This is a genomic window from Olsenella uli (assembly GCF_901212675.1).
Classification (GTDB): Bacteria; Actinomycetota; Coriobacteriia; order Coriobacteriales; family Atopobiaceae; genus Parolsenella; species Parolsenella uli_B.
On the sequence record NZ_CAAKOQ010000017.1, the window covers coordinates 1 to 41,672 of the forward strand.

General features: G+C 67.8%; 37 protein-coding genes. 27 read left to right on the forward strand and 10 right to left on the reverse strand.

Features of this window, described 5'->3' with window-relative positions; genetic code table 11:
- Positions 1-59: 59 nt before the first annotated feature.
- From EFAMC1_RS01685 to EFAMC1_RS01695, 3 genes are read right to left on the reverse strand one after another with little or no spacing between them, the layout of a single operon-like run.
- Positions 60-1,982 (reverse strand): ABC transporter ATP-binding protein, encoded by a 1,923-nt coding sequence (locus tag EFAMC1_RS01685; protein WP_222838606.1) that lies wholly within the window; start codon positions 1,980-1,982, stop codon positions 60-62.
- Complete coding sequence (locus tag EFAMC1_RS01690) at positions 1,975-3,747, reverse strand: ABC transporter ATP-binding protein (protein ID WP_154052612.1); 1,773 nt, start codon at positions 3,745-3,747, stop codon at positions 1,975-1,977. Before EFAMC1_RS01690 ends, EFAMC1_RS01685 begins: the two co-directional genes overlap by 8 nt.
- Positions 3,740-4,267 carry a MarR family winged helix-turn-helix transcriptional regulator gene (locus EFAMC1_RS01695; protein WP_154052613.1) on the reverse strand — a complete coding sequence of 176 codons (528 nt, stop codon included), beginning with the start codon at positions 4,265-4,267 and terminating at the stop codon, positions 3,740-3,742. Before EFAMC1_RS01695 ends, EFAMC1_RS01690 begins: the two co-directional genes overlap by 8 nt.
- Before the next feature lie 489 nt (positions 4,268-4,756).
- Here EFAMC1_RS01695 and EFAMC1_RS01700 point away from each other — a divergent pair, with 489 nt between their 5' ends.
- The 12 genes from EFAMC1_RS01700 (at position 4,757) to EFAMC1_RS01755 (ending at position 17,225) form a co-directional block, all read left to right on the forward strand.
- Positions 4,757-5,698 (forward strand): phosphate ABC transporter substrate-binding protein, encoded by a 942-nt coding sequence (locus EFAMC1_RS01700; RefSeq protein WP_222838607.1) that lies wholly within the window; start codon positions 4,757-4,759, stop codon positions 5,696-5,698.
- A gap of 216 nt (positions 5,699-5,914) precedes the next feature.
- Positions 5,915-6,817 carry a phosphate ABC transporter permease subunit PstC gene (pstC, locus tag EFAMC1_RS01705; RefSeq protein ID WP_154052614.1) on the forward strand — a complete coding sequence of 301 codons (903 nt, stop codon included), beginning with the start codon at positions 5,915-5,917 and terminating at the stop codon, positions 6,815-6,817.
- Positions 6,810-7,757 carry a phosphate ABC transporter permease PstA gene (pstA, locus tag EFAMC1_RS01710; RefSeq protein ID WP_154052615.1) on the forward strand — a complete coding sequence of 316 codons (948 nt, stop codon included), beginning with the start codon at positions 6,810-6,812 and terminating at the stop codon, positions 7,755-7,757. Before pstC ends, pstA begins: the two co-directional genes overlap by 8 nt.
- On the forward strand, positions 7,754-8,566 hold the full coding sequence (gene pstB, locus EFAMC1_RS01715; RefSeq protein ID WP_154052616.1) for a phosphate ABC transporter ATP-binding protein PstB: 813 nt from the start codon (positions 7,754-7,756) through the stop codon (positions 8,564-8,566). Before pstA ends, pstB (EFAMC1_RS01715) begins: the two co-directional genes overlap by 4 nt.
- Positions 8,567-8,604: 38 nt before the next feature.
- Positions 8,605-9,372: a phosphate ABC transporter ATP-binding protein PstB gene (gene pstB / locus EFAMC1_RS01720; protein ID WP_410054780.1), complete on the forward strand. Its 768-nt coding sequence runs from the start codon at positions 8,605-8,607 to the stop codon at positions 9,370-9,372.
- The gene (locus EFAMC1_RS01725) at positions 9,372-10,058 is read left to right on the forward strand and encodes a phosphate signaling complex PhoU family protein (RefSeq protein WP_154052618.1); all 687 of its coding nucleotides are present in this window, start codon (positions 9,372-9,374) and stop codon (positions 10,056-10,058) included. The genes pstB (EFAMC1_RS01720) and EFAMC1_RS01725 overlap by 1 nt, the downstream gene beginning before the upstream one ends.
- A gap of 11 nt (positions 10,059-10,069) precedes the next feature.
- Complete coding sequence (locus EFAMC1_RS01730) at positions 10,070-10,780, forward strand: response regulator transcription factor (RefSeq protein ID WP_222838608.1); 711 nt, start codon at positions 10,070-10,072, stop codon at positions 10,778-10,780.
- 1 nt (position 10,781) lies between these two features.
- Positions 10,782-12,218, forward strand: a complete 1,437-nt coding sequence (locus tag EFAMC1_RS01735; RefSeq protein WP_154052619.1) for an ATP-binding protein — start codon at positions 10,782-10,784, stop codon at positions 12,216-12,218.
- Between the two features lie 268 nt (positions 12,219-12,486).
- Positions 12,487-14,520: a class I tRNA ligase family protein gene (locus tag EFAMC1_RS01740; protein ID WP_154052620.1), complete on the forward strand. Its 2,034-nt coding sequence runs from the start codon at positions 12,487-12,489 to the stop codon at positions 14,518-14,520.
- 96 nt (positions 14,521-14,616) lie between these two features.
- Positions 14,617-16,200, forward strand: a complete 1,584-nt coding sequence (locus tag EFAMC1_RS01745) for an alpha/beta fold hydrolase (RefSeq protein WP_187324493.1) — start codon at positions 14,617-14,619, stop codon at positions 16,198-16,200.
- Positions 16,197-16,766, forward strand: a complete 570-nt coding sequence (locus EFAMC1_RS01750) for a DUF3267 domain-containing protein (RefSeq protein ID WP_187324494.1) — start codon at positions 16,197-16,199, stop codon at positions 16,764-16,766. Before EFAMC1_RS01745 ends, EFAMC1_RS01750 begins: the two co-directional genes overlap by 4 nt.
- A 159-nt stretch (positions 16,767-16,925) precedes the next feature.
- The gene (locus EFAMC1_RS01755) at positions 16,926-17,225 is read left to right on the forward strand and encodes a hypothetical protein (protein WP_154052623.1); all 300 of its coding nucleotides are present in this window, start codon (positions 16,926-16,928) and stop codon (positions 17,223-17,225) included.
- Between the two features lie 84 nt (positions 17,226-17,309).
- Here EFAMC1_RS01755 and EFAMC1_RS01760 read toward each other — a convergent pair whose 3' ends face one another.
- Complete coding sequence (locus EFAMC1_RS01760; protein WP_154052624.1) at positions 17,310-19,058, reverse strand: ABC-ATPase domain-containing protein; 1,749 nt, start codon at positions 19,056-19,058, stop codon at positions 17,310-17,312.
- A gap of 858 nt (positions 19,059-19,916) precedes the next feature.
- Between EFAMC1_RS01760 and EFAMC1_RS01765 the strand changes: the two genes are divergently transcribed.
- A complete protein-coding gene (locus EFAMC1_RS01765; RefSeq protein WP_154052625.1) occupies positions 19,917-20,156 on the forward strand; it encodes a glutaredoxin family protein in 240 nt (79 codons plus the stop codon).
- 157 nt (positions 20,157-20,313) lie between these two features.
- Here EFAMC1_RS01765 and EFAMC1_RS01770 read toward each other — a convergent pair whose 3' ends face one another.
- Positions 20,314-20,580, reverse strand: coding sequence for a hypothetical protein (locus EFAMC1_RS01770; RefSeq protein WP_154052626.1), 267 nt, complete (start codon positions 20,578-20,580; stop codon positions 20,314-20,316).
- A 128-nt stretch (positions 20,581-20,708) separates the two neighbouring features.
- On the opposite strand from EFAMC1_RS01770, the gene EFAMC1_RS01775 reads away from it, so the two are divergent.
- The 3 genes from EFAMC1_RS01775 (at position 20,709) to EFAMC1_RS01785 (ending at position 23,042) form a co-directional block, all read left to right on the forward strand.
- The gene (locus EFAMC1_RS01775) at positions 20,709-21,605 is read left to right on the forward strand and encodes a proline iminopeptidase-family hydrolase (RefSeq protein WP_154052627.1); all 897 of its coding nucleotides are present in this window, start codon (positions 20,709-20,711) and stop codon (positions 21,603-21,605) included.
- A 69-nt stretch (positions 21,606-21,674) separates the two neighbouring features.
- Complete coding sequence (locus EFAMC1_RS01780; RefSeq protein ID WP_154052628.1) at positions 21,675-21,911, forward strand: hypothetical protein; 237 nt, start codon at positions 21,675-21,677, stop codon at positions 21,909-21,911.
- A gap of 183 nt (positions 21,912-22,094) precedes the next feature.
- Positions 22,095-23,042, forward strand: a complete 948-nt coding sequence (locus EFAMC1_RS01785) for a TIGR02452 family protein (protein ID WP_154052629.1) — start codon at positions 22,095-22,097, stop codon at positions 23,040-23,042.
- A 246-nt stretch (positions 23,043-23,288) separates the two neighbouring features.
- Here the strand turns inward: EFAMC1_RS01785 and EFAMC1_RS01790 are convergent, their stop codons facing one another.
- Positions 23,289-24,254, reverse strand: coding sequence for a bile acid:sodium symporter family protein (locus EFAMC1_RS01790; RefSeq protein WP_187324495.1), 966 nt, complete (start codon positions 24,252-24,254; stop codon positions 23,289-23,291).
- 265 nt (positions 24,255-24,519) lie between these two features.
- Here EFAMC1_RS01790 and EFAMC1_RS01795 point away from each other — a divergent pair, with 265 nt between their 5' ends.
- The 5 genes from EFAMC1_RS01795 (at position 24,520) to EFAMC1_RS01815 (ending at position 28,000) form a co-directional block, all read left to right on the forward strand.
- A complete protein-coding gene (locus EFAMC1_RS01795; protein WP_187324496.1) occupies positions 24,520-24,678 on the forward strand; it encodes a hypothetical protein in 159 nt (52 codons plus the stop codon).
- Positions 24,675-24,872, forward strand: coding sequence for a hypothetical protein (locus EFAMC1_RS01800; protein WP_154052631.1), 198 nt, complete (start codon positions 24,675-24,677; stop codon positions 24,870-24,872). The genes EFAMC1_RS01795 and EFAMC1_RS01800 overlap by 4 nt, the downstream gene beginning before the upstream one ends.
- A 72-nt stretch (positions 24,873-24,944) precedes the next feature.
- A complete protein-coding gene (locus tag EFAMC1_RS01805; protein WP_154052632.1) occupies positions 24,945-25,601 on the forward strand; it encodes an MFS transporter in 657 nt (218 codons plus the stop codon).
- Entirely contained in the window at positions 25,549-26,259 is a 711-nt protein-coding gene (locus tag EFAMC1_RS01810) for an MFS transporter (protein ID WP_154052633.1), read from the forward strand. The genes EFAMC1_RS01805 and EFAMC1_RS01810 overlap by 53 nt, the downstream gene beginning before the upstream one ends.
- Before the next feature lie 160 nt (positions 26,260-26,419).
- A complete protein-coding gene (locus EFAMC1_RS01815) occupies positions 26,420-28,000 on the forward strand; it encodes an alpha-amylase family glycosyl hydrolase (protein ID WP_154052634.1) in 1,581 nt (526 codons plus the stop codon).
- Here the strand turns inward: EFAMC1_RS01815 and EFAMC1_RS01820 are convergent.
- From EFAMC1_RS01820 to EFAMC1_RS01835, 4 genes are all read right to left on the reverse strand, one after another.
- Positions 27,982-28,806, reverse strand: a complete 825-nt coding sequence (locus EFAMC1_RS01820; protein WP_187324497.1) for a hypothetical protein — start codon at positions 28,804-28,806, stop codon at positions 27,982-27,984. The two genes, EFAMC1_RS01815 and EFAMC1_RS01820, sit on opposite strands and share 19 nt — an antisense overlap.
- A 326-nt stretch (positions 28,807-29,132) precedes the next feature.
- Positions 29,133-30,104: a 3'-5' exonuclease gene (locus EFAMC1_RS01825; RefSeq protein ID WP_154052636.1), complete on the reverse strand. Its 972-nt coding sequence runs from the start codon at positions 30,102-30,104 to the stop codon at positions 29,133-29,135.
- Positions 30,105-30,711: 607 nt separating this feature from the next.
- Positions 30,712-32,178: an aminopeptidase C gene (locus EFAMC1_RS01830; protein ID WP_154052637.1), complete on the reverse strand. Its 1,467-nt coding sequence runs from the start codon at positions 32,176-32,178 to the stop codon at positions 30,712-30,714.
- 360 nt (positions 32,179-32,538) lie between these two features.
- Positions 32,539-33,891 (reverse strand): aminopeptidase C, encoded by a 1,353-nt coding sequence (locus EFAMC1_RS01835; protein WP_154052638.1) that lies wholly within the window; start codon positions 33,889-33,891, stop codon positions 32,539-32,541.
- 388 nt (positions 33,892-34,279) lie between these two features.
- On the opposite strand from EFAMC1_RS01835, the gene EFAMC1_RS01840 reads away from it, so the two are divergent.
- From EFAMC1_RS01840 to EFAMC1_RS01865, 6 genes are all read left to right on the forward strand, one after another.
- Positions 34,280-35,701, forward strand: a complete 1,422-nt coding sequence (locus tag EFAMC1_RS01840; RefSeq protein ID WP_261981714.1) for a CCA tRNA nucleotidyltransferase — start codon at positions 34,280-34,282, stop codon at positions 35,699-35,701.
- Between the two features lie 219 nt (positions 35,702-35,920).
- Positions 35,921-36,790, forward strand: a complete 870-nt coding sequence (locus EFAMC1_RS01845; RefSeq protein WP_154052639.1) for a methylenetetrahydrofolate reductase — start codon at positions 35,921-35,923, stop codon at positions 36,788-36,790.
- Between the two features lie 2 nt (positions 36,791-36,792).
- A complete protein-coding gene (locus EFAMC1_RS01850) occupies positions 36,793-37,596 on the forward strand; it encodes a vitamin B12 dependent-methionine synthase activation domain-containing protein (RefSeq protein ID WP_154052640.1) in 804 nt (267 codons plus the stop codon).
- On the forward strand, positions 37,589-40,165 hold the full coding sequence (locus EFAMC1_RS01855) for a homocysteine S-methyltransferase family protein (RefSeq protein ID WP_261981715.1): 2,577 nt from the start codon (positions 37,589-37,591) through the stop codon (positions 40,163-40,165). The genes EFAMC1_RS01850 and EFAMC1_RS01855 overlap by 8 nt, the downstream gene beginning before the upstream one ends.
- A 278-nt stretch (positions 40,166-40,443) precedes the next feature.
- Positions 40,444-40,752 (forward strand): hypothetical protein, encoded by a 309-nt coding sequence (locus EFAMC1_RS01860; RefSeq protein WP_154052641.1) that lies wholly within the window; start codon positions 40,444-40,446, stop codon positions 40,750-40,752.
- A gap of 305 nt (positions 40,753-41,057) precedes the next feature.
- Positions 41,058-41,429: a hypothetical protein gene (locus EFAMC1_RS01865; RefSeq protein ID WP_154052642.1), complete on the forward strand. Its 372-nt coding sequence runs from the start codon at positions 41,058-41,060 to the stop codon at positions 41,427-41,429.
- Positions 41,430-41,672 lie beyond the last annotated feature (243 nt).

Here is a 41,672-nt window from a genome sequence, read left to right on the forward strand (position 1 = left end):
GCGCCCGCAGGCTGAGCCTGCGGGCGCCCCTGTCGTGAGCCGTCGCGTAACCGCAGCCGCTACTCGAGCTCGAACGCGCCCGTGTAGAGCTGGTAGTAGTAGCCCTTCTTGGCGATGAGCTCGTCGTGCGTGCCGCGCTCGATGACGCGGCCGTGGTCGAGCACGATGATGACGTCGGAGTTGCGCACGGTCGAGAGCCGGTGCGCGATCACGAACGTGGTGCGCCCCTGCATGAGTGCGTCCATGCCGCGCTGCACGATGGCCTCGGTGCGCGTGTCGATCGAGCTCGTGGCCTCGTCGAGGATCATCGCGGGTGGGTCGGCCACCGCGGCCCGCGCGATCGAGATCAGCTGGCGCTGGCCCTGCGAGAGCTGCGAGCCGTTGTCGGTGAGCATGGTCTCGTAGCCCTGCGGCAGGCGCTCGATGAAGTCGTCGGCGCCGGCGAGCCTCGCGGCCTCCATGCACTCGGCATCGGTCGCGTCGAGCTTGCCGTAGCGGATGTTGTCCATCACGGTGCCCGTGAAAAGGTTCACGTCCTGCAGCACCACGCCAAGCGAGCGGCGCAGGTCGTCCTTGCGGATCTTGTTCACGTTGATGCCGTCGTAGCGGATCTTGCCGTCGGCGATGTCATAGAAGCGGTTGATGAGGTTGGTGATCGTGGTCTTGCCCGCGCCCGTGGCGCCCACGAAGGCCACCTTCTGGCCGGGCTTGGCGTACACGCTCACGTCGTGCAGCACCTCGTGGCCGGGCACGTACGAGAAATCCACGTGCTCCATGCGCACGTCGCCGCGAAGCGGCACGTAGTCCACGGTGCCCGAGTCCTTGTGTGGGTGCTTCCAGGCCCAGAGCCCCGTGTGCCTCTCGCTCTCCACCAGCTCGCCGTGCTCGACGGCCATGTTCACGAGCGTCACGTAGCCCGAGTCCTGCTCGACCGGCTCGTCGAGCAGTTCGAAGATGCGCTCGGCGCCGGCAAGGCCCATGACCACGAAGTTGATCTGCATCGACACCTGGCCGATCTGCGTGGCGAACTGCTTGGTCATGTTGAGGAACGGCACGGCCACGGCGATGGTGAGCGGCAGGCCCGAGAAGCTCAGGTTGGGCGCGTGCGCCGAGATGAGCGCGCCGGCCGCGATGGCCACGATCACGTAGAGCAGGTTGCCGAGGTTCATGAGGATGGGCATGAGGGTGTTGGAGTAGCTGTTGGCCTTGCGGGCGGCGTCCTCCCACTCCTCGTTGATCTTGGCGAAGTCGGCCGCGGCCTCGTCCTCGTGGCAGAAGACCTTGATGACGCGCTCGCCGGCCATGAACTCCTCGACCGAGCCCTCGAGCTTGGCCACGGCGCGCTGCTGGCGCATGAAGTTCTTGGCCGAGCGCCCGCCGAGGAAGCGCGTGGCGGCGGCCATGAGCAGTGCGCCCGCGATGACCACGAGCGCCATCGGCGCGCTGTAGTAGAACATGATGATCGTGACAGAGATCATGATGAGGCTCGTGAGCAGGAGCTGCGGCAGCGACTGCGAGATCATCATGCGCATGGCGTCGATGTCGTTGGTGTAGTAGCTCATGACGTCGCCGTGCTGGTGCGTGTCGAAGTAGCGGATCGGCAGGGCCTGCATGTGGTTGAACATGGCACAGCGGAACTTCTTGAGCGAGCCCTGCGTGATGTAGGCCATGGCCTGCGTCCAGAACACGCTCACGGCGATGCCAATCAGGTAGAACACCACGAGCATGGCGACGTTTTCGAGCACGCTGGCGGCGACGGAGTCCCAGTCGCCGGTCGTCCAGGAGTCCTGGACGATGGTGAGCACGCGCTCCATGAAGACGTTGGGGATGGTCTGCACGATGCCGTTCGCGATGATGCACACGATCACCGCGGGCAGAAGCACCGGGTAGAAGCCCAAGAGCATCTTGAGCACGCGCAGGGCGGTCCTGCCCATGTGGCGCTTGGCCGGCATCTGGCCCTGGCCCTTGCTCTGGCTAGGCATCCTTGACCTCCTCCATCTCGATGGCCTTCTCGTCGTGGCTCTGCTTGTTCTGGGACATGTACACCTCGCGGTAGATCTCGCTCGTGCGCAGTAGCTCTTCGTGCGTGCCGATGGCCGAGATGCGGCCGTCGTCCATCACGATGATGCGGTCGGCGTCCTCGACCGAGCCCGTTCGCTGGGCGATGAAGATCTTGGTCGTGCCGGGCAGGTACGCCTCGAGGCCCTCGCGGATGAGCTTGTCGGTCTTGGTGTCCACGGCGCTCGTGGAGTCGTCGAGGATGAGGACCTTGGGGTGCTTGAGCAGCGCGCGGGCGATGCAGAGGCGCTGCTTCTGGCCGCCGGACACGTTGCTGCCGCCCTGCTCGATCCTGTGGTCGTAGCCGTCGGCAAAGCCGCTCACGAACTCGTCGGCCTGGGCGAGGCGGGCCGCCTCGCGCACCTCCTCGTCGGTGGCATCTGGGTTGCCCCAGCGCAGGTTCTCGGCGATGGTGCCGCTGAACAGCACGTTCTTCTGGAGCACCATGGCCACCTGGTTGCGCAGGGCCTCGACGTCGTAGTCGCGCACGTCGCGGCCGCCCACGCGCACCACGCCCTCGGTGGCGTCGTAGAGGCGTGGGATGAGCTGCACGAGGCTCGACTTGGAGCTGCCCGTCGAGCCGATGATGCCGATCGTCTCGCCGCTTTTGATGTGCAGGTCGACGTCGACGAGGGCCTCGCGCCTGCGGTTGCCGCCGTAGGAGAAGCCCACGTGGTCGAAGTCAATCGATCCGTCGGCCACCTCGGTGACGGCGTCCTCGGGGCTCACGATCTGGGGCTTGGCGACGAGCACCTCGCAGATGCGCTCGGCGCCCTCCTCGGCGATGGTGATCATGGCGAAGACCATCGACACCATCATGAGGCTCATGAGGATCATGAAGCCGTAGGTGATGAGCGAGGAGAACTGGCCCACGTCGATGAGCTGGCCCCTCGTGGAGATGATGGCGTAGGCGCCGAGACCGATGACCGAGGCCATGACCACGTAGATGGCGAAGTTCATGACGGGCATGTTGAGCGCCAGGATGCGCTCGGCGCGCGTGAAGTCGCGGCGCACATCCTCGGCGGCGGTGCCGAACTTGTTCTTCTCGTAGCCCTCGCGCACGAAGCTCTTGACCACGCGGATGCCGGAGAGGTTCTCCTCGGCGCTCTCGTTCAGGGCGTCGTACTTCTTGAAGATGCGGCGGAAGATCGGGTGGACCACCTTGACGATGGCGATGAGCGCCACCGCGAGGAGGGGCACCACGGCCAGGAAGATGAACGCGAGCCAGCCGCCCATCATGTAGGCCATGAAGAGCGCGAAGACGAGCATGAGCGGGCAGCGGATGGCCGTGCGGATGATCTGCATGTAGGCCATCTGCACGTTCATGACGTCGGTGGTGAGGCGCGTCACGAGGCTGGAGTTGCTGAAGCGGTCGATGGTGGCGAAGTCGAAGGTCTGGATGTTGGCGAACATGTCGCGGCGCAGGTTCTTCGAGAAGCCCACCGAGGCCTTCGAGCAGGTGATGCCGGCCGCGGCGCCAAAGGCGAGCGACACGAGGGCCATGAGGGCAAGGATGGCGCCCTCGCCGAGCAGGGAGCCCATCTCGGCGCCTGCCTTGACCTGGTCGATGAGCACGGCCGTGCGGTACGGGATCATGACCTCGAACAGCACCTCGCCGGTGACGAGCAGGGGGGTGGCGATGGCCGCGCCCTTGTACTCGCCGATGCTCTTTGCGAGGGTCTTAATCATCCAGTGACCTCCAATGCTGCTTGATGCGTACGAGCACGCCCTCGAGCTGGGCGCGCTCTTCCTGTGTGAGGCACGAGAAGGCTTCGGCACGGAACCGCTCGCGGTCGAGCTGGTCCTCGTCAGCCTGCGTGTGGCCCTCCTCGGTGAGGCGAACGACGAGCTGCCGGCGGTCGTTGGGGTCGCGGGTGCGCTCGATGAGGCCTGCCTCCTCGGCCTTGGCGAGCACCTCCGAGAGCGAGCCCGCCTTGAGCTCGAAGCGGCTCGCGAGCTCGCGTTGGGCCATCTGGCCGCCGTGCTTGCGCAGCGTGCACAGGATGGGCGCGCGCCCGGAGCGACCGCCGCCGTGGACGTGCAGGTAGTGGCCGCAGAAGCCGAGGCTGTCCAGGATGTGGGCGCACTGGCGCTCGAGAGGGTCGGCGATGTCCATCCAGCGGGGCCGGGCCGTGTCGGCGGGCTTGGGCTGGGCGTCCGCGTCGCCGGCGACGTCGTCTGCCGCGCCGTTACTTCTGTCGTCTTCCATGCTCCTCCCTTCCTTTGAGTCGTGTCGTGGGCAAGCGCCCACCTCTCTTTGTCGGAGGCATGCTACGCCCCTCTTGCTCATTAGTCAAGGTACCTAACAATATGGCACCTCAAGTTGAGGGAACCTAACAGTTAGTATACGAACATCCCTTTGGGCGCAGGAGGCGAAGCCGGGGTGCGCCGGACGGACCAGGTCCGGGGGCCGGGGATGCCGCGCGTCTGGGGGAGGCTTGCCTCGCAGAGGCCCTCACCTCACCGCGCCATGGCGGCACGAGTCTTGATTCGCGCGCCTGCCCTGACCCCGCATGACGTATGAGTGCATGGCTAAGTGTCAGCGAATGTCATGGGAATGTAAAGACGCGTTACGCGAGCGTAAGGGCTGGGGAATCGCGCGAATCGGGCGGTGGGCGGCACGTAGCATCCAGCATGGATGTGGGAAGGCCGCATGGGAGTGGACGGGCCTTCCCAAAAACTCGAAAGAAGGAGAACTATGCGCACGGATATGTCTCGTCGTCAGTTCCTCGGTCTCGCTGGTGGCCTCGCCGCCGTCGCGGGCCTCGGTCTCGTTGGTTGCGGCGGCGGTTCCAACGCCGGTACCGCTGCCACGTCCGGCGCTGCCGAGAAGTCGCTCTCTGGCTCCATCAGCTGCTCCGGCGCTACGTCGTTCCAGCCGCTCGTCGAGGACGCCGCCAACGCCTTCCAGGACGCCAACCCTGACGTGACCATCTCCATTAGCGCCGGCGGCTCTGGCCAGGGCCTCTCCGACATCAAGGACGGCAAGGTCCAGATTGGCCGTTCCGACGTCTTCGCCGAGAACAAGCTCGAGGCTGCCGACGTCGAGAAGCTTGTCGACAACCAGGTCTGCATCACCGGCATGGGCCCCGTCGTGAACAAGAACGTCGCCATCGACGACATCACGACCGAGCAGCTCAAGAGCATCTTCACCGGTGCCGTGACCGACTGGAGCCAGATCGACTCCAAGCTCTCCGGCCCCATCCAGGTCATCAACCGCAAGCCCGGCTCCGGCACCCGTGCCACCTTCGAGGACGCCGTGCTCCAGGGCACCAAGGTCCCCGACTCCTTCAAGCCGATCGCCGAGGAGGACTCCTCGGGCACCGTCGTCGAGAAGGTCTCCCAGACCGACGGCGCCATCTCCTACCTCTCCTTCAACTACTTCGATGACTCCAAGTTCAAGGCCCTCAAGGTCGACGGCGTGGAGCCCACGAAGGAGAACGTCGAGACCGGCGACTTCAAGATCTGGTCCTACGAGCACATGTACACCTCGAAGGATGCCGACGAGGCCACCAAGGCGTTCATCGACTACATGCTCTCCGATGACGTCCAGGGCAAGCTCGTCGAGAAGGACGGCTTCATCCCTCTGACCGGCATGAAGGTCAAGAAGGACGCCAAGGGCACCATCTCCCAGAAGTAGCACCCTTTCTCTCTCCCTTGCGGGGCGCTCCAGTCTGTCGTGGGTTGGGGCGCCCCGTTCTCATGAATGAAGGGGACGTGACAATGGAACGCGCCCCGGGCCGGAGGGCCAGGAGTCGCTTCCTCGAAAGCGTGGGAGACGAGCGCGCAGACGGGCGCCCTCCCCGAGGCGACCAGGACCCGTTCCCTTGTCACGTCCAACTAGAAAGGTCAATCAATGGCAAAGCAGTTGCTACCTAAGCGCCGCCTCGAGAACGTGGGTCTCGGGCTAACGGGCGCCTGCGTCGCGCTGGTGGCCATCGTGGTGCTGACGCTCATCGTCATGGTGGCCCAGCAGGGCCTCACCACGTTCATCGGCGACGGCATCAACATCGGCGCCTTCCTTTCGGGCCAGAACTGGATCCCCACCGATGACAAGTTCGGCGCCCTGCCGCTCATCGTGGGCTCCTTCTCCGTGACGCTGCTCTCGACCATCTTCGCCCTGCCGATCGCGCTCGGCAGCGCCATCTTCGTGGTCGAGGTCCAGCCCGTCTTTGGCCGCAAGGTCTTTCAGCCGCTCGTGGAGCTGCTCGTCGGCATCCCGTCGGTCGTCTACGGCCTGCTCGGCCTCTCCGTCATCAACCCGCTCATGGTCGCCATCTTCGGCTCTGCCGCCGGCACCGGCGCGGGCATCCTGTCCGGCGCGCTCGTGCTGGCCGTCATGATCCTCCCGACGGTCACCACGCTCTCCATCGACGCGCTCGCCGCGGTGCCCAACCAGTACCGCGAGGGCTCCTTCGCCCTCGGCTGCACCCGCTGGCAGACCGTGTGGCACGTGGTCCTCAAGAGTGCGCTGCCCTCGCTCATGACCGCCGTCATCCTGGGCATGACCCGCGCCTTCGGCGAGACGCTCGCCGTGCAGATGGTCATCGGCGGTGTCGAGAAGGCCATGCCGACGAGCCTGCTCGACCCGGCGGCCACGCTCACCACGGCCCTCACGAGCGGCCTGGCCAACGCCACCACGGGCTCCATCCAGTACCACGCCCTCTGGAGCCTCGGCCTGCTGCTCCTGATCATGTCCCTGTTCTTCATCCTCGTCATCCACATCATCGGGAAGAGGGGTGCCAAGGCTAATGGCTAACGAAACCTCCTCCGTCACCACGGTGGGTGGCAAGGCGGTCGACCTCTCCGCGCATGCCACCAAGATCGGCAAGCAGGATAAGGTCGCCACGGTCATCCTGACCGTCATCGTGGGCCTCGTGCTTGCGCTGCTCGCGGCTATCGTGATCTACATCCTGGCCGAGGGCCTCTGGAAGGTGTTCCAGCCGGGCTTCTTGACCAACCCGTCCAACAACAAGGAGCTCCCGGGCATCGCCTTCCAGCTCTTCGACTCGTTCTACATGCTGATCATCACCCTGATCATCTCGGTGCCCATCTCGCTCGGCGGCGCCATCTTCCTCGTGGAGTACGCGCCTGAGAACTGGGTCACCTCCGCGGCCTCCACGGCCATCGAGACCCTGTCCTCGCTGCCGTCCATCGTCGTCGGCATGTTCGGCTCGCTGTTCTTCGTGGTCTACCTCGGCTGGGGCATCTCGATCCTCGCCGGCTGCCTGGCCCTCACGATGTTCAACATCCCGATCCTCGTCCGCGTCATCCAGCAGGCCCTCGAGGACGTGCCGCGCTCGCAGCGTGACGCCGGTCTGGCCCTCGGCCTCACCCGTTGGGAGACTACGCTGAACGTCTTGCTCCCGAGCGCCATGCCCGCCATCGTCACCGGCATCGTCATCTTCGCCGGCCGCGTGTTCGGCGAGGCCGCTGCCCTGATCTTCACGTCCGGCTCTGCCGCCGCGCGCCTCAACTTCGCGAGCACCAACTTCGCGAGCCCCACGAACCCGTGGAACATCTTCCGTCCTGCCGAGACGCTGGCCGTGCACATCTGGAAGCTCAAGATGGAGCCCTCGCCCGGCAACGACGAGATCGTCTGGGGCACGGCTGCGGTCCTGATCATCTGCGTCCTTCTGTTCAACGTCCTTGCCCGAGTCCTCGGCAAGGCACTCGCGAGGAAGCTGACGAGCGAATGAGCGACAACACCAACACGGCGACCGCCAAGGCCCAGGAGGGCACGCAGAACCACCTGCTCTCCACGCGCAACGTGACGGTTCGCTATGACCACACCAAGGAGGCCCTGCACCCCACGAGCCTCGACTTCGACGCAGGCTGCGTCACGGCCCTCATCGGCCCCTCGGGCTGTGGCAAGTCGACGTTCCTGCGCTGCCTCAACCTCATGAACCGCGAGATTCCACGCTGCGACATCGGCGGCGAGATCCTCTACCACGGGCGCAACATCAACACGAAGGAAGAGAACACCTTCGAGCTGCGCAAGTCCATCGGCATGGTGTTCCAGCAGCCGACGCCGTTCCACAAGTCTATCCGCGAGAACATCCTGTTCGCGCCGAAGCGCCACGGCCGCGTCAAGAGCCGCGAGGAGGGCGACGAGCTCGTCGAGACGTCGCTCAAGCAGGCGGCCCTCTGGGACGAGGTCAAGGACAAGCTCGGCCAGAGCGGCTGGGGCCTCTCCGGCGGCCAGCAGCAGCGCCTCTGCATCGCGCGCACCCTGGCCATGAAGCCCGACGTGATCCTGTTCGACGAGCCCTGCTCGGCCTTGGACCCGATCTCGACCTTCGCGGTCGAGGAGACGATCCGCTCCATCGCCGATTCGGGCATCTGCGTCGCCATCGTGACGCATAACATGGAGCAGGCCACGCGCGTTTCCGACCGCACCGCCTTCTTCTACGTGGGCGACATGGTCGAGACGGGCACCACGAAGCAGATCTTCTCGGCGCCGAAGGACCAGCGCCTGTCGGACTACCTGAGCGGAAGGTTTGGCTGATGGAGATTACCAAGGAGTTCGACCAGGCTGAGCACCGTATGATCGATGGCGTGCCGAGCGCGCTCTCGATCAGCGACTTCAACCTGTGGTACGACAACGGCGGCTTCCAGGCGCTCAAGCACATCAACCTGGAGATTCCGGAGAAGCGCGCCACGGCCTTCATCGGCCCGTCCGGCTGCGGCAAGTCCACGTTGCTACGCACGTTCAACCGCATGTGCGACTTCGTCGGGGGCGTCAAGGTCGAGGGACTCATCAAGTTCCGCGGCGAGGACATCTTCAAGATGGACGCCAACGCGCTGCGCGTGCACGTGGGCATGGTGTTCCAGCACCCCAACCCCTTCCCGATGAGCATCCGTGACAACATCCTCTACGGTCCCAACCGCATGAGGAAGCTCACGAAGGAGGAGGGCGACGACATCTGCGAGCAGACGCTCACCGAGGCCGCCCTCTGGGACGAGGTCAAGGACACGCTCGACAAGAGCGGCCTGGGCCTCTCCGGCGGCCAGCAGCAGCGCCTCTGCATCGCCCGCGCGCTTGCCACCAACCCCGACGTGCTGCTCATGGACGAGCCCACGAGCGCCCTCGACCCCATCTCCACCCTCGTGGTCGAGGACCTCATGAAGAAGCTCTCCCAGAACCACACCGTGGTTGTCGTGACGCACAACATGCAGCAGGCCACCCGCGTGGCCGACAAGACGGCTTTCTTCTACCTTGGCGAGCTCATCGAGGCCGGCCCCACCAAGGAGCTGTTCTCGAACCCCAAGGAGAAGCGTACGGTCGAATACCTGACAGGGAGGTTCAGCTGATGGCACGTCTCGAATTTAGCAAGCAGCTCAACGACATGGAGGCGCTCGTCAAGCGCTTTGGCGACAAGGCATCCTCCGACGTCCGCGCCGCGGGCCTCGCCGCCACCGGCGACAAGGGCGCCGAGACCGGCATCCTCGAGGGGCGCAAGGCCGCCGAGCGCCTTCGTTCCAACATCGAGAGCACCTGCCTCGACACGATGCTGCTCCAGCAGCCGCTCGTGGGCGCCGACCTGCGCTTCGTGTCCGCCACCTTCCGTATCGTGAGCGACCTTGCCCAGATCGACTCCATGTGCCGCGACGTGGCCTTCATCGAGTCCGAGCTCTCCAAGAAGGCCTCTGACCGCCTCTCCGACACCTTCATGAGCATGAGCGCCCGTGCCGCCGCGATGGTCGACAGCGCCGTCGACGCCTTCTGCACCGCCGATGCCGACAAGGCCCGCGAGGTCATCTCCTCCGACGACGACCTTGACCGCCTGTACTCCGAGGCCGAGGACATCGTGGTCGAGCTCATCAAGGCCGGAAAGCCCAGCCCCAAGAGCCTGCCCGAGCTGCTCATGATCGCCAAGTACTTCGAGCGCATGGGCGACCACGCCCAGCGCATCTCGGATTGGGCGGTGTTCCGCGCCACCGGAGAGCGTATCCTTAGCGTGGGCGACCACGACGCTGACGAGGTTCAGGGCGAGTAGGGAGCCTTTCCATGCAACCTACTCAGCAGGGGAACAACCGCGTGATCTACTACGTCGAGGACGAGAAGAACATCCGCGAGCTCACCGTCTACGCGCTTGCGCAGGCGGGCATCGAGGCCAAGGGCCTGCCCGACGACGCCGCCTTTCGGCGGGCCTGCGCCGAGCGCGTGCCCGACGCGGTGCTTCTCGACATCATGCTGCCCGACACCGACGGCCTGCAGATCCTGCATCGCATCCGTCAGACGCCCGGGCTCTCCAACGTGCCGGTCATGATGCTCACCGCCCGCGACTCGGAGCTGGACACCGTGACCGCGCTTGATGACGGGGCGGATGACTACCTCGCCAAGCCCTTTGGCATGATGGAGATGGTGAGCCGCGTGCGTGCGCTGCTGCGTCGAGCACCCGCGCGCAGCGCCGCCGACGACGCGGCCGACACGCTCGAGGTGGGGCCGCTCTCGGTGTCTCCCTCGCGCCACGAGGCCACGTGTGACGGCAAGCCGCTCAACCTCACGTTGCGCGAGTTCGACCTCCTCGCGTTTCTCATGCGCTCGCCCGGCGTGGTGTTCAACCGTGAGACCCTGCTTCAGCGCGTCTGGGGCTGGGACTTTGACGGCGGAAGCCGTACGGTGGACGTTCATGTCCAGACGCTTCGCCAGAAGCTGGGCGACAACTCCGGCCTCATCGAGACCGTTCGCGGGGTGGGCTACCGACTGAAGGGCTAGCATGGCCGACGTTTCCCAAGTTTCCAAAGACAAGGTGCGTTCCAATGCGGCTGGCGCTCGGGTTGTCCCCGGGCGCCAGCCCTCGCTTGTGCGCAGGGTGTTCCTGTCGCTTGCCGTGGTCTCCACGGTGGCGTCGCTCGTGGTGATGGTGCTTGCGACCTCCATCTACCAGTCGACGGCGCTGGGCGACACGGGCCGCATGCTCGATGCCGAGGCGGCGCTCATCCAGTCGATGCTCGACGGCAACGAGCACGACGCCGACAAGCTTGCCGGCATGAGCCTGGGCGACATGCGCGTGACCCTCGTGGAGCCCGACGGAACCGTGGCCTATGACAACCAGGGCAACGTGGACGACATGCCCAACCACGAGACGCGTCCCGAGATTGCCGAGGCGCTGGAGACGGGGTCGGGCTCTGCCGAGCGCGAGAGCGCGACGGTGGGACGCGTGAGCATCTACCGAGCGCTTCGCCTGGACGACGGCAGCGTGGTGCGCGTCTCGGTCGACCGCGACGGGGCGCTCGCGGCCATCTCGCACGACCTGCTTGCGGTGGCGCTCATCGTGGCCGTGGTGGTGCTGGCCTGCTGGGTGGTGGCCCGCTTTGTGACCGACCGCATCATGCGCCCGGTGCTCTCCATCGACTCGGCCAACCCGGACCCCAACTCCTCCTATCGCGAGCTGTGTCCGCTCCTGCAGCGCATCTCCGACCAGATGGACGTGCTCAAGGACGCCGACCTCATGCGCCGCGAGTTCACCGCCAACGTGACGCACGAGCTCAAGACGCCGCTCTCGTCCATCTCCGCCGCTTCCGAGCTCATTCGCGACGGCATCGCGCGTCCCTCCGACGTTCCCGAGTTTGCGGGGCGCATCTACGACGAGGCACGCCACATGACCGACCTCGTGAACGACATCCTCATCCTTTCCAAGCTGGACGAGTCGGAGCGCTCGCGCGACCGTGACCTGGTGGGCAAGCCCGAGCCGGTCGACCTCAACCAGCGTCTGCTCGAGGTGTGCGCCCGCCTGGCGCCCGTGGCCGACTCCGCCGACGTGACGCTCGAGTGCTCGGGCGACCCCGTGATCGTGCGCGGCAACCCGCGGCTGCTCGACGAGTTGGCCTACAACCTCTGCGACAACGCGATTCGCTACAACCGCAAGGGCGGCTCGGTGACGGGCTGGGTGGGCCTCGTGGACGGGGCGCCGGTGCTGCGCGTCTCCGACACGGGCGTGGGCATTCCGGCCGACATGCAGCGGAAGGTCTTCGAGCGCTTCTTCCGCGTGGACTCGAGCCGCGCGCGCCAGACCGGCGGCACGGGCCTGGGCCTTGCCATCGTCAAGCACGCGGCCGCCTATCACGGTGCCAAGATCCGCCTCGAGAGCCAGGTGGGCGTGGGCACCACGATCACCGTCCTGTTCCCCAAGGGCTCCCTCGTCAACCTCTAGCCGTCACACTTTCTTCCGGATGATTTGTCACATTTTCATTGTGGCCGGTTCTGTCGTGACCGTTTTTCGCCTCGTGTGCATCCCATTCTGGATGATGCGTCGCGCTTGCCGGCCGACATCGTGGAAACGAATCACGGGAAGCGCGACCATCGCGAAAATGTGACATATCATCCGGAAGGAAACGTGACGAAGGTGGATGGCGCGTGATGCAGGGCGGGGCGTTTAGTGCGAGAATAGCCAAGCTATCGAATCCTGGAGAGAGGCCCGCATGAGCACCGAAGCTACCGCACCCGAGCGTCCCCACTTCCCGGCGCGTGCCGTCGTCACGGCCGGCATGCCCTATGGCAACAAGGACCTGCACTTCGGCCACGTCGGCGGCGTCTTCGTACCGGCCGACTTCTTCGCCCGCTTCCTGCGCGACCGCATCGGCGCCGAGAACGTGCTGTTCGTCTCGGGCACGGACTGCTTCGGCTCGCCCATCATGGAGGGCTACCGCAAGCTCACCGAGGCCGGCGAGTTCTCCGGCACCATCACCGACTACGTGCGCGGCCACCACGACAACCAGAAGGCCGCGCTCGACGCGTACGAGATCTCGCTCGATATCTACGCGGGCTCCGGGCTGGACCCGGCCAAGCCCTTCCACGCCAGGCTCTCCGACGAGTGGATTCGCCGCCTCTTCGAGGCGGGCGCCCTCAAGAAGCGTTCCACGCTGCAGTTCTACGACACCGAGGCCCAGACGTTCCTGAACGGCCGCCAGGTCATCGGTCGCTGCCCCGTGCGCGGCTGCAAGTCCGAGAAGGCTTACGCAGACGAGTGCGACCTGGGCCACCAGTTCGACCCGGAGGAGCTCATCAACCCGGTCTCGCAGCTCACGGGCACCAAGCCCGAGCTTCGTCCCTGCGACAACTGGTACTTCGACCTGCCCGCCTTCCAGAGGGCCCTCGAGGACCTCATGGACGAGTGGGACGCCGACCCGCAGGTGCGAGACGTCGTCATCAAGACGGTGCGCGAGAGCCTCGTGGCCCCCGTCATCTACATCAAGAACGAGCTGCGCGAGGCGTTCGATGCTGTGGCCGAGAAGCTCCCCGCCCACACCGTCCATGCGGCTGAGGGCAACGCCACGAGCTTCTCGGTGGAGTTTGCCGACTGGGAGGAGCGCGACAGCGCCCGCGAGGTGCTTGAGGCGCACAAGATCCGCTTCCGCACGGGCAAGTGCCTGCTGCCGTTCCGCATCACGGGCAACATCGAGTGGGGCGTGCCCGCGCCCGAGCTCGACGGTGTGGGCGGGCTCACCGTGTGGTGCTGGCCCGAGAGCCTCTGGGCGCCCATCTCCTTCGTGCAGACGGCGCTTGCCGAGGGTGCTCCCGGGCGCTACTCCTCGACCGACTGGCATGACTGGTGGTGCGCGGACGACGCCCGTGTCTTCCAGTTCATCGGCCAGGACAACATCTATTTCTACTGCGTGGCCCAGCCGGCCATGTGGGAGGCGCTGGGCTGGGGTCTCAAGCAGACCACGCCGGTGGCCAACTACCACATCCTGTTCATGAACAAGAAGGCCTCGAGCTCGGGCGCCATAAAACCGCCCATGGCCGCGGAGCTCCTCGAGCACTACACGGCCGAGCAGCTGCGCGCCCACTGGCTGAGCCTGGCGCTCGACGCCAAGGCCGTGAGCTTCTCGCCCAAACCCTACGACACGAGCGTGTCGCGCAAGGGCAAGGCCGGCGCGCCCGACCTGCTCGTCAGGGACGACCCGCGCGTGGTGGACCCGGCCCTCAAGGAGAGCGCCTTCCTCACGAACATCTTCAACCGCCTCGCGCGCTCGTGCTTCTACGGCGCGGCCAAGGCCTGCGGGGCGCACCTGCCGGCCGTCGAGGCGTCCGACGAGGTGGTCGAGGGGTGCCGCGAGGCCACGCTGGCCTTTGAGCGCACCGTCTACGACATGGACTTCCACGGCGCCCTTGCGGCGGTGGAGGAGTTCTGCCGCGCCGCCAACAAGCGTTGGGACGCGGCGAGCAGGGCGGCCGGCGACGACGCCGAGGCCTACGTGGCTGCGCTGGCGAACGCGTTTGCCGAGCTCAGGACCACGGCGCTGCTCATGCACGCGGCCGTTCCGGCGGGCTGCGAGCTGGTGGCCGAGCACATGGGCTTCTCCGAGCGAGACTTCTTCGGCTGGGAGCACGCGCTCGAGACGCCACGACAGCTGGCCGCCTCGCTCGGCGAGGACCCGAGTGACCACGAGATCGTGGAGCTGCCGCCGCGCTTCGACTTCTTCCGCAAGCACGAGAGCCAGTACAGGAAGTAGGGCCGCCGCGAGGGTGGCTGCGGACGGGGCCCGTTGCGGGTCCCGTCTTTTTTGATGGGCCTTGGGCGGGCCGTTGGTTGGCGAGTTGGAGGAGACGTGACACCTACCTGCAGCGTCGAGGTTCCCATGGGCGACGGTGCCCGCGTGGCGGCGTTTGTCTATGCGCCGGCGGGCGTGCGTGACGTTCCGGGCACCCCGTTTGCCGTGACGTGGCGGCCGGCCCCCGTGGTCGTGCTCCACGGAAACGGCGAGGACCACGCCCACATGCTCGACGTCATCGCCCCGCTTGCGCGGGGGCGCAGCATCATCGCGATTGACTCGCGCGGCCAGGGCGCCTCCGGGCGGGGGAGCGAGCCGCTCGCCTACGAGCTCATGGCGGCTGACGCGCTCGAGGTCATGAGCCGGCTCGGCGTCACGCAGGCCCACGTGCTCGGGTTCTCCGATGGCGGCATCGTGGGGCTCCTGCTCGCGCGCGACGCGGCGAGTCGGGTGCTCTCGCTCACGTGCCTGGGGGCCAACCTGGAGCCGGAGGGCCTCACGCGTGCCTCCCGTCTGGGCATGCAGGTGGCGCTGACGGGGCTTGCGCCCGTGGAGCGGGTGGGCAGGGTCGTGGGAGACGGGCTTCGCTCGCTTCGCGGGGGTGCGGCTGCCGGCGACGTACCCGCGGATGGCGATGTTGCCTCCTGCCGCCCCTTCGACGACGGCCCGGACGCCGCGCCCCATCCCTGCGAGGCGACGGGCGAGCCGGAGCGCTACTCGGAGACGGAGCTCCTGCGCCTCATGCTCGAGCAACCGCACATCGAGGCGGCGTCGCTCGCGGCCGTGCGCTGCCCCGCTTGCGTGATGACGGGCGAGCGCGACCTCATCCGGCCGGAGGAGACGCACCGCATCGCCGAGGCACTTCCCGGCTCGCGGCTCGTGGTGGTGGACGGCGCGGGGCACGACCTGCCCCACGATGCCCCGGAGTGCGTCGTGGCCGAGGCGGAGAGGACCATGACGGCGGGGGAGCGCCCCATCCGTGACCTGCCGCTCGTTGCATGGCATGGCAATGCGCCGCAGGTCACGGGTGTGGCCGGTAGTATGGAGGTCGTGCCGGCCACGGCGGCCGACGAGGCCGACGTCCTTGCCCTCTACGACAGGCTCATGGACTCGTGCGAGGTCTCCGGCCGGGAGACCTGCGGCTGGCGGCGCGGCTTCTGGCCGCTGCCCGACGAGGTGAGCCGGCGCCTGCGTGCGGGGGAGACGTGGGTCGCCGTCTCGCGTGATCCAGCGGCTCCGCATCGCGTTCTCGGCGTCATGTCGCTCGACGACGACTTTGGCCTGCCCGGGGTCGAGCCGGACTGGGAGCCGCTTCGGCCTCGCGAGGCGCTGACCTGCCACCTGCTCGCGGTCGACCCGGACGAGCGGGGCCAGGGCGTGGCCCGCGCGCTGCTCGCGCGCTATGCGGACGAGGCGATCCGGCGCGGCTGCAGGGCGCTCCGCATCAACACGAGCCCGCAGAGTCTCTCGAACCGCCTGTACCACGAGCTGGGCTTCACCCTGCACAAGCCGGTGTGGTTTCCCTACGAGGGGCTTGCGCTCAGCAGCTGGACGAACGTCTACGAGCTCAGGCTCGACGGCGGGGACGCACGGCAGCCCCGCGTGCCCGAGCGCTCCCGCGAAGCAGGAGGATGCGCATGAGGACCATCCGTGACATCGACTTTCTTGGGGACGAGGAGCTGCGCGGGCGGCTCTATCACTGGTCGCTCGCCATCCTTGGCCTGGGCCTTCTTGGCGGTGTTGCCCTGTGCCTGTCGGGCGGCGCGAACCCGCCTGCGGAGGCCGCGCACCTCGCCGTCGCGGGCGGCCTCGGCTGGCTCCTCTGGCTTGTCGCCCTCGCGGTCGTCTCCATCGTGGCGCTGCCTGTGCACGAGCTCGTCCACGCGCTCTACTTTCGCCTGTTTGGCGGCCCTGGCACGAAGGTGACCTTTGGCTGCCAGGCGGGCATGCTCTATGCGGGCTGCCCCGGCCTCGTGCTCGAGCGCGACCGGTTCTGCATCGTCCTCGCGGCGCCGGCACTCGTCCTGAGCGCGGCTCTCCTGGGGGTCGGCTCGCTTCTCGACCTGCCGCTCCTCGGCTACGTGGCGTTCGTGCTGCACCTCTCGGGCTGTGCCGGCGACCTGCTCGCCATCTGGGAGATCCGCCGCGAGCGCTCCTGCGTCCGCTGCGAGGACACGGAGCGCGGCGTGCGCTTGCTGGGCGTCTAGCCTTGCTTGCGGCATCGTCCCGCGCTGACGCCCGCCCCGCGCTGACGCCTGCACCTCTCGGCCCGCCCCGAGTCCCTCGAGACGTACGTCCGCGAGTTTGACGTCACGGTCTGCGAGCAGGGCTTCATCGGGGCGTTCGCCGGTGGCCAGTCGGCCCGCGTGCCGTGGTTTGCGCTCACGGGCGATGACGCAGCCTGCGACTTTGGCCACGTCTTCACGGCTGACGATAGCAAGAACAGCTCGATGCTCTTCAACATGCTGGGCATCAACGCCTACCTGCGTGAGGGCCTCGAGAGCGAGCCGCTACCCGTTCCGGCCGCGGCCGTCCAGGCCAACCCCGAGCTGCTCGGGACCATCGCCGAGCGCATCAAGCGGAGCCGCGAGAAGTATGGCGCCCGAGGCAAGCACGCCGAGGACGAGGCGGCCAACAGGGAGCTGAGCGCCTGGCTCGAGGGCTAGGCCCTAGTCTCCCGCCCACGCCGGGAATGATGCCCGCACCGCGCGTGGCTGTGACATCTGGTTGCGGCCCCGCTCGTCGCGCCCTCATCTCCAGCGGAAGAGGGCGGCGGCGAGCTCGCTTGTGCGGGGCAGGGCCATGCCGCAGCTCACGTGGGTGTGCCCGAGGACTGCCTCCCAGCCGTCGCGCTCGATCGCGCCCACGAGCTTCCCGGCCACCTCGACGCTCGTCCGCGTCCCGTCGAGCAGGCCCCGCTCGGCTGCGAGGGCGACGAGCGTGGCTATGGCCGTGACCTGCTCCGGGTCGATGAGCTGCTCAACGAGGCGCAGGTCGGCCATGCCGTCGCCCACGCGCACCTCGTCCGTGCCGAGGGCCTTCGCCTTGAGTGCTCGGGCCTCGCGCCGCTCGTCCGGACGCCCTCCGCGTCCCCTGCCGCGTCCGGTCGCAGCTCGGGCGTCGCGGATCGAGAGCCTGCAGGGACGCTCGCCGTCCGGGAGCGCAAAGCCGGCTGCCTGCGGCGTCTCCGGGGCATTGAGCCGCTCGCACGTCTCGCGCGCGCGGTCCGTGACGTCGAGCGCACGGTAGCGGTCCATCTGCACGACGGCGTCTGCCACGGAGAAGAACGAGCCCGAGCTGCCGGCCACGATTACCGAGCTCACGCCAGCCTTCTCCCACAGGTCGCGGACGCGCTCCACGAAGGGCGTGATGGGCTCGTGGTCGCGGCTTACCACAGCCTCCATGAGGCGGTCGCGCACCATGAAGTTGGTGGCCGAGGTGTCCTCGTCGATGAGGAGTGTGCGTGCGCCCATCGCGAGCGCCTCGACGGTCGAGGCCGCCTGCGAGGTGCTGCCGCTTGCGTCATCGGTCGAGAAGTGGCGCGTGTCCTGGCCGCTCGGCAGGTTGCCGATGAAGGGCGAGATGTCGGCGTCGCGCACGGGACGGCCGTCTTCGGCGCGGAGCTTCCAGGCGCTCGCGTCGCAGATGACGAGCTCGCGGCCGTCTCCGGCGACGTGGTCGTAGACGCCCTCCTGCAGGGCCTTGAGCAGGGTCGACTTGCCGTGGAAGCCGCCGCCCACGACGAGCGTGACGCCGCGGCGGATGGCCATGCCGCGCACCTCGCCCCGGTGGGGGAGCGCGAGCGTCACCGCCATCGTGTCGGGCGAGCGGAACGGCACGGCCCCGGCCATGGGCGCGCTCGAGACGCCGCTCGCGCGGGGCAGCACCGCCCCGTCGGCCACGAACGCCACGAGGCCGAGGCGCTCGAGCTCGCCGCGAATAAAGTGCTGGTCATCGGCAAGGTCTGCAGCTGCCTGGGCCTGGGCGATTGCGTGGTCGTCGGCAACGAGCGCCTGGTCGACGCAGTCGGGCACGATGTCGAGCAGGATCCGGGCGAGGCCGCGTGCGTCGCAGCTGCGGCCGTGGGCCGGAAATCCCGCCTCGAAGCGGGCCGTCACGCCGTCCTCGTCCACGCACAGGCCGGTGCGCGAGAGCACCTCTGGGCCCGGACGGTCCGTGCCGAGGACACCGCTCTTACCCGAGCCGCCCACCACGCGGCTTACCCTCGCGAGCGAGCGCGACCACCTGCGCATGAGGAAGTCCTCGAGCGCCCGGGTGCGGTACGGCTCGTCGCTGAGGCGACGGGGCCAGCAGCCTACGCGCGCGGGGATGCGTACGCTCAGCTTGGACGGGGCGGCGAAGGGGTCTCCCTGCACGTGGTCGATGGAGAGCTCAATGCCCCCGAGGTCGTAGGTGCCGCGGAGGTCCTTGTAGGCGGGGTAGCCCCTGTGATCGATGCGCTCGAGCTCCGCTGTCAGGTCGTCCTCCGTGCGTGCCATGCCGCTCCTTCCGTGGGCGCGGGGTCGTGCCTCGCGCGGTTCTTCGTCGTAGGGGCGAACCTCCCGCGCCGGCACTCGGCTGGTGGCCCGCCCGTCGCTGCGCCCCTGTCCCCTCGTCCTGCCATTGTGGACGAAATCGCCCCCGCGACGCTCATGCGGGGCCCTTCTTTGGGAACACTTCACGTGACCCGACGCCACGCCTCCTCCCCGGCCGGGCGGACCCCGACCAAGAAGAAGCTGCCATGACGTCTCCCATCCGCACCGCCCACGACGGGCTCGAGCTGCCGGCCATCGGTTTTGTCACGTATCGCGTGCAGGGCCTGGACGGCCTTGCCGCCATCGGGCATGCCCTCGAGAACGGCTACCTCCTCTGCTCCCGGCTGTTTCGGCGAAGTCGTGCCCGGAGCCGCCTCTGCCCCCGGCCGTTTCGGCGAGGCCGTGCCCAAGGCCACCCGCATTCCCTGGCCCGAATGCAAATCTATTCCGTTATCTAGATTTGTGGCCCCACCCTTGGAGTAGCGACCTGATGTGCCAGTTATGCGCAACGTCTCTACCGGCGGATTTGTAAACGGGTGTTCCTGGGCTACTTGTTCCATGCCCCATAAAATCTAGATAACGGAATAGTTTTGCTCTGATGGTCTCGAAGGGCGGCCAATTCCCGTCAAAACCTGCCTCGTGACAGTCGCCGCGTGGTCTCGGGTTGGGTCTCAGGTCGGTTTGCTCATGCGGGTCGCCTCGGAGGCTTCGTGTCACCTGTCCCGTCCCCGCGTTTGCCCGCGTCGCTTGCGGGGTACCAGATGGGTGCAACGGCATCGTCGCGCCCGCGGCCCTGGCCGCGGCGTAGTGAGAGGAGATTCCATGGCTACCAAGTACGAGCTCTACGTCCTTGACGGCTGCCCCTGGTGCGCCAAGGTGCTGGGCTACATGCAGGAGCACAACATAAATCTGCCCACCGTGAGCATCACGGGCAACCCCGAGGCCCGCGCCACGCTCGAGCGTGAGGGCGGCAAGGTCCAGTGCCCGTGCCTGTTCATCGACGGCAAGCCGCTCTACGAGTCCGGTGACATCGTGGACTACCTGGCGAAGACTTTCGCGTAGGGCCGCGGCGCCCCCCCCTCGTCTGGGGCTTCGGCACCCCAATCATTCATGGTCACAAGGGGGGGGCGTGGAAGGCGATTCGTTCGCCTGGCACGCCCTTATGCTGCGGCTATGTCACGTTCTGGCTGCCGTTGTGGATTCCCGGTGTCGGCGTGTCCTAGCGGACGACGCGGACACGCTCGCTCGCGGGCTTGCGCTGCTGCTCGCCGGCTGGCGCGGCGTCGCCGCCAAAGTTGAGCTGGGCCACGAGGTTCCAGCTCTCGGGCACCTCGAAGCGGGACTTTACGGCCTCATCGATGAGCGGGTTGTAGTGCTGGAGGCTGGCGCCGATGCCCTTCTCGGCGAGCACGGTCCAGACGTTGACCTGCGCGATGCCCTGGGCGTGCGCGGCAAAGCCGTCGAAGGCGTGGGCGTAGGTGTGCAATTGGGGACGTGTTCGTTTTGCACACCTCCGCGCCACGCGATGAGCGCGATCCGACGGATGAGCGCGCCTTTGCGCTCCATGGCGTGCTATGGTCAGCCGAGGGTTGGAAGACGACGAAAGGGGCCCGCATGGGCGTCAAGATTCGAGAGGGCTACATCCCGTTCGAGGGCTACAAGACCTACTACCGCATCGCCGGCGAGTGCGACCAGGGCCGTCTGCCGCTGCTTGCGCTGCACGGCGGGCCGGGCACCACACACTGGTACCTGCGCAGCCTCGACGGCATCGCCGAGAGGTACGGCCGCGCCGTCATCTACTACGACCAGATTGGCTGCGGCTACTCGCGCACCCCGTCCATGCCCGACTTCTGGTGCGAGGAGCTCTTCGAGCGCGAGCTCGTGGAGGTACGCCGCGCGCTCGGTCTCGACCACGTGCACATCCTGGGCCAGAGCTGGGGCGGCATGCTGCTCATGAGGTCCGCCACGCACCGTCCCGCCGGCGTGGCCTCGATGGTGGTCGCGAGCTCGCCCGCCTCGGCCGACGTGTGGGTCAAGGAGGCCCAGCGCCTGCGGAGCTACCTGCCCGACGACATGGCCGCCGCGCTCATCCAGGCCGACGAGGACGGTGACTACGACCGCCCCGAGGTCAAGGCCGCCACGGCCGAGTACTACCTGCGCCACGTCTCGCGCATCCCCGAGAGCGAGCGCAAGGGCACGCTGGCCTTCCCGGAGGATGACCCGGTGGGCACCGAGGTCTACAACGTCATGCAGGGCAAGAGCGAGTTCGTGATCACGGGCAAGATGCGCGACTTCGACGTCACGGCCGACCTGCCGCACATCTGCATCCCCACGCTCGTGACCTCGGGCGAGGCCGACGAGTGCACGCCCTACATCGCCAAGCAGGTGGCCGACGGCATCCCCGGCGCCGAGTGGCACCTCTTTGGCGAGGGCGCCACCCACTGCGTGCACCTCGAAATTCCCGACGAGTACAACGCCGTGGTCGAGGAGTTCCTCGAGCGCCACGAGTAGGTGCCGGCGGGGGCGGGGCTTCTCGGGCCCCGCCCTTGTTGCGTTTTGCAAGGTCGCTTCTGACTGGTCTTGCCGGGCCTCTCTGGCGCCGGTCCATCCGGCTCCATCGGCGACCTCGTGCTGTTCTCGGCCCCGGGTTGCACGTTTGGCGAGCGCGAGGGCGAGACCATCCACACTGACGAGTCGCGCACGAACGACTCGCTTTGCGAGCGCGAGATCCCGCTCATGGCGATCAACCCCGCGGTGTCGGCCGAGGAGTACCGCTATCACATGGACATCGTGCGCCACCTGCTCGCCAACCTGTAGGGGCCGGGCTGCCGGCCGTCGGCCTCCTCCCGGCGTCCGCGCACTTGCCTTCTCGCTGCAACCGCGTCCCACCCGGCTCCGGGTGCTCATCGTGCGCCTCCGCCTCCCCACGCCCAAAACGAACCCTTCCCTGCGTAAGCACTACAATGCAGGCAAGGTAACGTCTCGTGGGGAGGCTCGCTCATGGCCGGAACTAGCGATCGTAGGGGTGCCAACGGCGGCGGACGCTCGGGGTCTCGCGACAACCGTCGCGACGGCCGCAAGGCGGAGGCGCAGCGCCACACGGTGGAGATGACAAACCGCCTCGGCTCCGAGATTGAGCGGGCCGCCAAGGCGACGCGCTTCTACGACCGCGCGCCCAAGGCCAAGGACGACGCCGAGCTCACGGTGCCCGCGGTGGAGGTAGTCGACCAGGACAGCGTGTCCGCCGTGCTCGAGCGCGGCCGCGGCCTGGCCAGTGCCTGCGACCTCGCGGTCATTGACTTCGCCTCGTTCACCTACCCGGGCGGCGGCTACGACCGCGGGACCATGGCGCAGGAGGAGGCCCTCTGCGCGGGTTCGTTCCTGTACAACGTGCTCACGCGCTTCAAGGGCTGGTACGCCGAGAACCGTCGCCGCAACATCAACTGCGAGCTCTATCGCGACCGTGCGCTCGTGGTGCCCAAGGTCCGCTTCGAGCGCGACAAGTACCACTCCTATGCCGATGTGATCGTGGCGGCGGCACCCAACGCCCGTCGCGCCCGCGAGGACTACCGTCTCGACGCGCCCACGCTCGAGCGCGCGATGCGCGACCGCATCCGCCTCGTGCTCGCCATCGCCGATGAGCTGGGTCATGACAAGCTGCTGCTGGGGGCCTTTGGCTGCGGCGTCTTTGGCTGGGACGCTGAGACGGTGGCCGAGATGTTCCGCGAGGAGCTCGCGGGTGGCATGCGTTGCGTCTCGCAGGTGGCGTTTGCCGTGCCCAAGGGCCGTCGCGACGAGAACCTCGAGCACTTCCAGCATGCGTTCGCGAAGTTTCCCGAGAAGAACGACGAGCCCTACGTGGCTCGCGCCGCCCAGCCCGCACGTCCGGCTCCCAAGCCCGCCGGTGCCGAGGACGAGGGCGAGGAGGACTGGCACAAGTACCTCTAGTGCGCCGCGGAAGTGCCTTGGGACGCGGCTTCGGACCGGTCTATGACCGGTCCGAGCATGGCCTGGCCATCGTCTGGGCATGGCCTGAGACCAAACTATCGAGTTTGCTGCAGTTCAAATCGACCTTGCCGAGTAGCCGCCTGAGACGAAAAACCGCTACCTGCGGTTTTGTCGCCGCGAGAAGGGCGGCTTCTTTCATGGTCGCGTCTGAACTGCAGCAAACTCGACAGTTTTGGTTTGCCGGCCCTACTCGAGGCCGTCTTCACGCCGTCCGAGGCGCTTGAGGACCATGCCGTTCGCGCCGGCGAGAATCTGTTGCAGCAGCGTTCCCACCATGCAGGGGAAGATCACCGGCGTGCCGGGAAAGTACTGGCCCGCGATGACCGCGCCGGCAGAGATGTTGCGAATCCCGCAGGCAAAGGAGAGCGTCACGGCGTCGGGGTGGTCGCGACGCAGCACGTGCGCAAGCCCCAGACCCCACAGGTAGCCAAGCGAGGAGAACATGAGCACGAACGCCGCCACGGCCAGGAGCTGCGGCGTCGGGTGCAGCACGTAGTCGCTCATTCCGGTCGAGTTCGAGATGATGATGACGATGACGAACAGCTTGATGGCCGGCGCGATGGCGGGGGAGAGCACGCGCGAGCCCCAGCCGTGCGAGAGCTGGTTCACGAGCATCCCGAGCACCGCGGGCAGTCCCACCATGCCAATCATCGAGAGCATCATGCCCACCGCGTCCACATGGATGACGGCACCCATGAGAACCTGCAGCGTAAGGGGTATGGTGAACGGCGCGATGAGCGTCGAGACCAGGATGGTGCCCAGCGCGAGCGGGGTGTTGCCGCCGTACATCCCCACCCACATGAATGTGATGACGCCCACGGGCACGCAGTACTCGAGCAGGATGCCGGTCACGATCTCGGGCGAGCCGGAAAAGAACACGAGGCCCAGGCCATAGGCGATGAGCGGCAGCACCACCTGGGCCGACGCGATGACGAGCAGCATGAGCAGGGGATGGCGAAACACGTCAAGCACCTGGCGAAACGTGTTGGAGAGCGACCCCTGGAAGGTCATGCACGCAAACAGGAACGGCACGGCATAGGTGTTGACCGGACCGAATATGCCCGGCGTGAGCACGCCGATGGCCACGCAGACGGGCGCGAGCAGCGCGAGGTGCGCCCCGATCCATCCGCCGAGTGCCTGCCATGTCTTCATGTGAGCCCCCATTCGCTGTTTGCCCTGAGTGTAGACCTTATCGGTGAACGGGTCATCTCCGTCGGCAAGCGGATTGGCATGTCCTGTCTTACAGAATCGCAAGCCGGGCGTAAGGCGAATCGATGGCACCGAGGACCGCCGGGCGAGAGGATGTGGTTGTAAGAGGGGCCAGCGCGCGGCTTGGCAAGGCGACCGCCGGAAGGCGGCGAGGCGTACACCGAGCGCGGGGTGACGGCCAAAGGACGCAACGACGAGGGGAGACACCATGGCACGGAGGAACTGGGACGGGCACGGCGGCTTCTGGGAGCGTAACGACCAGATGCTGGCGGGGGAGATGCACCCGATGACGCAGGCGATCTGGGTTGCAGTCATGACTGTCATCGGCGTCGCGACGATGGCGATGCTCTGGGTGGTGACGCGATGAGCGCGTCGGGCCGGGCGGGCTCCGACGGGCGTGCTACGCGCGAGTCGAGCGAGGCTCAGGCCCCGTCCCGCTCTTGCGTCGTGATCCGTGTCATCTCGGGCCTGCCGACGAGGCGGGCGCGTCTGCGCGAGCGGCTCGCCGGCCTGTCGCTGCCCTGCCTCGGCTCTACTGCCCGAAGCGGCTGCACCGCGTAGCCGCTGCTCTGGGGCCCCGCCGGCAGGCACCCGGCACGCTTCCCGGGCAGACCCGCGCCGAGAGGGGCACCCATGCGCATCGCCCAAGAGCTTCGCTCCCTCTCGCCCATGGCGCTTCGGCTCGTGGCGATGAAGTTCCTCGCCTACGTGAGCATGCAGGGCGCCTACTTCGTCGGCATTCTCGGCACGCTCACGTATGCGCTTGGCGGCGACCCCACCTCGGCGTCGGCAACGGTGGGGCTGCTCAACCTGATGTTCTTGCTCGGCAGCTTCTCGAGCGGCTCCATGCTCGACGCGATGGGCCCAAGGCGCCACTTTCACATGGTCGTGGCCAGCACGGCCCTGGCCTGCGTTCTCACGTTTCTGCTCTCCGACAGCGTCATTGGAATCCTGGTGGGAACCTCGGTGTTCGGCCTCGCGTGGGGTCTGGCCGACCCGGTCCTGCGCTCGTACCCCGCTTACCTCACGTCCGACGAGGGCGAGCTCAAGACCGTCAATGCCGTCATGTGCACGGCGGTGAGCGTGGGCGTTGTGGTGGGACCGCTCGTGGGGTCGGCCGTCTCGCTGGCGGCCCCACCGAGCGCTACGCTGCTCTTTGCGGGCGTGATGGCGCTGCTCGCGCTCGTGCCGGCGCGCGGGTTCCTTCCGGAGCGTGGCGGGCGCGGGGGGCTGTGTCTTGGCGGGTGGCGCCGGCTCTGGCGACGTGGGCGAGCAGGGCGGTTCTGGTAGCGAGGATGAGCAGGTCAGCTCCGTATCCGCACCCGACGAGGCAGAGCATGGCCGTATGCGCGAGGCACTCGCGGGGTTTCGCCTCGTGTTCGGCACGCCCGCGCTGGCCCTCATCTTCGTCGCCGACTTCCTCGCCTTCTTTGGCTACGGTGCCTTCGACGCGCTCGAGAGCCTTTATTACCGAGACGTGCTCGAGGTGGGCGTCACCTGGATGGGCGTCCTCTCCGGCGTGAGCGGCGTCGGCGGCATCCTTGGCGGCATCGTCCTCATGCGCCTGCCCGCGCGTCGCGTCAACCTGCGGAGCCTCCTGCTCGTGCTGGCGCTTCTCGGCCTCGCGTGCCTCGTCTACGTGGGGATGTCCCTCGTCGTCGTGGCGCTTGTCGGCCAGACGCTCGTGGGTGTTGCGTTCGGGGCGTTCAACCCGCTGCAGGGCACGTTGGTGCAGGCCGACGCGCCCATCGAGTCGGTGGGGCGCGTGAGTTCGGTCATGTCGATTGGGTTCACGGTGGCGGGCGTGGTGCCACTGTTCCTGGCGCCTGCGTTTGCCGAGGTGGCGGGCGTGCAGGGGACGCTCGTGGGAGCAAGCGTCTGCGTCCTGGTTGCCCCGCTCGCGATGCTTGCCGTGCTGCCCCGGATCGAGGGGCGTGGCCGGAGGTAGTACGGCCGGGGGTAGTGCGACCGGGAGCGGCGCGGCCGGGAGCAGCGCGGCCGGTGACGGCGTGCCGCGCTCCGCTGTCCCTCCGCCCTTGCCTCCGCCTAGCCCGGCCCGTCCGTGTCCGGGCTAGAATCGGGGGTGATGACCGTCGAGAGGAGCTCGCATGTGGGCATATGAGACGACGTTCTATCAGATCTATCCGCTCGGCTTCTGCGGGGTGCCGCGGGAGAACGCACCGGTGGGGGAGGAGCCTGTGGAGCCCGTGCCCGCGCCTGGCGACGCAGCCGCTGCCGCCCCGGACGCCTCGCAAGGCGGCGTGGCCCAGGGTGCCCCGAACCCCGCACCCAACCCCTCCGCCCCCATCCGCAAGGTCGGCGGCTGGGCGCCCTACCTCGAGCGCATGGGCTTTGGCGTGGTTCTGCTCAACCCCGTGTTCGAGAGCGACTCCCACGGCTACGACACGCGCGACCTCACCCGCATCGACCGGCGCCTCGGCACCAACGCCGACTTTGCCGACGTGGTGCGCGAGCTGCACGCCCACGGTGTGCGCGTGGTGCTCGACGCCGTGTTCAACCACGTGGGTCGCGGCTTCTGGGCCTTCCGGGACGTGCGGGCCCGTCGTTGGGACTCGCCGTACAAGGACTGGTTCTGCATTAGCTTCGATGGCGACTCGGCCTGGGGCGACGGCTTCTGGTACGAGGGCTGGGAGGGCCATTACGAGCTCGTGAAGCTCAACCTGTCCAATCCGGCCGTCGTGGACTACCTGCTTGGCTGCGTGCGCGGCTGGGTGCGAGACTTTGGCATCGACGGCCTGCGTCTCGACGTGGCCTACTCGCTCGACCGTGGCTTCATGCATCGCCTGCGCGAGCTTGCCAACGAGCTCTCCGGCGATGCGGGCGAGGGTGCGGCGGCGGATGCGTCGCGCTTTGCCGCGGACTCAGCGCCCTCGCGGCTCGGTGGCGACTTCGTTCTCATCGGCGAGACCCTCCACGGCGACTACAGCCAGCTCGTGAACCCCGACCTTCTGCACTCGTGCACCAACTACGAGTGCTACAAGGGCCTCTACTCGAGCTTCAACAGCCAGAACATGTTCGAGATCGCACACTCGCTGCACCGGCAGTTCGGCGGTGACCCCTGGTGCATCTACCGGGGCAAGCACCTGCTCTCCTTTGCCGACAACCACGACGTGACGCGTCTCGCGAGCATCCTCACCGACCCGGCGTGCGTGCGCCCGGCGTATGGCGTGCTCTTTGGCATGCCGGGAATCCCGTGCGTCTACTACGGTAGCGAGTGGGGCGCCACGGGCGAGAAGGGCGCGCGTGACGACTATGACCTGCGCCCCGCGTTTTCGGCACCGGTCGAGAACGACCTCTCGGCCTTCGTGAGCTCGCTTGTGGCGGTGCGCGACGGACGCGCGGAGGGGCTTGCCGGCGAGGACGCCGCGCGGGCGGGTCGCGCGCTGGACTATGGTGCCTATCGCAACGTGCGGATTCTCAACAAGCAGCTGCTCTTCGAGCGCGCGGCCGAGGCCGGCACGGACGGGGAGCGCCCGGATGGCCCCGCGGCGAGCGTGCTCGTGGCGGTGAACGCCGTGGGCGAGCCCTTCACGCTGAGCGCGGGCGAGCTCAACGGCATGTTCGTGGACGTGCTGGGCGGTGTGGGCCGCGCCGCCGGCGAGACGGTGACGCTGGGCGGGTCGCTCGAGCTTGCGCCGTACGAGGTGCGCTACCTGCTGCGGAAGTAACCGGCGGCAAGCATGGCCGCCGGCAGGGGATAGCGGCCCTTGATGATGTCCCTTTCGGCAAGCTCCGCCTGGCGCCTCGTGGCCCCAAAGATGCGGGCTGCCTGCCGTACCGTGAGACCAGCGCGAACCGCGGCAACGAGGCGGTCCGTCGCTTCGGAGACGTTGCGCCGTGCGAGGCCCATGCGCGGTAGGCCAGCCATCCATGCGGCCCTGGCGCCATCCTCCACGACGAGCGCCCCGCACCAGGTGGCCGCATACGACGTGCACCAGTCGCTGAGATGGGACAGGCGGAGCGGGGCTTGTCGTGCCGACCCGGCGCCTGCGGTGCAGACCGCGTAGACGAGGCCATGCGGGACTAGCCCGCCCTCCTCAGCGAAGGTCTTGAGCTCGTCGAAGAGGTTTAGCGGCTGTCGTTCCGTGTCCAGGGAATACGCGAGAACGAGGGAGTCTGCGCCCTCCTCGCTTCCTCCTGGGTTTTCGTCTGGTCTATCTGCGGGCCCCGAGCCGGCCGCCGGCTCCGGAGTGGCCGGCTTTTCTTGCAAAAATCCTGTCCGCTCCAGTGCGGACGACCGCTTCCGCGTGGCGGTGCCTCCCGGTACGGGCGTGATTCCCCCATCTTGATCAAGCCCATATCGCATGAGGTCAGGGGGCACGCTTGCAACTCCGAGCTCGCGGGCCGACTGGCTCTCATAGGCCAGCAGGGCATCTGAGAGGTCGGTGAGGAGCGCGGCGGAGGGTCCCGCGTCTCCGCGGGGGTCGCCGTTCACGAGCGCGATGCGGCGCGGCGCGTATGGCGTGTCGTGCATGGCTTCCGCCTTCCTCGAATTGGCGCTCGTGGCAGTCTGGAGCCCCTCCGGCTTGGAGTGATGCCGTTATTTTGCAGTTTTGACCGGATTGCCCTATATGACGGGAGGACCGCAGGCCTTTTACCTGCGGTCCTCCGACCGCTTGTGACGTCTCTACCGAGTCGACGCGGGTGAAACTGCAAAAAATCGACGTCTCTCATTCGGAGAGCCCGTTGCCTTGCTCCCAAGGAGCGGATTCGGGGCCTCTGTGTGCGTTTTCGCGTCGTCAGAGCCGACAATCCGCCTCTGGGGCCCGTGCGGCCACCTGCGTCGACGTAGTGTCGAGGCTACGCCACCTTGAAGCAGTTGCGCGCGTTGAACTCGGCCTGCACGGTCATGAGCATGAGGTTGGTGTCGTCGAGGCCCTGGTGCACCTCGTTCTCGCTCGCCTGCAGCGTGCCGCGGCGGCGCGCCCAGTTCTCGAGCGACGCCGGGCTGGACTCGCGCGGCAGCGTCTTGACCTCGGGGTCGAGCTGACGGCAGATGTCGCGCGTGTCGATCGGCACGATCTTGCCGGCCTTGCGCGCCTCGGCGTAGCCGTCGAGGTGCAGCGTGAACCAGCTGTCCTCGAACGCGGCGTTGTGGGCCATGTAGGGGTACTTCTTCATGAGCTTCAAGATCTTGGCCTGCAGCGCCTTGTTCTCGCGAAACGGCGTCTGGCCGTCGAGGTCGCCCCACGTGATGTGGTGGATGCGCTCCAGGGGCACGCCCTTCTCCCTATACATCTCGGGGATGCCGCAGAAGTGGACCTCGGGGTCGTAGGGCTCGGCGTCGGGCGTGAGGTCCATGAGCTCGAAGCCCACGTTGATGATGTAGCCGCGGTCGGGGTAGCGGTCAGTGGTCTCGATGTCGATGCCCAGCACCGTGCCCTTGATGGGTTTGGTCACATAGGCAACGCCCAGGTTGTTGCGGTCGCCGTGGACCTCGCGGATGACCGTGGCCTTCTTGCGCTTCTGCAGCGCGGCCACCTGGCCACACAGGTCGTCGTCGCTCATGCCGCGCGCGAGGCTGGAGTCGCGCGTGTTGTTGAGGCGCTCGATGCCCATCTGGTCGCAGAGGTCGCGGTTGCGGTCGGCGAGGTCGCGGATGATGTCATAGCCGAAGGCGGGGTTGTCGTTCTTGGCGAACTCCTCGCGCAGCGTCGCCATGGCCTCCTCGTTCTTCTGGCGCTCGGAGTCCATCGCCTGAAAGCCGCTGCCGTAGACGAGCTCGGGGAAGAAGAAGGCGTTTGCGTGCTCGAGTGCCTGGGGGACGTTCATGCTGCTCCTGTTCTGGCGAGCCGCGCGTGATGGGGCGGCGGCCCGCCTCGGTTCGGGGGGGGGGTCGGGCTCGGGGCGAGGGCCTGCTCAGCCTTGCGGCAATCCTCGTGCGGCAGCGGCGCCGCCTGTTCGTTTTCTCCGGTTGGCTATGGTATCACGCGGCTGTGGACGGGGCAGGGCTCTCGGGCACGCGGCGGGGTCGCTTCACGTGGAAGGCACGGGGCGTGCGGACGGGCATGATGAACCCGTGCAATGGGAAGGCGCCTCCTCGAACCTGGGGTTACCATGGTCCGAGGAGGCGCCGCACGGTGAGACGTATGGCAGTGAGAGGGTCTAGTCTCTTAGGCGGTCGAGACCTAGACGCGCTTTTTGCCCGTGATGATGCACATGACCATGCATGCGATGGCCGCGAAGGCCCAGAACTTGTGCTGCTTCATGAGAACCTCTCCTTTCCTGGCGTCTTGCGTCGTCGCGCCTCTGACGCCATGTTGCCCGGACGCCTTCTCCCGCAGGAGTCCCGAAGGCAGAGTCTCGTCACTCGGCGGCGGCTCGCGGCGCGGGTCCCCGCCGGAATGTGACAAATCATACGGAAGGAAATGTGACAGGGCTAGCGGGTGAGGCCCATGGCGCTGGAGAGGACGCCCCAGGGCTCGGTGTACTCGAGCGGGGCCTCGTCCCAGAGCTTGAGCGTGGCCTCGTCCACGAAGCGGCGCTCCACCACGACGTCACCGCCGTAGAGGCGATACCAGTCACCGCTCATGACGAGGTAGCCGTCCTTGCAGGCGTCCTTGCCCCAGCTGTTCTCGACGCGCCAGGCCGCGGGACGGCCGTCCTCGCCCAGCTCGACGCCCTGGAAGGTCATTGCGTGGGTGAAGCAGGTCTCGCGCGCGTCGAGCATGTCGGTGCGGCTCATGCCCAGCTCCACGCCAAAGAGGCCCTCGCGGTCGATGGTGCCGAGTGCGAGCGTGCCGGGGAAGTCATCGAGGTTGCGACCGAACTCCTGCATGACGTCGCAGGCCATGTAGCAGGGCGTGCCGGCCTTGAGCGAGGCCACGGCCGCGTCCTCGACGGCCTCTATGCCGACGTTGAGCAGACGCATGGGGGCACCGCCCGACACCGTGTCCATCCAGCGCACGCCGTAGGCGTGGCCCTCCTCGAGCCCTGTCGCCGGCACGTGGACGAGTTCGACGTAGTCGGCCGCGTCAAAGCCCACGTAGCGCTCCTGGAACTCGCGTGGCGTGATGCCGCGTTCGCGCAGGATGCGGCGCGGCTTCTCGTCGTCGCCGTCGCGCGCGGGGAGGGCCGCCTCGCAGAGCGTCCCGTCCACCTTGGCCTTGGGGCCCACGGAGAGCTCGAGGTCAAACGTGGTGGGCGGCTCGCCCAGGCAGGCGCAGAGCACGCGGTGCACGTCGGCGAGCATGGCCTCGCGGGCGGCGGTGACGCCCGTCTCGTCCTCGCCCGAGGCGACGAGACGGCGAAGCTCCACGGCGTCTCTCCGCAGCATGCGGCCGAGCGTGGCGTTCATCTGCGAGGAGTCCTTGGTGCTCGCGGTCTCGGGCATGGCGGACTTGGGCACGACGCCCCACTTGGTCACGAGGTTGGCCGCGAAGGCGAACTCGCCGCCATCCTGCTCGGCCGAGCCCCACTGGAGCAGGTACTCGACGGTGCGGTCGTCCCAGGCGAGGTCGGCCGTGGCGATCACGTTGTTGAGAAAGGCGTTGGCCTTCTCGAGCTTGTCGTAGAACATGCTGAAGGCCTGCGAAAGCTCGAAGTCCTCGACGTCGAGGTGCTCCATGGCGCGGGCGCGCAGCACGTTGAGCGTGGAGAACATCCAGCAACGGCCGGAGTGGCGCTGGTTGGTGACAGTCTTGGCGCTCTTGAGGCTCACGCCGAACGTGTCCGTGTAGGCTCGCATGGCCACCGGGTTGCGCGCCGCCTTGTTGACGCCCATCGACGTGGTGGCATTGCGGGCCACGGCGTTGGCACGGTCTGACCCGAACGCCTCCGTAAGCTCGTCAACCGCCGCATGCCCAAGCACCGCGCCGGGAACCCTATCCCGAGACTCCTGTGTCATATGTGAACCCCTCTTGAATAACTGGTCGTGACGATTCCCACAAACCGTGCACTTTGACCAGTTGCCGGCATCCCAGACCCCCAACAACTGCCCAAATTGCACGTAAGATCAAGGCGCCAAGCAAAGAAGCCCTTCGCACCGAGCGAACCAGGACTGGCCACCGGCTTTCCGGCGACCTCCCAAAGCAGAAGGGGCGAAGGGCCTATCGAAGCGAACCAAGAATGACAGAAGCCCTTCGCACCCAGCCCCGATAACGCGAGGCCCTGGCGCCATGCACCGGAGGGAAGGGGCTTAGGGACTTTTCGCGCAGCGAAAAGTGACCCCGACCGTAGGTGCATGGCGCCAGGGCCTTCGACAACGTTAGCGGGCGAGCGACCCCATAGGGTCCCACGGCGCAAGCACCGTCGGCTCCTCCGTCTCGTACGTCTTGCGCTCGGAGTCCGAGAGGAAGCGCTTGTCAACGACCACCTGGTAGACGTACTGGTCGAACCAGGCGTCGGTGATGGAGTCGAAGCCGTCCTTGGCGCGCTTGTCGCCCCAGCTGTTCTCGACCTTCCAGAGCGTGGGCTTGCCGGCGGCGTCGAGGTTCACGCCCTCGAGCACCATCGCGTGCGTCATGAGGCTCTCGCCGTAGTCGAGGCGCTCGGCGCGGTCGAGGCAGCCCTCCACCGGGAACCCGAAGAGGCCGTCGACGTCGAGCGAGGCGGTGTCCATGATGCCCTCGTCGCGGATGAAGCTCTGGACCACGTCGCAGCCGAACCACACGGGTAGGCCGTCCTGGAGCTGCGCCACGGCAAGCTCCTTCAGGCGCTCGACCGGCAGGTTGAGGTAGCGCACGCCGCCGGCCTCGACCACGTTGCCGAGGCGGTCGACCGTGTAGGTGTGGCCGAAGGGCTTGTCGACCGTGGGCGCGGAGATGACGCTCACGTAGTCGTCGACTGGCATGGAGACGACCTTGTCGAAGAACTCCTGCGGCGTGTAGGTGCCGGAGAGCACGAGCTCGTCGTCCTTGTCGCGCAGGCGGACGTCGAACTGCACGGGGGGCTCGCCAAGGCAGGTGATGAGCAGGCTTGTGACCTCGCCCATCATCTCCTTCTTCATGGCGCGCAGGTCGTCGGTGCCAACACCGGCCTCGTGGCTCTCGCGCAGGCGCTTGGCGGCTCCGCGCAGGTAGCGGGTGAGGTAGGCGTCCATGTCGCGCGTGTTGGACGAGCAGGCCGTCTCGGGCATGGCCTCCTTGGGCACCACGCCGTACTTGCGCACGAGGGCGCGGAACATGTCCCACTGGCCGCCGTCGGAGATGGGGTCTGCGAGCAGGTGCGCCATGAGGCGGCCGGACAGCGGCTCGTCGAGCGTGTCGAGGACGTTCTCGAGGAACCAGTTGCTCTTCTCGACCTTGTCGAAGAACAGGGGGTAGGCCTGCGAGAGCTCGAGGGTCTTGAGGTTGTAGCGGTCGATGATGCGGGTGCGCATGGTGTTGAGGCTCGCGAACATCCAGCAGCGGCCCGAGCGCTTCTGGTCGCAGCGCTTGCCTTGGCGGACCTCGACGTCAAAGGTGCCGGTGTTGGCGGCGACGGCCTCCGGCACGCGGGCGACCTCGCGGATGCCCTGAGCGGTGACGGCGTTCTTGGCGATGACGTTGGCGCGCTCCTCGACGAACTGCTCGCGCACGGCGCCGAGGTCCTCAAGGGTGACCGACTTCATCTCGTCCATGTGTCCTCCTGTCTCCCGGCCGGGCCGGGCTCTGGCTTTCGACGTAAGACAGGGTAACACTGCATGCGGACAATAAATCCGTGTTCCGGACGCTGCCGGGCGGTGCCCACGCGGGGAAGATCGCGTGCGTCTTGGAGGACGTCCGCGCGGGGTCCGTGATTGCCGGCGACCCATCGGCGAACGTGAGTGTATCCACGGTTTTCCGCTCAGAAATGGCAAATAACGTTGGCACTTTCACGTTCGGGAGAGTGGCTGATGCGGCCGCCCGCGCCGCCGCTCGCGCTTCCGTCCGGCGCGGGCGGCCGGGGGCCAGCGGCGTTTCCCCGTGTGCGCGAGCTGTCCGCCGCTCGCGCTATACTTGCCCCTAAATGCGAGTTTGGAGGTGGCAGTGAGCGACGAGCCCCGCATGCGCGACCACATCGACCCCGCGCTGGCCCCGGCCTACGGCCTCGCCGTGCTCGATGCCCTCGAGGTGGCCGGGCACGAGGCGTGGTTCGTGGGCGGCTGGGTGCGCGACGCCCTGCGCGGCGTGCCCGCCCACGACGTCGACGTGTGCACGAGCGCGCGCTGGGAGGACTCCGAGCGGGCGTTCGTGGCGGCGGGTATCGAGGTGCATGAGACGGGCACCAAGCACGGCACGGTGACCGCCGTGGTGGGCGGCCGGCCCGTCGAGGTCACCACCTACCGCGTCGACGGCGCCTACACGGACCTGCGCCACCCCGACTCGGTCACCTTCGTGGACGACGTGCGCGAGGACCTCGCCCGGCGCGACTTCACCGTGAACGCCATGGCCTGGCATCCCGTTCGCGGGCTTGTTGACCCCTTTGGCGGCCAGGCGGACCTCGCGGCCGGCCTCATCCGGGCCGTGGGCAACCCCGCCGAGCGCTTCTCGGAGGACGCCCTTCGCGTGCTTCGGGCCGTGCGCTTCGCCTGCAGGCTGGGCTTCTCCGTGGAGGGCGAGACCCAGGCGGCGCTCACCCAGGCGGCGCCGGAGCTCGCCCACGTGGCCCGCGAGCGCGTGGGCGCGGAGATGCGCGGCATCGTGGGGTCGGGGCGCGCCGCGTGGGCGCTTCGCCGTCAGACCGACGTGATGGTCGCCGCCATCCCCGAGCTCGGGCGCATGCGCGGCTTTGACCAGCGTAGCCCCTACCACTGCTACGACGTGCTCGAGCACACGTGCCGCGTCATGGCGGGCGTGGAGTGCTTTGCCGGCGGCGTGGTCTCAGAGCGGCTGCGCTGGGCGGCGATGCTGCACGACATCGGCAAGCCCGCGTGCTTCACGGTCGACGCGCGTGGCCAGGGCCACTTCTTCGGCCACCCGCACATTGGCGCCAAGATGAGCGAGCGCGTGCTGCGCGACCTTGCGATCCCGCTCGAGCTCGCGCGGCCCATCGTGGCGCTCGTGCGGCTGCACGACCGACCCATGAAGGCCAGCTGGGCCTCCGAGCTCAAGCTCATGGCCGACCTCGACCGCAGGAGCGGCCTGCGCGAGCCGGGCGAGGTCGTGGCCCTCATGCACGAGATGCTCGACCTGCGCCGCGCCGACGCCATCGCCAAGGCGCTGCAGTGCCGCGGCTATGCCGTGGAGCTCGACGGGCACGAGCGAGTGCTCCGTCGCCTCGCCGCCGCGGACGCGTGCTGGCGCGTGGCCGGGCTTGCCATCTCGGGTGGGGACGTCATGCGCGCCTGCGGGATCGCGCCGGGTCCCGAGGTGGGCGCGCGGCTCCAGGCGGCGCTCGACGCCGTGATGGCGGGCGAGGTGGCCAACGACCGGGACGCGCTCGTGTCCTGGCTCTCGGCACGGGGCTGAGCGGACTGGTGACGGGTCCCGCATCTGCCGCGAGGCTGCACGGCTTGCGGCCATCCCAGGCTTCTCAACGTTTCCATAGTTCTATCCTATGGATATGAATAGAAACCAGGCATGGGCAAATCGCCCGGTCGCGCGCTACGCAAAATCGGGGCGGGATAGAATCATCTGTACATGACTACCCACCCACCCGACACGTTTATAGACTTCCTGGAGCGCCCCATGAGAATCGCCGACAAGCTCGCCCGCAAGCAGACCTTCTCGTTCGAGATCTTCCCGCCCAAGGGCGACCTGCCGCTCGAGACGGCCAAGCGCGCGGCGGGCGAGATGGCGGCCGACGCCCCGGACTGGATCAGCGTCACCTACTCGGCGGGAGGCTCGGGCAACTCGGCCAACACGGTGCCCATCGCGGCGGCTATCGAGCGCGACCTCGGTGTGACGGCCCTCGCGCACCTCACCTGCCTGGGCTCCAGCAAGGCAGATGTCGACGCGTTCGTCTCGTCGCTCGAGGCCTCCGGCGTGGAGAACGTGCTGGCGCTCCGGGGCGACCGCGCGCCGGGCCGGGAGGCCGTCGACTTTACCCACGCCTCCGACCTCATCGAGCACCTGCGCGAGACGGCGCCCGGCCTCTCGATCGGCGCGGCCTGCTACCCCGAGGGCCACGTGGAGAGCCCGAGCGATGAGGCCGACTTTGCGGCGCTCTACAAGAAACAGGAGGCGGGCGCCGACTACCTCGTCTCGCAGCTCTTCTTTGACAACGAGGACTTCTACCGCTTTCGCGAGAGTTGCGCCCGCCATCGCGTGAAGCTGCCCATCGTGGCGGGCATCATGCCCTTCACGAGCGTCAAGCAGATCCAGCGCATGGCCTTCACCTGCGGAGCCTCCATCCCGGCCAAGGTCGTGAAGCGGCTCGTGCTTGCCGGTGACGACCCGGCGGTCCAGGCGCAGGCGGGCATCGAGTACGCCTGCGAGCAGCTGCGCGACCTCGCCGCCAACGGCGTCGACGGCCTGCACGTCTACAGCATGAACAAGCCGGCGATCGCCCATGCCGCCCACGCCGCGCTCGTCGACTGCGGCTACCTGGAGGCCTAGGGGTGGCGGAGACCGTCGAGAGCTACGCGATAGGCGCCATCGACCGGCACGAGGTGCTTCGCTACCTGGGCTACACCGGGCAGGAGCTCACGCGCGAGCTCGACGCGCGCATCGACGGCGTGGTGGCCCGGGCGCTTGCCGTGGCGCGCCCGCGCGGGTGCGTGGCGGTGTTCGACGTGGATGAGGATGCCTCCGAGCTCCCCGCGAACGGCCCCGACGCGTCCGAGGGCGCCCGACCGCTCGTTGCCGGCTCCAATGACCCGGCCAACGCCGGCCGCGCGCCGCAGGAGGGGCTGCCCGTCATCCGGCTCAGGGGCACGACGCTCGAGCTGCTCGGCAATTCCATTGCCGAGCAGCTCGCCGGGGCCCGCGCCGTGGGCGTGATGGCCGTGACCATCGGCATGGGCTTCGAGCGCGAGCTCAGGCGCCTCTCGCTCACCGACTCGGTGGCGCAGGTCATCCTCGACTCGTGTGGGAGCACCATCGTGGAGCGCGCGGCCGACGCCGCGGAGGCAAGCCTCATGGCCCGTGCCCGCGAGCGCGGCCTCTACACCAACTCACGGTTCTCCCCGGGCTACGGCGACCTGCCCATGGACACGCAATCCGCCCTGCTCGCCTCGTTGAACGCCACCCGTCACCTGGGCATCTCCCTCACGAGCACCCTGCTCATGACGCCCACGAAGAGCGTGACCGCGCTCGTGGGCATGTTCGAGACGCCGCAGCCGAGCGGCCACCGCAGCTGCAAGGGCTGTCTGTGCTTTGACTTCTGCAACATCCGCCCCACCGGAAGGACCTGCCGTGACTGATTGCGCGCACTGCGCCTCGACCGAGGCCGCCCGAGATGCCGCCGCAGGGGCCGGCGGTGCCGGCCCGACCGCCCCGACCCCCGAGAACTGGCCCGCACACCGTCTTGCGCCCCGCGGGCTTCGCGTGACCGACGACCACCTCGCGCGCGTGCTCGCGGGCGAGGATTTCCTCGTCTTCGACGGCGCCATGGGCACCCAGCTCCAGGCGCGCGGCCTTGCCGCCGGTGAGCTTCCGGAGCTGCTCTGCCTCACCAACCCCGCCGAGATAACGGATATCCACGTCGCCTACGTTGCCGCCGGGGCAGACGTTGCCACCACCAACACCTTTGGCGCCAACGCAGAGAAGCTCGGCGACGCCGCCACGGTGGAGGAGGTCTTCGAGGCCGCCGTCTCCTGCGCCCGCGCCTCGGGCGTGCGCTACGTGGCGGCAGACATCGGGCCCACGGGGCAGCTGCTCGAGCCGATGGGCACGCTGCCCTTCGATGATGCCTACGAGCTCTTTGCCCGTCAGGTGCGCGCGGCCACCGCGGCCGGCGCAGACCTCTTCATTATTGAGACCATGGCCGACCTCGCCGAGGCCAAGGCCGCGGTGCTCGCCGCGCGCGAGAACTCCGACCTGCCGGTCTTCTGCACGATGACCTTCGACGAGGATGGCCGCACCTTCCTGGGCACCACGCCCGAGGTGGCGGCGCTCACGCTCTCGAGCCTCGGCGTGGACGTGGTGGGCATTAACTGCTCGCTGGGTCCCGCGAGCCTGGCCTCGCTCGTGGAGGCCATGCTGCCCTGGGCTAGCTGCCCGGTGATGGTGCAGGCCAACGCGGGCCTGCCGCGCGCGGAGGACGGTGTCACCGTCTATGACGTGCACCCGGCCGAGTACTGCGAGGCTGTCGCCGGCATGCTCGACGCGGGCGTCACCGTGGTGGGCGGCTGCTGCGGCACCACGCCCGACTACATCGCCGGCGAGCGGGCTCTCTTGGCCGGCCGCGTCCCGGCATCCCGCCACGTGCGCGACTGCTTCGCGGTCTCGGGGCCGCAGCAGCTCTGCGCGCTGGAGATGGGCCAGGTGGGCGTCATCGGCGAGCGCATCAATCCCACGGGCAAGAAGCGCATGAAGGAGGCCCTGCGCAGCGGCAACCACGACTACGTGATGAGCATGGCCATCGCCCAGACCGAGGATGGCGCCCAGATCATTGACGTGAACGCGGGCCTGCCCGAGATCGACGAGAAGGCCGTGATGTGCCAGCTCGTGAGCGAGATCCAGGGCGTCACCACGCTGCCGCTCCAGATTGACGCGGCGGACTCCGCGGTGATCGAGGCCGCCGTGCGCCCGTACGCCGGCAAGGCGCTCATCAACTCAACGAACGGCAAGGACGAGGTGCTTGCCCAGGTGGTGCCCATCGCGGCCCACTACGGCTGTGCGCTCGTGGCGCTCACGATCGACGAGGACGGTATCCCGCCCACGGCCGAGGGGCGCCTCGCGGTGGCGCGCAAGATTGTGGCGGCAACCGACGCCGCCGGCATGCCGCGCCACGACGTGGTGGTGGACTGCCTGTGCATGGCGGCCTCCACCGACCAGACGGCACCGCGGACCATCCTCGATGCCATTGCGCTTGTGAAGCGCGAGCTGCCGGGCGTGCGCACGGTGCTCGGCGTCTCAAACATCAGCTTTGGCTTGCCGTTCCGTCCGCTCGTGAACGCCACCTTCCTGGCGGCCGCCTTTGGCTCGGGGCTCGACCTGGCCATCATCAACCCGGCCACGCGCCGCATGATGGACGTCGTGGACTCCTGGCGCGTGCTCTCCGGCGAGGACGAGAGCGCCCAGTTCTACGTGGCCCACTATGCCGAGCGCTCTGACAAGCTGCCGGTGGGTGCCGGCGCGGCGGCGGGTCCCGTCGACGGGGCGCCTGCGAGCGGCTCGGGCGCCGCCGAGGAGGCCGCGACGCCCGAGGAACAGGCGCGCGCCCTCGTGCTGGCCGGGCGCAAGGGTCCGATGGGCGAGGTCGTGGGCAAGATCTTGGCCGAGCACGACGCGATGTACGCCATCAACGAGGTGCTCATCCCGGCCCTCGACGAGGTGGGGGCGCGCTTCGAGGCCGGCACCTTCTTCCTGCCGCAGCTCATGGCGAGTGCCGAGGCGGCCAAGGCTGGCTTCACCACCATCAAGGCGGCGAGCGATGCCGCCGGGGCTGCTGCCGGCTCGAGCAAGGGCAAGGTCGTGATCTGCACGGTTCACGGCGACATTCACGACATCGGCAAGAACATCGTGCGCATGCTGCTCGAGAACTACGGCTTTGACGTGGTCGACCTCGGTCGCGACGTGCCGCCCGAGGCGGTGGTCGAGGCCGTGGTGAAGAACCGTGTGAAGCTCTGCGGCCTCTCCGCGCTCATGACGGCGACGGTTCCGGCCATGGCCGAGACCATCAGGCAGCTGCGCGCCTCGGCGCCATGGTGCAAGGTCGTCGTGGGCGGCGCCGTGCTCACGCCCGAGTACGCGAAGATAGTGGGGGCCGACTACTACGCCAAGGACGCCACTGAGACCGCCCGCATCGCCGGCGAGGTGCTGGGTTAGGGGGTCGCTCGTTCCGCGCTTGATTACGCTCTGCGCTGGTTGCGCGGCTGGCTTTGCGCCAGGTAACGCTTTGAGGCTTCCGTCTTATCGGCTCCACGCCTGAAAGCGCTTTGCGGTGGCTGCTGTCTTGTCGACCCCGCGCCTGAAAACGGTTTTGCGGAAATTACCGTTGCCAGGCGCGGAGCCTGTGAGGCGGTCCCGCGTTGCTCAGGTGGCGGAACTGGCCGCGCGGTGCAGCGGCTCCAGCGCCGAGGCGGTCATGGCCGACGCCCTGGCAGATGTACGCTTGGGGCCTCGTGGGCTATGTGGGCGGTCTGCTTGGGCGGCGCGGTCTTCTCGGGCGCCCGCTTGGCCGCACGTGCTGGGGCGTCCTGTCTGGGCTCGTCTACGGGGTGCTTCTCAACGGTTATTTCGTGTTGGGCTGTGTGAGGCCGCTCACGTGGCAGGCGGTCGTCGCGGCTCTTACGGCGGGCCTGCCGTTCGACCTTCTGCACGGCATCGCCACCGCCGGGTTTCTCGCACTCATCTGGAACTCGTGGGGACGTGCCCTCAGACGCGTCGTCGCAAAGTACGACCTTCGCCGGTAGCCAGGTGATTCTTGCTGGTAGCTCTCTAATTTCCGTCGTTTGTCCGATGCCTTCCGCCCCCGGGGCGGCAATTTCGCACGCGAGCGCGGCAAGGCCAGGTGTCGCCACCGTTCGGTCGGACCTCTTTCAAGCACGCGAGAGGCTTGCCGCCGTTCAGCCGGCACCTCTCCCACGCGCGCAAGAAACTCGCCGCCACCGTCTGGCCAGCGTCTCCTACCGTACGGGGACTTGTGGACAAATTGTGGCAGCTTTCCCTCTATTCTGCAGATTAATGCTATCTACCTACGGTTTTATGAGGAGTGCCTATGGGAGTGTTTGCGTGGCTACGTGAGAGGTTTGCCGGTTCGAAGGGTTCGGAGACCGCTGCCGGCGCCGTGCCGACCACCCTGCCTGGGCAGGCTGCCCACGTGCATGACCCCGCGGGGTCATGGGTGGACGTGCCGCCCTTCGTCGACGTGGAGCAGGGCGAGGAGCGCACGCTCGTCTCGATGCTCGCCTCGGCCATCGCCGCAGGCGACAGGCCACAATCAAGCTTTGAAATCCTACGCGTCGGCAGGGAGAATCCCGAGTATCGGCGCGTCGCCGTCATTGCGGCCGCCATCGCCGCCGCCGACCGTCCGTCCAGCTCGTTTCGCTGCGTCCGCATCAGGCGCCGCAGGGCAGCCAAGTCCGCATAGGCGGCCGCGCGGCATCCGCCCGGCGTCACGTCCGGTCGCATGACGTCACAGGAGAGTTGCCCGGCTCGTCTGGGCACGCGATAGGGGAGGAGACCCCATGCTGAGGAAGTTCAAGATCAAGGTGGATGGCACCGAGTACCTCGTGGAGATGGAGGAGCTGACCGTGCCCGGCCTGGCTCCCGTCGCCCCCGCCCCCGTGGCCGCCCCCGCCGCCCCGGCGCCGGCACCCGCGGCCCCCGAGCC

Bases quoted from the DNA above. Each gene is read 5' to 3' on its own strand.
- EFAMC1_RS01685 (WP_222838606.1), bottom strand. From the start codon at position 1,982: ATGCCTAGCCAGAGCAAGGGCCAGGGCCAGATGCCGGCCAAGCGCCAC.
- pstC (WP_154052614.1), top strand. From the start codon at position 5,915: ATGGCAAAGCAGTTGCTACCTAAGCGCCGCCTCGAGAACGTGGGTCTC.
- EFAMC1_RS01750 (WP_187324494.1), top strand. From the start codon at position 16,197: ATGAGGACCATCCGTGACATCGACTTTCTTGGGGACGAGGAGCTGCGC.
- EFAMC1_RS01790 (WP_187324495.1), bottom strand. From the start codon at position 24,254: ATGAAGACATGGCAGGCACTCGGCGGATGGATCGGGGCGCACCTCGCG.
- EFAMC1_RS01805 (WP_154052632.1), top strand. From the start codon at position 24,945: ATGCGCATCGCCCAAGAGCTTCGCTCCCTCTCGCCCATGGCGCTTCGG.
- EFAMC1_RS01785 (WP_154052629.1), top strand. From the start codon at position 22,095: ATGGCCGGAACTAGCGATCGTAGGGGTGCCAACGGCGGCGGACGCTCG.
- EFAMC1_RS01760 (WP_154052624.1), bottom strand. From the start codon at position 19,058: ATGGCACGCACGGAGGACGACCTGACAGCGGAGCTCGAGCGCATCGAT.
- EFAMC1_RS01800 (WP_154052631.1), top strand. From the start codon at position 24,675: ATGAGCGCGTCGGGCCGGGCGGGCTCCGACGGGCGTGCTACGCGCGAG.
- EFAMC1_RS01775 (WP_154052627.1), top strand. From the start codon at position 20,709: ATGGGCGTCAAGATTCGAGAGGGCTACATCCCGTTCGAGGGCTACAAG.
- EFAMC1_RS01730 (WP_222838608.1), top strand. From the start codon at position 10,070: ATGCAACCTACTCAGCAGGGGAACAACCGCGTGATCTACTACGTCGAG.
- EFAMC1_RS01765 (WP_154052625.1), top strand. From the start codon at position 19,917: ATGGCTACCAAGTACGAGCTCTACGTCCTTGACGGCTGCCCCTGGTGC.
- EFAMC1_RS01820 (WP_187324497.1), bottom strand. From the start codon at position 28,806: ATGCACGACACGCCATACGCGCCGCGCCGCATCGCGCTCGTGAACGGC.
- EFAMC1_RS01830 (WP_154052637.1), bottom strand. From the start codon at position 32,178: ATGACACAGGAGTCTCGGGATAGGGTTCCCGGCGCGGTGCTTGGGCAT.
- EFAMC1_RS01700 (WP_222838607.1), top strand. From the start codon at position 4,757: ATGCGCACGGATATGTCTCGTCGTCAGTTCCTCGGTCTCGCTGGTGGC.
- pstB (WP_410054780.1), top strand. From the start codon at position 8,605: ATGATCGATGGCGTGCCGAGCGCGCTCTCGATCAGCGACTTCAACCTG.
- EFAMC1_RS01695 (WP_154052613.1), bottom strand. From the start codon at position 4,267: ATGGAAGACGACAGAAGTAACGGCGCGGCAGACGACGTCGCCGGCGAC.
- EFAMC1_RS01845 (WP_154052639.1), top strand. From the start codon at position 35,921: ATGAGAATCGCCGACAAGCTCGCCCGCAAGCAGACCTTCTCGTTCGAG.
- EFAMC1_RS01690 (WP_154052612.1), bottom strand. From the start codon at position 3,747: ATGATTAAGACCCTCGCAAAGAGCATCGGCGAGTACAAGGGCGCGGCC.
- EFAMC1_RS01835 (WP_154052638.1), bottom strand. From the start codon at position 33,891: ATGGACGAGATGAAGTCGGTCACCCTTGAGGACCTCGGCGCCGTGCGC.
- EFAMC1_RS01795 (WP_187324496.1), top strand. From the start codon at position 24,520: ATGGCACGGAGGAACTGGGACGGGCACGGCGGCTTCTGGGAGCGTAAC.
- pstB (WP_154052616.1), top strand. From the start codon at position 7,754: ATGAGCGACAACACCAACACGGCGACCGCCAAGGCCCAGGAGGGCACG.
- EFAMC1_RS01865 (WP_154052642.1), top strand. From the start codon at position 41,058: ATGGGAGTGTTTGCGTGGCTACGTGAGAGGTTTGCCGGTTCGAAGGGT.
- EFAMC1_RS01725 (WP_154052618.1), top strand. From the start codon at position 9,372: ATGGCACGTCTCGAATTTAGCAAGCAGCTCAACGACATGGAGGCGCTC.
- EFAMC1_RS01860 (WP_154052641.1), top strand. From the start codon at position 40,444: ATGTACGCTTGGGGCCTCGTGGGCTATGTGGGCGGTCTGCTTGGGCGG.
- EFAMC1_RS01740 (WP_154052620.1), top strand. From the start codon at position 12,487: ATGAGCACCGAAGCTACCGCACCCGAGCGTCCCCACTTCCCGGCGCGT.
- EFAMC1_RS01825 (WP_154052636.1), bottom strand. From the start codon at position 30,104: ATGAACGTCCCCCAGGCACTCGAGCACGCAAACGCCTTCTTCTTCCCC.
- EFAMC1_RS01735 (WP_154052619.1), top strand. From the start codon at position 10,782: ATGGCCGACGTTTCCCAAGTTTCCAAAGACAAGGTGCGTTCCAATGCG.
- pstA (WP_154052615.1), top strand. From the start codon at position 6,810: ATGGCTAACGAAACCTCCTCCGTCACCACGGTGGGTGGCAAGGCGGTC.
- EFAMC1_RS01815 (WP_154052634.1), top strand. From the start codon at position 26,420: ATGTGGGCATATGAGACGACGTTCTATCAGATCTATCCGCTCGGCTTC.